The 57,671-nt window shown below is 69.2% G+C and carries 44 protein-coding genes and 2 pseudogenes (1 of these 46 running past the window's edge); 28 read left to right on the plus strand and 18 right to left on the minus strand.

Translation table 11 applies throughout. The features are described from left to right. Nucleotides 1–114 precede the first annotated feature (114 nt). Nucleotides 115–279 (plus strand): annotated as a pseudogene (locus ACFPIH_RS36535) (NF041680 family putative transposase); the annotation flags it as partial. Nucleotides 280–335: 56 nt separating this feature from the next. Here the strand turns inward: ACFPIH_RS36535 and ACFPIH_RS36540 are convergent. Continuing rightward, complete coding sequence (locus ACFPIH_RS36540) at nt 336–746, minus strand: DUF6228 family protein (RefSeq protein WP_381182546.1); 411 nt, start codon at nt 744–746, stop codon at nt 336–338. Nucleotides 747–864: 118 nt separating this feature from the next. On the opposite strand from ACFPIH_RS36540, the gene ACFPIH_RS36545 reads away from it, so the two are divergent. Next, nucleotides 865–1,746 (plus strand): IS5 family transposase, encoded by an 882-nt coding sequence (locus ACFPIH_RS36545; protein ID WP_381182531.1) that lies wholly within the window; start codon nt 865–867, stop codon nt 1,744–1,746. Nucleotides 1,747–1,912: 166 nt separating this feature from the next. On the opposite strand, the gene ACFPIH_RS36550 is transcribed toward ACFPIH_RS36545, so the two are convergent. The 6 genes from ACFPIH_RS36550 to ACFPIH_RS36575 form a co-directional block, all read right to left on the minus strand. Further along, complete coding sequence (locus tag ACFPIH_RS36550; RefSeq protein WP_381182529.1) at nt 1,913–2,887, minus strand: alpha/beta hydrolase; 975 nt, start codon at nt 2,885–2,887, stop codon at nt 1,913–1,915. Then, on the minus strand, nt 2,884–4,086 hold the full coding sequence (locus ACFPIH_RS36555) for a family 1 glycosylhydrolase (protein ID WP_381182527.1): 1,203 nt from the start codon (nt 4,084–4,086) through the stop codon (nt 2,884–2,886). Before ACFPIH_RS36555 ends, ACFPIH_RS36550 begins: the two co-directional genes overlap by 4 nt. 130 nt (nt 4,087–4,216) lie before the next feature. Further along, entirely contained in the window at nt 4,217–5,098 is an 882-nt protein-coding gene (locus ACFPIH_RS36560; RefSeq protein WP_381182525.1) for an alpha/beta hydrolase fold domain-containing protein, read from the minus strand. After that, the gene (locus tag ACFPIH_RS36565) at nt 5,091–5,546 is read right to left on the minus strand and encodes an alpha/beta hydrolase (RefSeq protein WP_381182523.1); all 456 of its coding nucleotides are present in this window, start codon (nt 5,544–5,546) and stop codon (nt 5,091–5,093) included. The genes ACFPIH_RS36560 and ACFPIH_RS36565 overlap by 8 nt, the downstream gene beginning before the upstream one ends. Nucleotides 5,547–5,922: 376 nt before the next feature. Beyond that, the gene (locus ACFPIH_RS36570; protein WP_381182521.1) at nt 5,923–8,163 is read right to left on the minus strand and encodes a glycoside hydrolase family 3 C-terminal domain-containing protein; all 2,241 of its coding nucleotides are present in this window, start codon (nt 8,161–8,163) and stop codon (nt 5,923–5,925) included. A 43-nt stretch (nt 8,164–8,206) separates the two neighbouring features. Continuing rightward, nucleotides 8,207–8,833 (minus strand): MFS transporter, encoded by a 627-nt coding sequence (locus ACFPIH_RS36575; protein WP_381182519.1) that lies wholly within the window; start codon nt 8,831–8,833, stop codon nt 8,207–8,209. A gap of 155 nt (nt 8,834–8,988) precedes the next feature. On the opposite strand from ACFPIH_RS36575, the gene ACFPIH_RS36580 reads away from it, so the two are divergent. From ACFPIH_RS36580 to ACFPIH_RS36595, 3 genes are all read left to right on the plus strand, one after another. Further along, entirely contained in the window at nt 8,989–9,603 is a 615-nt protein-coding gene (locus tag ACFPIH_RS36580; protein ID WP_381182517.1) for a TetR/AcrR family transcriptional regulator, read from the plus strand. A gap of 214 nt (nt 9,604–9,817) precedes the next feature. Continuing rightward, nucleotides 9,818–10,705, plus strand: coding sequence for an AMP-binding protein (locus ACFPIH_RS36590; protein ID WP_381182515.1), 888 nt, complete (start codon nt 9,818–9,820; stop codon nt 10,703–10,705). Next, nucleotides 10,672–13,014 (plus strand): glycoside hydrolase family 3 N-terminal domain-containing protein, encoded by a 2,343-nt coding sequence (locus tag ACFPIH_RS36595; protein WP_381182513.1) that lies wholly within the window; start codon nt 10,672–10,674, stop codon nt 13,012–13,014. The genes ACFPIH_RS36590 and ACFPIH_RS36595 overlap by 34 nt, the downstream gene beginning before the upstream one ends. Nucleotides 13,015–13,210: 196 nt before the next feature. Here the strand turns inward: ACFPIH_RS36595 and ACFPIH_RS36600 are convergent, their stop codons facing one another. Genes ACFPIH_RS36600 through ACFPIH_RS36615 form a run of 4 tightly spaced genes read right to left on the minus strand, consistent with a single transcriptional unit; the run spans nt 13,211 to nt 17,115 of the window. Next, nucleotides 13,211–14,320 (minus strand): adenosine deaminase family protein, encoded by a 1,110-nt coding sequence (locus tag ACFPIH_RS36600; protein ID WP_381182511.1) that lies wholly within the window; start codon nt 14,318–14,320, stop codon nt 13,211–13,213. 58 nt (nt 14,321–14,378) lie between these two features. Next, nucleotides 14,379–15,434 carry an isopenicillin N synthase family dioxygenase gene (locus tag ACFPIH_RS36605; RefSeq protein ID WP_381182509.1) on the minus strand — a complete coding sequence of 352 codons (1,056 nt, stop codon included), beginning with the start codon at nt 15,432–15,434 and terminating at the stop codon, nt 14,379–14,381. A gap of 41 nt (nt 15,435–15,475) precedes the next feature. Further along, entirely contained in the window at nt 15,476–16,297 is an 822-nt protein-coding gene (locus ACFPIH_RS36610) for an ABC transporter ATP-binding protein (RefSeq protein ID WP_381182507.1), read from the minus strand. Further along, nucleotides 16,294–17,115 (minus strand): ABC transporter permease, encoded by an 822-nt coding sequence (locus ACFPIH_RS36615; RefSeq protein ID WP_381182505.1) that lies wholly within the window; start codon nt 17,113–17,115, stop codon nt 16,294–16,296. Before ACFPIH_RS36615 ends, ACFPIH_RS36610 begins: the two co-directional genes overlap by 4 nt. 269 nt (nt 17,116–17,384) lie before the next feature. Here ACFPIH_RS36615 and ACFPIH_RS36620 point away from each other — a divergent pair, with 269 nt between their 5' ends. Both ACFPIH_RS36620 and ACFPIH_RS36625 read left to right on the plus strand, forming a co-directional pair. Further along, complete coding sequence (locus ACFPIH_RS36620; RefSeq protein ID WP_381182503.1) at nt 17,385–19,022, plus strand: CocE/NonD family hydrolase; 1,638 nt, start codon at nt 17,385–17,387, stop codon at nt 19,020–19,022. A 44-nt stretch (nt 19,023–19,066) separates the two neighbouring features. Beyond that, a complete protein-coding gene (locus ACFPIH_RS36625) occupies nt 19,067–20,578 on the plus strand; it encodes a carboxylesterase/lipase family protein (RefSeq protein ID WP_381182502.1) in 1,512 nt (503 codons plus the stop codon). An 87-nt stretch (nt 20,579–20,665) separates the two neighbouring features. Here the strand turns inward: ACFPIH_RS36625 and ACFPIH_RS36630 are convergent, their stop codons facing one another. From ACFPIH_RS36630 to ACFPIH_RS36640, 3 genes are all read right to left on the minus strand, one after another. Further along, on the minus strand, nt 20,666–22,030 hold the full coding sequence (locus ACFPIH_RS36630) for an NtaA/DmoA family FMN-dependent monooxygenase (protein ID WP_381182499.1): 1,365 nt from the start codon (nt 22,028–22,030) through the stop codon (nt 20,666–20,668). 87 nt (nt 22,031–22,117) lie between these two features. Continuing rightward, nucleotides 22,118–24,526: a glycoside hydrolase family 3 N-terminal domain-containing protein gene (locus tag ACFPIH_RS36635; RefSeq protein WP_381182497.1), complete on the minus strand. Its 2,409-nt coding sequence runs from the start codon at nt 24,524–24,526 to the stop codon at nt 22,118–22,120. 236 nt (nt 24,527–24,762) lie between these two features. After that, on the minus strand, nt 24,763–25,728 hold the full coding sequence (locus tag ACFPIH_RS36640) for an Lrp/AsnC family transcriptional regulator (protein ID WP_381182495.1): 966 nt from the start codon (nt 25,726–25,728) through the stop codon (nt 24,763–24,765). Nucleotides 25,729–25,950: 222 nt separating this feature from the next. On the opposite strand from ACFPIH_RS36640, the gene ACFPIH_RS36645 reads away from it, so the two are divergent. From ACFPIH_RS36645 to ACFPIH_RS36670, 6 genes are read left to right on the plus strand one after another with little or no spacing between them, the layout of a single operon-like run. Further along, the gene (locus tag ACFPIH_RS36645) at nt 25,951–27,003 is read left to right on the plus strand and encodes an adenosine deaminase family protein (RefSeq protein ID WP_381182493.1); all 1,053 of its coding nucleotides are present in this window, start codon (nt 25,951–25,953) and stop codon (nt 27,001–27,003) included. Nucleotides 27,004–27,056: 53 nt separating this feature from the next. Continuing rightward, nucleotides 27,057–28,109 (plus strand): ABC transporter substrate-binding protein, encoded by a 1,053-nt coding sequence (locus ACFPIH_RS36650; RefSeq protein WP_381182491.1) that lies wholly within the window; start codon nt 27,057–27,059, stop codon nt 28,107–28,109. A gap of 57 nt (nt 28,110–28,166) precedes the next feature. Then, the gene (locus ACFPIH_RS36655; RefSeq protein ID WP_381182489.1) at nt 28,167–30,623 is read left to right on the plus strand and encodes a glycoside hydrolase family 2 TIM barrel-domain containing protein; all 2,457 of its coding nucleotides are present in this window, start codon (nt 28,167–28,169) and stop codon (nt 30,621–30,623) included. Between the two features lie 56 nt (nt 30,624–30,679). Continuing rightward, entirely contained in the window at nt 30,680–31,624 is a 945-nt protein-coding gene (locus ACFPIH_RS36660; RefSeq protein ID WP_381182487.1) for an alpha/beta hydrolase, read from the plus strand. A gap of 21 nt (nt 31,625–31,645) precedes the next feature. Then, nucleotides 31,646–33,022 (plus strand): NtaA/DmoA family FMN-dependent monooxygenase, encoded by a 1,377-nt coding sequence (locus ACFPIH_RS36665; protein WP_381182485.1) that lies wholly within the window; start codon nt 31,646–31,648, stop codon nt 33,020–33,022. A gap of 11 nt (nt 33,023–33,033) precedes the next feature. Further along, the gene (locus ACFPIH_RS36670; protein ID WP_381182484.1) at nt 33,034–33,534 is read left to right on the plus strand and encodes a flavin reductase family protein; all 501 of its coding nucleotides are present in this window, start codon (nt 33,034–33,036) and stop codon (nt 33,532–33,534) included. Between the two features lie 93 nt (nt 33,535–33,627). Here the strand turns inward: ACFPIH_RS36670 and ACFPIH_RS36675 are convergent, their stop codons facing one another. Further along, nucleotides 33,628–35,322 (minus strand): CocE/NonD family hydrolase, encoded by a 1,695-nt coding sequence (locus ACFPIH_RS36675; RefSeq protein ID WP_381182482.1) that lies wholly within the window; start codon nt 35,320–35,322, stop codon nt 33,628–33,630. Between the two features lie 155 nt (nt 35,323–35,477). Next, the gene (locus ACFPIH_RS36680; RefSeq protein ID WP_381182480.1) at nt 35,478–36,104 is read right to left on the minus strand and encodes a TetR/AcrR family transcriptional regulator; all 627 of its coding nucleotides are present in this window, start codon (nt 36,102–36,104) and stop codon (nt 35,478–35,480) included. A 484-nt stretch (nt 36,105–36,588) separates the two neighbouring features. Here ACFPIH_RS36680 and ACFPIH_RS36685 point away from each other — a divergent pair, with 484 nt between their 5' ends. The 4 genes from ACFPIH_RS36685 (at nt 36,589) to ACFPIH_RS36700 (ending at nt 41,869) form a co-directional block, all read left to right on the plus strand. Beyond that, nucleotides 36,589–38,136 carry an ABC transporter substrate-binding protein gene (locus tag ACFPIH_RS36685; protein WP_381182478.1) on the plus strand — a complete coding sequence of 516 codons (1,548 nt, stop codon included), beginning with the start codon at nt 36,589–36,591 and terminating at the stop codon, nt 38,134–38,136. 90 nt (nt 38,137–38,226) lie between these two features. Further along, nucleotides 38,227–39,168, plus strand: coding sequence for an ABC transporter permease (locus ACFPIH_RS36690; protein WP_381182476.1), 942 nt, complete (start codon nt 38,227–38,229; stop codon nt 39,166–39,168). After that, nucleotides 39,165–41,000: a dipeptide/oligopeptide/nickel ABC transporter permease/ATP-binding protein gene (locus tag ACFPIH_RS36695; RefSeq protein ID WP_381182474.1), complete on the plus strand. Its 1,836-nt coding sequence runs from the start codon at nt 39,165–39,167 to the stop codon at nt 40,998–41,000. The genes ACFPIH_RS36690 and ACFPIH_RS36695 overlap by 4 nt, the downstream gene beginning before the upstream one ends. Beyond that, nucleotides 40,997–41,869, plus strand: coding sequence for an ATP-binding cassette domain-containing protein (locus ACFPIH_RS36700; RefSeq protein WP_381182472.1), 873 nt, complete (start codon nt 40,997–40,999; stop codon nt 41,867–41,869). Before ACFPIH_RS36695 ends, ACFPIH_RS36700 begins: the two co-directional genes overlap by 4 nt. Before the next feature lie 13 nt (nt 41,870–41,882). Here ACFPIH_RS36700 and ACFPIH_RS36705 read toward each other — a convergent pair whose 3' ends face one another. Both ACFPIH_RS36705 and ACFPIH_RS36710 read right to left on the minus strand, forming a co-directional pair. Further along, on the minus strand, nt 41,883–42,866 hold the full coding sequence (locus ACFPIH_RS36705) for a Gfo/Idh/MocA family protein (protein ID WP_381182469.1): 984 nt from the start codon (nt 42,864–42,866) through the stop codon (nt 41,883–41,885). Next, on the minus strand, nt 42,863–43,483 hold the full coding sequence (locus tag ACFPIH_RS36710) for a TetR/AcrR family transcriptional regulator (protein WP_381182467.1): 621 nt from the start codon (nt 43,481–43,483) through the stop codon (nt 42,863–42,865). Before ACFPIH_RS36710 ends, ACFPIH_RS36705 begins: the two co-directional genes overlap by 4 nt. A 139-nt stretch (nt 43,484–43,622) precedes the next feature. Between ACFPIH_RS36710 and ACFPIH_RS36715 the strand changes: the two genes are divergently transcribed. From ACFPIH_RS36715 to ACFPIH_RS36765, 11 genes and pseudogenes are all read left to right on the plus strand, one after another. Further along, nucleotides 43,623–44,846 (plus strand): glycoside hydrolase family 1 protein, encoded by a 1,224-nt coding sequence (locus tag ACFPIH_RS36715; RefSeq protein WP_381182465.1) that lies wholly within the window; start codon nt 43,623–43,625, stop codon nt 44,844–44,846. Beyond that, complete coding sequence (locus ACFPIH_RS36720) at nt 44,843–47,896, plus strand: glycoside hydrolase family 2 TIM barrel-domain containing protein (RefSeq protein WP_381182463.1); 3,054 nt, start codon at nt 44,843–44,845, stop codon at nt 47,894–47,896. Before ACFPIH_RS36715 ends, ACFPIH_RS36720 begins: the two co-directional genes overlap by 4 nt. Nucleotides 47,897–47,964: 68 nt before the next feature. After that, nucleotides 47,965–49,764 carry a beta-glucuronidase gene (gene uidA, locus ACFPIH_RS36725; protein WP_381182461.1) on the plus strand — a complete coding sequence of 600 codons (1,800 nt, stop codon included), beginning with the start codon at nt 47,965–47,967 and terminating at the stop codon, nt 49,762–49,764. 59 nt (nt 49,765–49,823) lie between these two features. Further along, the gene (locus tag ACFPIH_RS36730) at nt 49,824–50,588 is read left to right on the plus strand and encodes an SDR family NAD(P)-dependent oxidoreductase (RefSeq protein WP_381182459.1); all 765 of its coding nucleotides are present in this window, start codon (nt 49,824–49,826) and stop codon (nt 50,586–50,588) included. A 68-nt stretch (nt 50,589–50,656) separates the two neighbouring features. Continuing rightward, a pseudogene (locus tag ACFPIH_RS36735) lies at nt 50,657–51,745 on the plus strand (flavin-containing monooxygenase); the annotation flags it as partial. A 345-nt stretch (nt 51,746–52,090) separates the two neighbouring features. Then, nucleotides 52,091–52,486: a hypothetical protein gene (locus tag ACFPIH_RS36740; protein WP_381182548.1), complete on the plus strand. Its 396-nt coding sequence runs from the start codon at nt 52,091–52,093 to the stop codon at nt 52,484–52,486. Next, nucleotides 52,483–54,249, plus strand: a complete 1,767-nt coding sequence (locus ACFPIH_RS36745) for a glycoside hydrolase family 3 protein (protein ID WP_381182457.1) — start codon at nt 52,483–52,485, stop codon at nt 54,247–54,249. Before ACFPIH_RS36740 ends, ACFPIH_RS36745 begins: the two co-directional genes overlap by 4 nt. Nucleotides 54,250–54,313: 64 nt before the next feature. After that, complete coding sequence (locus tag ACFPIH_RS36750; RefSeq protein WP_381182455.1) at nt 54,314–54,973, plus strand: TetR/AcrR family transcriptional regulator; 660 nt, start codon at nt 54,314–54,316, stop codon at nt 54,971–54,973. Nucleotides 54,974–55,121: 148 nt separating this feature from the next. Next, on the plus strand, nt 55,122–56,798 hold the full coding sequence (locus ACFPIH_RS36755) for an AMP-binding protein (RefSeq protein ID WP_381182453.1): 1,677 nt from the start codon (nt 55,122–55,124) through the stop codon (nt 56,796–56,798). Continuing rightward, entirely contained in the window at nt 56,795–57,553 is a 759-nt protein-coding gene (locus ACFPIH_RS36760) for an enoyl-CoA hydratase/isomerase family protein (RefSeq protein ID WP_381182451.1), read from the plus strand. The genes ACFPIH_RS36755 and ACFPIH_RS36760 overlap by 4 nt, the downstream gene beginning before the upstream one ends. Nucleotides 57,554–57,581: 28 nt before the next feature. Next, nucleotides 57,582–57,671, plus strand: partial view of an SDR family oxidoreductase gene (locus tag ACFPIH_RS36765; RefSeq protein WP_381182449.1) — the 5' end (the start) only. The gene runs 633 nt beyond the window's last position; 90 of the gene's 723 nt are visible here — the first part of the coding sequence; the start codon lies at nt 57,582–57,584; its stop codon lies beyond the right edge, outside the window.

Genomic DNA, 57,671 nt, shown 5'->3' on the forward strand with positions numbered 1-57,671 from the left:
GAGGCCGCCAGGCGGTGGACGCCGAGATCAAGCTCCTCGGCACGGTGCACAACATCAACAAGCTCATCAATCACCCGCCCAAGAAGAACCCTTGACCTTCACCGGGCAGAAGCCGTGCGACAGCCTCTGCACTGTCCAGCCCGTGCACCGAAACCCTCAACACCCGGACCAGGAAGGCCACTTGGTTCGAAGAACCGCCGCCCCACGACCCATTACGACGTCGGGAAAACGACCAGGCGCCCCGAGAGCATCATCGAGCGCGACAGCCTCCGAGGTTAAAAGACAAGCTAAGGCGTCATCTCATGTGGTGGGGCTCGGCATGGGGGCTTGTTGAGCTACTCCGTGACGCTCGCAATGAACGCGTGGATTTCGGCGGTGAGGTCGCGCATGTCCTCCCCTGCCGCGTGCACCGTGGTGGTCTCGAACTGCCATTCCTCAGAGGGTGCCCGGTCGCGGATTCCCCAGGTCAGTTGGACGTGGCCGCCAGGGCGGTGTTCCGCTGAGAGGGTCAGGTCGTAGCAGAGGGAGTGCCAGGTGCGCACTCCTTCCCAGCCCCGGAAGTCTTCGGCAAGTGAGGCGAGGAAGGTGTCGAGGCCGTCGCCGTCCCAGGTCTCCACCGAGGTCTCGACACTCCCCCAGGGCCCGCGGGCCCTGACGAGGAAGTCGAGCGTTGGTTCGTCTTCGTACCGCCGGGTCGGTTCCGAGAGCAGTAGTCGTGCGGGCCCGGGGTTTCCCACCTGGACCATAGGGCGGCCGGAATCGTCGTAGTCGATCACGCGATCAGGTTAGAAGACCGGGCTGGGCAGCCGCCGCTCTCGGACGGGCCGACATCGGCGTAGCCACTTTGAGGCATGATCGCCAACCATGACTGTGGATCTTGAGCGCGATCTCGTTCCTGACGGGCTGTGGGAGATTGCGGCGCCGCTGATACCACCGTTCAAGCCGCGTCGGCAGGGCGGCGGAACGGCTCCGGTGGCGGACCGTAAAGTGTTCTGCGCGATCGTGTATGCGCTGACCACGTCGTGTGCTTGGCGTCGCTTGCCGCCCTGCTTCGGCGTGAGCCCGGCCACTGCGCACCGCCGGTTTGCCGCCTGGACAAGAGCCGGCTTGTGGCGGCGCCTCCACATCGAAGTCCTCGACCGGCTGGGCGCCGCAGGGGCGATCGACTGGTCCGCTGCCCTGGTTGACTCTGCCTCGGTCCGGGCGAAAAGGGGGGGCCAGCTCGTAGGGCCGAATCCGCTCGACCGGGGCAAACCCGGCGCCAAGCTCCACATCTTGACTGACGCCCAGGGCCTGCCGCTGGTCACTGCGGTCTCTGCTGCGAACACCCACGACAGCCTTGCCCTCAAGCCTCTGGTCATGGCTGTCCCCGCTGTACGCTCGCGACGCGGGCCCCGACGCCGCACGGTGCGACCGGACGAGTTCGTCGCAGCCCGCGCCGTCCGTGTAGCCGAGCTCTCACAGGCAAGGACACAGACGCCGCACGGCAGGATCGCCGGGCCGTCGATGCCCTCCCCGACCTACGGGGTGATCGCCGCTCCAGCTCAACGCCGTCGATCTCTTCAACTCCGTGGCAGCCCTCCGGGTCAACCCCGACGACCAGGAAAGATGGCGCGTGCCAGATGGGCACAGGCGCTCTTGTCCGCCTTGTTCTTCGGCCGGAATTCCAGCGTCGACTTCCATTCCAGCCAGTCCAGCTCGTCCGCTGCGCCCACCGCGCGGATGGCCTTCACCAACCCCAGGTAGTGCGCGGCACGTACAGGTGCGCGGCGTGTGTCGAACTCCAAGGCCACGCCGAGCAGCTCCAGTTCCAGCACACCGGCCGTTGTTCGAGGCTGCGGCCTTGGACTCTCGACGAACAACCAGGTACTGGCCCGGTTTGAGCAGGCGAGATCACGGCATCATTCGTCCCTCACGTCGCAGCCGCGTTCTTCCAGGCCGCCTCGAGGAACCGCCCCGCTTGGGCGACGAGGAGACGGTCTTCCGGGGCATTGCCTCCGAACATCCCGTGCGGCGCCGCCTCGAAGACGTGCAACTCGGCCCGGACACCGGCCTCGAGCAGTTTCCGGTGCATACGAGCGGTGTCCGAGAGCAGGTAGTCGCGGGTGCCGCTGAACAGGATCGTGGGTGGCCAGTCGTCGCCGATCCGCCCGAAGAGCGGCGAGAGATACGGATCCGTGACGTCGTGGTCGCCTGCGTACAGCTTCACGTTGTTCTTGAGCCCGCCTCCCTCGCCGAAGGCGTCGTTGGCAACGGAGTCGCCGGAGAGGCTGAGGTCGACGGCGGGCGAGTTCAGTACGGCCGCGCAGGGCATCGGCAGCCCCTCCTCCTGGAGCCTGAGGAGCAGGGCGGCGATGAGGTTTCCGCCGGCGGACACTCCGCTGACCGCGATGGAGGCCGGGTCGTGGCTCTCCAGGAGAGCGCGGTAGGCGTCGACGCAGTCCTCCAGCCCCGCGGGGAAGGGGTGGTCGGGCGGCATACGGTAGTCGACGCTCCACACGGTGACTCCGTAGGCGCCCGCGACGAATCCCGTCGCCGCTCTCGTCGCCGCACCTCCTCCCACCGTGAACGCCCCGCCGTGCACGCTGAGCAGGACGCGCCGGTCATCGGGGGCGAGCCCCTCCGGGGTCCCGACGTGGACGACCGCGTTCGGCAGATCGACGGCGTGGACCTCGACCGGAACGCCCGTGGCGACGGCGCCCGTGGTCGCGAGCCCGATGGCGTCGGCGAGCTCCGGTGCCGAGGTGATCGCGACGACGGCACGCCATGCCTCGATGTCGTCCGGTTCGGGGGCGGGCGGCTGCGGATTCGCCTTCAGCATCTCCAGCCATGCCTGCGCCTCGGTGCTCAGCCCGTACTCGGTGTCACGTTCTGCCCGCTCTGTCATGTCGTCGGTCCCTTTCCGGATCGTGCGAGGTTGCCGAGCCAGGCCAGGCTCGGCTTCGGCTGCCGCTCGAAGGTCTCCCTGTCGACCGCGATCAGCCCGAACGTCGGCTCCCAGTGGCCCCACTCGTAGTTGTCGAGCGCACTCCAGTGCAGGTAGCCACGAACATCGACGCCGTCGTCCATGGCTGCGGAGAGATGCTGCAGAGCCTCCGTCGTGTACGCGATACGGCGGTTGTCGTCGCCGGTGGCGATGCCGTTCTCGGTCACGAGAACCGGCACGCCGTCCGTGACCTTCCACGCATGGCGCACCGCCATCCCCAAGGAGTCCGGGCGGTACGCGGTTCCGACGAGGGTGTTGTCGGGGTGCGGCGCGTGCGGCACGGGGCCGTTCTCGTCGACCTCCTGCGTGGAATAGGCCTGGACTCCGATGAAGTCGTCCTGCCGCGCGGCCTCCAGGTAGAGGTCCTCCCGGACGTAGCGCTCCTCGATGAGCCTCGCCTCGTGCTCCGGCTTCGCGGTGAGCGCCTGGTTGGCGACCGTCCAGCCGACCTTGGCGTCGGTCCGCTCCTTGAGAATCTCGCGCGCCGCGTCGTGGGCGCGCGCGAGTCGGCGTCCGACCTCCGGGTCGGGGGCGGGCAGCACCATCTGTACGTCGCCTTCGACGGTCGGGCTCTGCCAGTCGCCGTCGCCCGACTCGGCGGCCTTCATCATCGTGCCCATCATCGCCAGCATGTTCGGCTCGTTGATGGTGCAGACCCACTCGATCCCTTCGAGGATGGACGTCGCCGTGGTCACGTAACTCGCGAAGCGGTCGATCGCGCGCTCGGTCATCCACGAGCCCGCGTCGGCGAACCACCGCGGGGTGGAGAAGTGCTGCAGTGTCACCACCGGTGTGAGCCCCAGCCCGAGGGCCGTGTCGATCACGCGACGGTAATGCGCGAGTTCCGCCTTCGAGAAGTGGCCGGGGATCGGTTCGACACGTGCCCACTCGATCCCGAAACGGTAGGCGTTCAGGCCGGCGTCGGCCAGCAGTCGCATGTCCTCGCCGTACCGGTGGTAGCTGTCGATCGCGTCCCCGCTGAATGCCATGCCAGGAGTGACCTGCTCGCGTGCCCACCAGTCGCTGTTGATGTTGTTGCCCTCGATCTGATGCGGTGCGGTGGACGCACCCCAGAGGAAGTCGGGCGGAATGCGGTTCATGGTGATCTCTTTCGGGTCGATCCGGTCGATTCATGGGACGGGATGGGCTTCCGGCCGACCGGTCACGCCGGTCGGCCGGTCATGTCGCTCGGCCGGTCATGTCGCTCGGCCGGTCATGTCGGTCGGCCGGTCACGCCGGTCGGTCATGGGCGTCGAGCCATTGGCTCATCGCGCGGATGCCCCGGCGGAAACCGCGGCCGAGGGGGTGGCCGAGGAACCCGTGCAAGGTTTTCGCGATGATCACGTAGTCGACCGTGGAGCCGGCTGCCCGCAGGTCGGACGCGAACCGATCGCCGGAAGCGCGAAGGCTGTCCCGGTCGGCGTCCATCACGAGCGCCGACGGAAGTCCCGCGAGGTCGGCTCCGGTGGGGAAGGCTCCCGGCAACAGGCCCTCGTCGCCGACGTAGTTGAGCGTCATCCGGTCGTAGGACGCCGGTGTGAAGGCGACCCGCCCGGCGAGTCCGGTCAGCCGCGAGCGCACCGACTCGGGGAGCGGGGGCAGCGTGGAGTGGAATCCGCCGTACGCGAGCACCAGCCCCGACGGCCGCACACCGGCTTCCTGCCGGAGTGCGACAGCGGCCGTCACGGCGAGGTTGGCCCCGGCGCTCGCCCCACCGATGAACAGGCGGCCGTCCCCCGATCCAGCCTGGTCGGCGATGGCGGAGACCACGTCGTCCGGGGCGGCCGGGTAGCGGTTCTCGGACGGTGCGAGCACGAGGGGCGAGCGGGCCGTGAGGTCACGCCAGCCGAGTGTCGGTGCCAGGCGGTAGTCGACCGTGCGTACGGGGCGACCGGTCCTCGCGATCGCCTTCGCGACCGCGTGCGACTCCTTCTGGTCGAGGCCACCGGACATCCATCCGCCGCCGTGGATCCACATCAGTGGCACTGCGCCGTCCCGTACGTCCTGCGGACGGTACTCGCGGATCGGAATCGCTCCGCCCGGGCCGTCGATCGTCCTGTCGACCGTGCGTACGGCGCTGGGGCGGGCAGGGGTCGCCGTCGTCTCAGGCATCGTCGGCCTCCTTGCCTCGCCGCAGGTGTTCGTGGAGGAACGCCCGGACCTCGGCACCCACCTCAGCCTCTTCGGGGGTGCCCCCGAAGAAGGCGGAGTGCGTCATGGCTTCGTACACATGAAGGCGGGCGTCCACACCGGCGCGGCGCAACGCGCGGTGGAAGCGCACCGTGTCCGACAGCAGCCTCATGTGCAGGCCGATGATCGGGTCCAGACCGTCGAGGGTGTACCAGGTGTCGCCGTCCCGTGTGAGATCGACCGACGGTGACCAGAGCGCCACCGCGCCCGGCGGTGGCAGCCCCTCGTCGCGGGCACGGAGCACGGTCGCGGCCGCGAGGTTCGCACCCGCGGAGGTGCCGGTGATCGCGATCGACTCCGGATCCGTCCGAGCGTCGTCGCTTCGAGGACGGTCATCACCGCGGCCATCTCGCCGCCGCCCTGGATCCATCCGCCGCCGTGCAGCATGAGCACGACCCGCTCGTCGCTCCGGTCCCACCCGTGAGGCGTGGCCTCATGGACGGGGACATGACCGATGTGCCCGACCGTCAGGTCCGCTCCCCAGTCGGAGGCCATGCCCTGCGCGGAGCCAGGAGGCAGCACCGACAGCTCATGGTCGATCTGAGCCGCCGCACTGGCACGCCAGCCGGCTTCGTCCCGCACGTCCGGGAAGGAGGTGCGCGGCATGTCGGGCGTCTCAGACAGCTTGCGCTGTGCCTCGGGGCTGATCGACCGTGGAACCGGCACCCGTCGCCCGGCAAGGGTGAAGTAGGGGCGCTCGCTGTCGTCGGCCATTCTCGTCATCTCAGGATTCATCTCCGGCTCCCTCAGAAGCCGTTGGCTGCGTTCGCGCGCGCGAGCACGTCGTCCGCCATGCCCGCGGGGAGCGCGGAGCCCGTCGTACTGAGGAAACGCCCGAACGGCAGCGAATCCAGCATCGGCCCGTAGTCCGTGCCCTCGGCGCCCGAGAACTGGTCGAACATCGCCGCGAAGACCTCACGGAAGGCGGGACCGGCGACGGGGTCCCGTAGGACCTCGCCGATCGACGACTGCGCTCCCAGCCGGTAGCGCGCGATCTCACCCGGGAGTTCGGCCGTGGCGGAGAGACGGATGTCCCGGCTCGACGCGCCCGCCGCGATGCGGTACTCGCCGCCCTCGACGAGCCAGCGCCCGAGTTCCTCGTCCCAGTACTCGAACTCACGCCTGGGCACGGTCACCACGACCTCGCCGGACTGGCCCGGTGCGAGGTCGACGGCACCGAAGCCCACCAGCCACTGAGGCGCGCGTACGACCGTGGAGCGGTCGCGTGACGCGTAGAGCTGGACGATCTCACGGCCTGCCCGCTCACCGGTGTTGCGCACGGTGACGCGTACGTCGACGCTGTCGCCGTCCACCGCGAGCGTGAGCGACTCGTGCGCGAAGGTCGTGTAGGACAGGCCGTGCCCGAACGGGAACGTGACGTCGATCGAGCGTGCGTCGTACCAGCGGTAGCCGACGAGGATTCCCTCGCCGTAGCGCACGTGCATCCGCTCACCGGGGAAGTTGGTGAACGAGGGCGCGTCCTCAAGTCGCTCGGGGACGGTCTCCGTGATACGTCCGGAAGGATTGACGATGCCGAACAGGACGTCCGCGAGCGCGCTGCCGCCGGCCTGGCCGAGCAGCGCGCCGTCGAGGATGGCCGACGGGCCGGCGACGACGGGGGCGAGCCGCACCACGCCGCCGTGCGAGAGCACCACGACTGTGCAGGGCTGGACCGCGACCACCGCTTCGAGCAGGTCCAGCTGATCGGCCGGCAGCTCGATGTCGGTGCGGTCGGCGCCTTCGTTCTCCTGGCTGTCGAGCAGGCCGAGGAAGACCACAGCCACGTCCGCGTCCGCCGCCGCCCGCACCGCGTCCGCCCGCAGCGCCACCGGATCGGCCTGTGTGTCCGAGGAGAAGCCCGCGGAGTAGGACACCTCGGCGTCGCCGGCACGGGCGCGGATCTCGTCGAGGGCCACGTCGACACGGATCGCGTTCACGTGCGAGCTGCCCCCTCCCTGGTAACGCGGCCGGGCGGCGAACTCGCCGATGACGGCGAGGTGCCGGGTGGGATCGAGGGGAAGAATCCCCTGGTCGTCTCGGAGCAGCACGATCGCTCGTGAGGCGACCTCGCGGGCGAGGTCGTGATGGTCCTCCGTGTCCCACGAGGTGTCCGGCCGTCGCGCCTGATCGGCCTTGCGGGCAACGCGGGCGACGCGGGCTGCCGCCTCCGTGACGACGGCGGGGTCAAGGCTCCCGTCGCGCACCGCGGCCATCACCTTGGCATCGTCGAAACCGTCGTTGCCGGGCATCTGCAGGTCGAGGCCGGCCTCGACCGCCGCCACCCGGTCGGCCACGGCGCCCCAGTCGGAGACCACGCATCCGTCGAACCCCCACTGCTCGCGCAGAACCTCCGTGAGCAACCAGCGATTCTGGGACGCGTGCACACCGTTGACGCGGTTGTACGAGCACATCACCGTCCAGGGCCGCGCCTCCTCGACCACCTGCTGGAACGCGCGGAGGTAGATCTCACGGAGCGGGCGCGGATCGATGTCGGCGCTCACCCGCATCCGGTCGGTTTCCTGGTTGTTCGCGGCGAAGTGCTTGAGCGACGCGCCCACACCCATGCTCTGCAGACCGGACACCCATGCGGAGCCGAGGATCCCGGAGACGAGTGGATCCTCCGAGAAGTACTCGAAGTTCCGCCCTGCCCGCGGGTCGCGCTTGATGTTGACGCCTGGCCCCAGCAGAAGCTGGATCCCCGCGGCCTGGCATTCGCGGCCGAGAGCCTCGCCCACGCGGAACACCAGGGCGGGGTCCCAGGTCTGGCTGAGGGCCACCGCCGGCGGGAAGCAGGTCGCCGGAAGGCTTCCCGAGAGCGCCAGGTGATCGGTGGCACCCTCCTGCTTCCGCAGACCGTGAGGTCCGTCCGTCATCAGGATGGACGGGACGTGGTCGACCGCTGTTGTGGTCCAGAAGTCCGCCCCGCTGCCGAGACCGGCCTTCTGTTCGAGGGTCAGTTCGTCGAGGGCGGACGGGATGTCGGGCATGTGTCCCCTAAGGCCGATCAGCGGATTGAGAGAGTGGGGGTGTTCAACGTCTACGGACTGGCAATATGGCGATCCCGGCAAGAGCGACCAGTGCGAGCGAGGCCACCCATGGGCCGAGCGCCTGCCCCAGGTTGGTGACCGGACCCGCCACACCCAGGTCACGCCCGGCGGCGTCGAGATCCGGCCATACGAAGAGCACGACGCACAGCACAACCAGTGCAGCGAAGACGAAATAGCTGTCCAGGCCGAGCGCCGAAAGGGCGGCCACGCTCGGTGCGAAGCGGACCACGACGAGGAATCCGGCGCCGACGAGCGAGCCCAGGAGAATCCACCGGGCACGACGACCAAGCCGTGTTCGGGTCCGGTCGGCGAACATGCCGATCAGCGGTTGGGCGACCGACGTCACGGCCAAGCCGATGGACGCGACCAACACCAAGGAGCGTGCCCGACTTGCGCCAAAATCGGCTACGCCGGCATCGCGACCCGTGAAGAACTTCGCAACCTCCAGGTTCTGGACCTGGTCGGGGGGCAGCAGCGCACCAGTTCCTCCCCGGATGCTCGAGAAAGCAGCAAGCGCAAGTCCGTACCGCAGCGCATAGCGACGCAGAGCGCGACCACGGGCGTACTTCGGGGAGGTGCCGGGCGCGGCGGTGAAGGAGGGCGTTGCCATGAGTTACCCCGATCGCTCGTCACTGAACGAAGAAGTTCCGCCCGATGCCCGACAGTCGGCTGATCGAACGACGACGATCTCGCCGCCGGAGGCAAAACAGTAAGTGTTACGGTTTCTTCTCGCAAGGACTGGTGAGCGTCCAGTAATCTCGGCGCATGACCCGTCGCTCGTACCCCAAGGGGCTGGCGAAGCGCGAGGAGATCCTCGCCACCGCCCTCGAAGTGATCGCCGAACGCGGATTCAGTGGGGCAACCCTGCGCGAGCTCGCCGACGCGTCGAACCTCAGCATCACCGGGCTCGTTCACCACTTCGGCACCAAGGAGCAGCTGTTCACCGAGGTACTCGGCCGGCGTGACGAGATCGATGCGGATGCCTACGAGACGGACAGGTTTCCGGAGACGGCAGACGAGATGATCGAGCGCCTCGCAGGTGTGGTCGATCGCAACGCGGCGGTACCGGGGCTGGTGACCCTGCACTCGAACCTCTCGGCAGATGCCACAGCCCCCGAACACCCTGCTCACGAGTACTTCCGAGAGCGCTACGCGCGAAGTCGAGACCTCGGTCGAGACTCCCTGAGCCATCTGCAGGAGCTCGGGGAACTCCCCGCCGGGATGGATCCCGGCGATCTCGCCGAGTTGATGATCGCCGCGGTGGACGGTCTTCAGCTGCTGTGGCAGTACGACAAGAGCACCGACATGGCTCGCAGCCTGAGCGCTCTCGGCACCCTCTTGAAGCTCGCCAACAAGGCGGGGCACAGCCCTGACGACTGATCCTGGATCGCTCTCGAGTACGGCGCCGGCTTCGGCCACGTCCGGGGCAGTGGGGCGCACGGTGTCACTCCTTGGTGGCCCCGGCCGGCATGCCGGACACCAGGGCTCGCTGGGAGAAGAGGAACACCAGGAGCACGGGCAGGACGGTGACGAGGGAGGCCAGGACGAGTTCCGGGCGCATGATCTGGTTTGGTGTGCGAGGCGCGGTATCTGGATGTCGTCCGGAGCTGCCGTTGAGTTCGTCGAGCACGTCGTCGTGGTGGACGACGCCGCAGCCGGTGCGAACGGAAACGCGCTCACCCTGGAGCACGTACGCCAACAGGGCCTGGCCGACGACCGGTTCGACTTCGATACGAGCTGGCGGACCGTACTGCCGGACGACGTACTGACCCTGATCTACACGTCGGGGACGACCGGCACGCCGAAGGGCGTCGAGATCACTCACGCCAACCTGCTCGCCCAGGCTTCGGGAGTGGCGCAGGTGCTGGACTTCCGGTTCGGCGACCGGATCACCTCATACCTGCCGCCGGCACACATCGCCGACCGCTTCACCGGCCTGTACGCACGGGCACTCTTCGGCGTGCAGGTGACCGTGGTCCACGACATCAAGCGGATAGCCCAGGCGCTGCTGGACTGCCGTCCGACGATCTGGGTGGCGGTGCCGAGGATCTGGAACAGGCTCAAGCAGGCGGTCGAGCACGCTGTCGCCGACGAGAGCGACGAGACACGTCGCAGGACCGTCGAGCAGGCGATCGCCACAGGGACTCGGCGCACACGCAGCATCCAGGCGAGGAACGGTTCGACGCGACCGAGCGGCACACCTACGAAGGTCGCGCCCTGGCAGTCCTGCGGCCTGCCGCGACCGGCAAGATCCGCCTCACCGCGAGCGCGCCGGGATGCGACGCGGTGGACGTCGTCGTCACCGCCGAGTAGCCGTGCCACATGCCCTCGCTCGCCGGGAAGCACTTCCCCTCCCGCCTTCCCCTCCCGCTGGAACGAAGGACACGTGACATGGCCACTGGTGCAGCAGGTCCCGACGACATACGGCGTATGGTTTCCCGCTTCACGTTGGAACAGAAGGTCGCTCAGCTCGGCGGTCTGATCGCCCCCGAGCTCTTTGCGCTGCCACGGGACGGCGCGGAAGGCGCCCCTGTGCTCGACACGAATCGCCTGCGGGAGCTGCGTCCGCACGGCGTCGGGCATCTCTCCCTGGCGTGGTTCCTCGGCGACGACGCCGACAGCCTGCGTGAGCAACTGGCAACGGTCCAGGCCGCCGTACGCGAGGTGTCCCCGTTCGGGATCGGAGCGCTGGTCCACAACGAGGGCATCAACGGCTTTCTGCACGCCTGCGGTTCGCAGTTCCCCACGTCCTGGGCACAGGCGGCGACCTGGCAGCCCGAACTGATCCGGCGAGCCTCGGCCGTGACCGCCGCGCACATGCGCGACACCGGCGTCCAGCTGCTGTTCTCGCCGGTCATGGACATCAACCGTGACCCGCGCTGGGGCCGCGTGCACGAAACGTACGGCGAGGATCCGGAGTTGGCCGCGCAGATGTCCGTCGCGTTCGTGCGCGGCGTCCAGGGCACGGATCAGGAGAGCGGGGTCCTCGCGACGGGCAAGCACTTCCTGGGCTACGGCGCCTCGGAGGGCGCGCTGAACCAGGCGGTCACCCCCCTCGGGCGCCGGGCGCTGATCGACGAGTACGCCGAGCCGTTCCGCCGGGCGATCGCCGAGGCGGGCCTGACGTTGGTGATGAACGCGTACAACGAGATCGACGGTATCCCCGCGACAGCGAGCCGCTGGCTGCTCACCGAGTTCCTGCGCGACACTCTCGGGTTCGACGGCCTGGTGGTCAGCGACTACGACTCGATCAACCTGCTGCGCACCGCCCACCGCACCGCGCGTACGGAGGGCGAGGCTGCGGTGCAGGCGCTGTCTGCCGGGCTGGACGTGGAACTGCCGGGTGACACGAACTTCGCGTCCCTGATGGACGAGGTCGGCGCCGGGCGGCTCGACGAGCGGGTCGTCGACGTGGCCGTGGCCCGTGTCCTCACGGTGAAGGCCCGGACCGGCCTGATCCCCGGAGTGGGTCCGCGGCTCACGCCTGCGGCGCGCCCGGACCGTGCGGAGGCCGCCGACGTCCGCCGCGCTGTCGCGGCACGCGGCACGGTGCTGCTCCAGAACGACGGCACGCTGCCCCTGTCGCCCGGCGAGCGCCGTGTCGTCGTGGTCGGGCCCGCCGCGGACGAGCTGCGGATCCATTTCGGCGCCTACACTTCGGTGTCGGCCGCCGAGATGCCGCTGGGCATGATGGCGGTCATGGAGGGCCGGGTTCCCGGGGTCGACTCGGCGACCTTCGTGTTCACCGACATCTTCCAGACTCGTATGCCCGGCATGGATGCCGCCTTCGAGGATGTGGCCAGGAAGCTGCACCCCGAGGCCTCCACCGTGCTCGAGGCCCTGCGGGAGCTGGACACGAAGATCGGGTTCGCACCGCTGGGCCGGTTCGAGGCCGATGCCGAGCACCCTCTCGACGCCTCGGTCGTCGAAACGGCCGTGGCCGACGCCGACCTGGTCGTCGCGGTGGTCGGCGAACGCACCGGATGGGTCGGCAACAACACCGCCGGCGAGGGCCAGACGACGGCCTCGCCAACTCTGCCCGGAGACCAGGAGGACCTCCTCGAACTAGTCGCCGCCACGGGCAAGCCGATGGTGACCGTGGTCGTCTCGGGACGGCCTCTGCTGCTGGAGAAGGCGGCCCGGACGTCCAACTCCGTCCTGCTCGCGCCCCTGCTCGGCGAGGAGGCGGGCGCCACGGTCGCGCACACGCTGTTCGGCCTGATCAACCCCAGTGGCAAGCTGCCCAGCACCTTTCCCCGCCATCTGGGCCAGATTCCGCTCTACCACGGCCACCATCACGGGAGCGGTTACGGCCATCCGGCGGGAACCCGCCACGGATATGGGGACCTCGACACACAGGGCCCCCTTTACGCCTTCGGCCACGGTCTCTCGTACACCACCTTCGCGGTCGGACTCGACGAGCGGGACGGCGCTCCGGCGGTCGAACTGGCCGACGACATGGTGCGTGCCCGGCTCACGGTGTCCAACACCGGTGCCGTGGACGGTGAGACGGTCGTGCAGCTGTACGCGCGCGACGAGTTCGCGTCGGTCGTCCGGCCGGTGCGGCAGCTGATGGCGTTCACTCGAATCAGTCTCACCGCCGGAGAGACCAGGGACATCGTGCTCGAAGCCCCTGTCGAGCGGCTCCACTACACCCTGGCCGACGGTCGCCGCGGCATCGAGCCGGGCGATGTCACCGTGCTTGCCGGACTCGGCAGCGACACACTCAACTGCGCCGCGACGATCGCGGTCGGTTCGACGGACGGCCGATCGAACACACCGACGGCCTGATACGCCGCCGACCGGCCACCGCTTCCTTTGTGAGGGGTGGCCGGTATCCGCGGTACAACTGCCCAGGCCAACCGATGACTCACCGCCGTTGTCACCCTCCACCACTTCACCCACCCGCGCTGGTTCGCCGAAGACAGCGGCTGGACGAGCCACTGGAGGCGAGTGGTGCTCCACCACCGGTCCGGCCCGGTCGTCGTCAGCATCCCGTCGGGCGACCCCGGTGCGGGCTACGGGGATCGGCGACCAGCGCGTCGATCTCGGCGAACCAGTGCGCACGTACCTCCGCGCCGTCGCCGTCGAGGAACCAGGCATGCTCCAGCGAACGCTTCGCGGCGGCGCCCAGCTGTTCGTTCGACCACTGCACTGCGTTGGCCATGAGCGCGTAGTCCTGCGCGAGGTCGGTGTGGAACAGCTCCGGGTCATCGGTGCCGAGCAGCAGCGGTACGCCGCTGTCGTCGAGGATGCGCCAGGCGTCGACGTACCCGGTCCGGGAGACCAGTCCGCCGAGCGCGTACGCGGTGGGCGTGAACGTCATCGGCGTACGGGTGGCCCGGAGGCGGCGGAGTACGTCCGGGTCGTCGACGCCCATCCAGCCGTGGTCGATACGGTCGAGGCCGAGGTCGAGCGCGGCCGCAACGTCCTCGATCACGTCGGCGTGGCCGGTGAGCCGGTAGCCCTCGGCCCGGGCCCGCTCGTACGCCGGCGCCAGGGCCTCGAACGGGACGGTGTGGTGGTCGCCGTCGTTGCCGTAGCCGAGGATCGGCACGCCCTTCTCGCGCAGTGCGGCGGTCTGTTCGACCAGGTCGAGCGCGGCCCGCGGGCCGCCGAAGCGGTGCAGCTCGATGATGATGCCGCCGGTGAGTCCGAGTTCGTCGCCGGCGACCCGGAACGCCTCGCCGACCGCCCGCAACAGGACATCGGGCTCCATCCCGATCTCGTCCCGGTGGAGATCCGGGGTGCACAGCAGCTCCAGGTGGCGGACGCCGCGGTCGTAGGCGCCGGCGATCATGCGCAGGACGCCCTCGGTGACCAGCGCCTCGTCGCCCCAGAGCCGTACCGCCTTGTCCAGGTCGTCGAAGAACTTGCCGAGGCTGCGCAGGTCGTAGGCGGCGTCCGCCTCGACCCGGGACAGGCCGACCCCGGTGGTCTGCCTGTGCAGTCGGGCCAGTTCGGACGGGGCGAGCGAGCCCACGTGGTGCATGTGCAGTTCCGCCTTGGGGAGCCGACGGGCCAGCACGACCCGCTCCTCCTCCCGGGCCATCGGCGGGAACTCGTCGGTGGTGTTCGGGTCGCCTGATGAGGGCATGGTCATACCTCCTGGGTCGAAGCGCGCTCGCCGACAGCGCAGAGTGGCACCGTTCCGGTCAGCCGGCGGCGGCGGTCACCCTGGCGGCCTCGCGCGGGGCGTGCGGATTCTTGCGGCCGGCCCGGGAGCCCCTCAGTTTCGCCAGGATGTGGTCCTTGACCGTGATCGGCTCGTAGAACGGCTCCTCCCCCTCGGCGACGAAGGACGGCAGGGGCGCGACGACGGCGTCCGCGTTCCCGTCGTGGAAGAACGCGGCCGACCTGCGGCGCTTGATGGTTCCGTTGACCACGGGCGGCTTGACCCGGTGCAGCGTGGACATCCACGTGTCGTTCGTCAGCCGGGCCGCCACGTCGCCGAGGTTGACCAGGAGCGCGCCGTCGGCGGGCCGGACGTCGTGCCATGTGTTGTCGCTGCCGAGTACCTGAAGGCCTTCGACCTGATCGGCCCACAGGACGGTCAGCAGACCGAAATCGGTGTGCTCGCTCATGCCGGTGAGCTCGGCGCCCAGCTCGATCTCCCCGGGCGGCAGGGCGTAGTTGTTCATGCGGAGCACGTCGATCGAGTGGTCGGTGAGGCCCTCGACGTAGGACTTCTCGACCCCGAGGGCGTCGGCCACGACCTCGGTGAGAGTGCGGGCGACGCGCCGGGCCTCGGCGTAGTAGGCCTCGACCTGCCCCTTGAACGACGACGGTGCGGTGGGCCACACCGAGGGCGGGTAGTCCGCTTCGGACACCTCGGCGCCCGGGTACTCGGCGGCGGAGGTCCCGACGTTGAACGCCTCGAAGAAGTCGTTCATGCGGGCCACGGGGTCAAGGCCGACGCTGTAGCTCAGGGACTCGCTCCTGGGCGGGCTGTAGCCGCGGTTCTCGCCCGCCGGGCGGACCCACTGCTTCTTCGACTCCAGGGGAAGCGCGAAGAACGCGTCGATCGCGTCACCGAGTCCGTCGAGGACCTCGTCCGCGATGCCGTGGCCGACGACCTGGATGAAACCCACGGTGCGGCAGGCATGGTCGAGTCGGCGCGCGACCTCCGCCCTGTCGGCGGCGGACCCCTCACGTACGTACGGGCCGATGTCGATGGCCGGAACGCGGAACTCGGACGACGCGGATGACATGGTGCCCCCTTGGACTGTCCAGTGGACTTTCGGGTCGGTGATCAGCTGACGCCTGCGGGCCGCGCCGCGCTCTGGGTGAGTTCGGCGAGCAGCGTGCGTTCGTTGTGGGTGAAGGCCTCGGTCTCCATGAAGTCCAGGGTGCGCGGACGCGGCTCGGGCTGTTCGAGCACCATGCGCACCTCGGCCGGCCGGTTGGAGAGGACGTACACGCGATCGGACAGCATGAGCGCTTCGGGGACGTCATGGGTGATGAGGATGGTCGACTGGCCGAGCTCGGCGCAGATCTGGGAGAGCCAGAGTTGGAGTTCCGTGCGGGTCAGGTAGTCGAGTGCGCCGAACGGCTCGTCGAGCAGCAGGATCGGCCGTTCCAGGACCATGGTCCGCAGCAGCGCGACGCGTTGCCGCATACCGCCGGACAGCTCGAAGGGGTAGGCGTCGGCGTATCCGTCGAGCCGGAACGTCCCCAGCAGGTCGGACACCTTCTTGCGGGCGTCGGCCTTCGACATCCCGCCGAGCGTCAGACCGAGTGCGGCGTTGTCCTGGGCGGTGAGCCAGGGCAGGAGCAGGTCCTTCTGCGGCATGTACGCCGAGTACGGGCCTCGGGTCGCGTCGCCGTGGTAGGTGACGGACCCCTCGTCCGGGCGCAGGAGCCCGGCGAGTATCTGGAACAGCGTGGACTTGCCGCAGCCACTGGGGCCGATGACCGACACGAACTCACCGGGCGCGAGGTCCAGGGTGACGTCGTGGATCACGGGGTTGCGGGTCCTGCGCGGGCCGGGGAAGGTCTTGGTCACGTTCCGGAGCGAGAGCAGGGGGCCGGTCGGCCGGCTGGTGGTCGTGCCGGTTGTCATGGTGTTCGTCATTCGGACCTCATCGCCTTGCGACGGCGTTCCCACGGCATCGCGAGAGTTTCGAGCAGGTAGGTGAGCGAGAACAGCAGGAGGCTCACGACGATGCTGACGACCGCCGCGGCCAGCACCAGATCCGTCCGGAGCATGTTCTTCTGCGTCGCCATGTAGATGCCGAGCCCGTTCACCGCGCCGACCGTCTCGGCGAAGATGGCCGCCAGGACGGCGAAGCTGGCGACGACCCGCAGACCGGTGAAGAAGAAGGGCAGCGAGGAGGGCACCTGAAGGCGCAGGAACACCTTGACGCGATTGGCTCCCAGCGACTTCATCAGGGTCGCCGCGTCGGGGTCCGCCGACAGGAATCCCTGAAGGAGGGAAATCGTCATCGGTAGCGTCGTGGTGATCGCGATGAGCCCGATCTTCGGCCCCAGTCCGAACCCGAACCAGATGACGAACAGCGGCGCCAGCACGATGATCGGGATGGACTGGGCGACGATCAGCAGCGGAAGCGTCGCGTTGCGCAGCAGGGGCACGAAGCTCAGCAGCGTCGCCAGGATCGCCGATATGACGACCGAGACCACCAGCCCCACCACCGTCACCTGAAGGGTCGGGATCGTGTTCTGCCAGAGCGCTTCACGGTCCGTCCAGGCGGCCTCGGCGACGCGCGTCGGGGAGGGCAGGACCGTGGGAGCGACGTTCCCGAGCTTCGTGGCGACCTGCCATGCCACCACCGCCAACAGCACGGCGAGGGTCGGCGTGACCGTGCGGAAGAGCGGCGACTCTCCCCACTCCCGACGAGCGCGCTTGGCCTTACGGACAGACGTGGTGCTCAAGGTCGTTGGCGACTGCTGAACAACTGGACCGTTGCGTCCGCTTGCCTGGATCTCTGTCATCGCAGGATGTCCTTACTCAAGGGGGACCAGTCCTCGCGTTTTCGTTCTCCAGCCGCGAGTGATGACATAAAACACCACCACCGGCTACCTTGGCGAGAGCCTCGCGTTTCGCTCCGGTAAGGATTGCAACACGCGACGAGTACGCCACAGAGTACGAATGTACGAGCAAAGGTACCCACATGCGGATGCTGCTCCATACCGATGTCCCCATGACCACGCGAGACGGAGTCGTGCTGCGAGCCGACGTCCACCGTCCCGATGACGACGCGCGACACCCAGCACTGCTGGTCAGGCTGCCGTACGACAAGTCGTCGCCCTACACGTCCGTGTACCTCGATCTGCGGGTCGCCGTGAGCCGCGGCTATGTCGTGGTCATCCAGGACGTACGGGGCCGTGGCACCTCCGAGGGCGAATGGGTGCCATGGAAGCACGAGACCGAGGACGGCTTCGACGCCGTCGGCTGGGTGGCCGGGCAGGACTTCTGTGACGGCCGTGTCGCCATGTACGGCGGCAGTTATTTCGGCAACACCCAGTGGCGGGCAGCCGCCTCGGGTGCCCCCGCACTGCGTGCCATCGCGCCCGGCATGACCTGGTCGAATCCGCTGGACGGCCCTCTGCGCCGCGGCGGCGTGCCGGAGCACGGACTGAACGTGCTCTGGTCGCTGTCGACCGGCATGAGCGAGCTGATGCGCCGCGGCAAGGCCGCCGAGGCGATGGAGGCGGTGCGCCGGATCGACGGACTGGCCCGGGGCGAGTACCTGAGCTATCCGGCGGGCCGCATTCCGTGGCTGGAGGAGCTGGACGTACCCGATATCGGCCTTCGCCGAGCCGACGCCGACACCAGGAGGTTGGCGGAGCTGGATGTCGTCTCCGTCCTCGACGACATCCGCATTCCGGCCCTGCACGTGGGCGGCTGGTACGACGTCTTCCTGCAGGGGACCCTCGACAACTTCACGCGCCAGCGTGAACTGGGCGTCGCCGGCCATCTCATCGTCGGACCCTGGACACACGGCACCGATTTCAGCTCGCAGACCGGAGAGGTGAACTTCGGGCTCGCCGCCGGCGGACAGTCCATGGGCCTCACCTCGTCCCTGACGGCGGAGCACCTCGACTTCTTCGACGCGGTCCTCGATGACCGGCCCCTCGACCGGGCACCGGTCAGGCTGTTCGTCATGGGGCGCAACGAGTGGCGGGACGAGGAGAGCTGGCCGCTTGCCCGAGCGGTGACCACCCGGCTGGAGCTGGGGGCCGCTGAGCGCGCCGTCCTCCGCAGCCCCCACGGAGAATCCCCGGTCGACGAAGACCTGGACAGCGAATCGCCGGCGGTCGTCGCGGCGCTCACGTTCGAGGCGTCCGAGCCGGTGCAGACGGTGGGCGGCTGCATCGCGATGCACGAGAAGTTTCCCTGGGGGGCGTGGGACCAGCGCGACGTCGAGTGTCGGGACGACGTGCTCGTGTTCACCACCGATCCGCTGGACGAACCGCTGGAGATCACCGGCCGGGTCCGGGCCCGCCTCCGGGTACGGCCTGGGGCGGCGGTCTCGGACTGGGTGGTCCGCGTGTGCGACGTCCGGCCCGACGGCAAGTCGATCAACCTGGTCGACGGGGTGAACCGGGTGGAGTCCGCCGACGGCCAGGCAGACTCGTCGGGCGAGCGGACCGTGACAGTCGATCTGTGGTCGACCAGTATCGAGCTCGCGGCCGGACACCGACTGCGCGTGCACGTGGCGCACAGCAACTTCCCGCGCTGGGGCCTGAGCCAGGAGGACGGCTCGTTCGTCAGCGATGTCCTGCTCGGTGCGGGCGACAGCTGGATCGAGCTCCCGGTGATTCCGCCGTCGGTGTGACACTGCTGGCGGTGGAGCTGTACAGCCTGGATGAGGAGGGAGTCGTGTCGGACAGCGTTTCCGTAGCCGCCGAGCAAGGAGAACTGGCCGGGCGGGCGCTGGACGACGGCGGATCGGTGTTCGCGGGAATCCCGTTCGCCGAGGCGCCGGTCGGGCGACTGCGGCTGCGTCCGCCGCGACCGCCGCGGCCGTGGCAGGGCGTGCGGGACGCCACGGCCTTCCGCGCGTCGCCCGCACAGAACCCCGACCCGTGGTCGCCCCCTGACGCCGTCTACGACGAGGACTGCCTGGAGGTGAACGTCTGGACGCCGGACGTGCACGGCCGCAGGCCGGTGATGGTGTGGATCTACGGCGGCGCCTTCGAGTCCGGAAGCGCGGTGCCGCCGGGCACCGACGGGCAATGGCTGATGCGGGGCGGCGACGTCGTCGTGGTTGGCTTCAACTACCGGGTCGGCGCCCTGGGCTTCCTGGATCTGACCGGCATCGGCGGGGAGAGCTGGTCCGGCTCGGTCAATCTGGGGCTTCAGGACCAGGTCGCCGCGCTGCGCTGGGTGCGCCGGAACATCGGGCGGTTCGGCGGCGACCCGGACAACATCTCCGTCTTCGGGGGCTCGGCGGGGGCGAGCTCCGTCGGCTGCCTGCTGGCCATGCCCGCCGCCCGGGGCCTGTTCCGGCGGGCGATACTGATGAGCCCGCCGGTCGCCCGAATCTACGCTCCGGCCACGGCACGCCGACTGGCCGCCGACCTGCTCGACACCGTCGGCGTCCACCGCCCCGAGCAGCTCCTCGACATACCGGTCGAGGACATCCTGGCCGCCCAGGCGAAGATCGTCCCCGCCGACATGGGGGCGCGAGCCCTGCCCGGCGGACGTTCCTGGGGCCCGGTCCTGGACGGCGCCGTTCTACCGCGCACGCCGATGCAGGCCGCCGAAGCCGGCGACACGGCCGCCGTACCGCTGCTCATCGGCGCGAACCGCGACGAGATGCTGGCGGCCGAGGCGTTCATGCAGCCCGGCACCACGCCGCCCAACGCCGGGGCGCTGTACGACGAGATCGCGGGCGCGGTGGGCGAAGCCGCGGCCCGAGGCCTGCTGAACGCCTACCGTGCCGCCGAGCCCGACGCCACACCGACGCGGCAGCGGCTGCGCTTCCTCGGCGACCGCCTCTACCGCGTCCCGGCCGCCCGCATGGCCGAGGCCCACACCCGCGCAGGCGGCACCGCGCACCGCTACCTCTTCGCCGCGGACCTGCCGGTCGTCGGACCGTCACACGGCATGGAGGTGGCCCTTGTGTTCGGCAACCACGACAGCGACGACAACCCGCTGGCTCCGCTGTACCGACAGTGGCCCGACTCCGCAGCACTCGGCCGACAGATGATGACCGCCTGGAGCGCCTTCGCCCACACCGGCGACCCGGGCTGGGCCCCGCACACACCCGGCACCGCCGACGTCCGGGTGTTCGGCGCCCCCGGCCCCGTCGCCGAACCGCCTGCCGCCACCGCCGCGTCCTGGCGGCTCGCCGCGCATCCTGCGACCGTCCCCGAATCGGCTGGGTAAATGGGGAGTTGGTGACGAGAACGGTGCCCGGCCGACTCAAGGCCGGCCGGCCACCGTTGTCGTCACATCACCCGTCGCTTCACTGGTTCACTTCACCTGTTCACTCACCCCGGGCCGGAACGACGCGCCCACATGGTTCTCCGGAAGGGTCACGTTGCCCGCGCCGAACAGGTGCTCGCGGAGGGTGGAGCCGTCGTACGCCGTCTTCGCGAGGCCTCGTTCCCGCAGGACGGGCATGATCCGGTCGACGAAGTCGTCGTAGGTGCCGGGTGTGGTGAAGGGCTCGATGAGGAACCCGTCGACACCCGTGCGGTCCACGAACTCCTCGACCTCGTCGGCGATCTGCTCGGGAGTGCCGACGAACCCCAGCCCGGTCGTCCCGTGGACCCTCAGGTGTTCCAGCATCTCACCGATCGTCTGCGGCTGCCGCTCGGCGCCCTTGCCGCTCGCGTACTTCTCGACCAGCGACTTGGAACTGTCCTCCGTCGTCTGCCGGCTGCCGGGGATGGGCTTGTCCATGTCTGCGTCGGACAGTTCCATGCCCGTGTGGTAGGACCACTCCAACTTGGCCGACTCCAGAGTCGAGTAGCCCGCCATCTCCGCACGCCGTCGTACGGCTTCCTCCGCGGTGTCTCCAGTGATGAACAGCGCTCCGCAGACGAACTTGATCGCATCGGCGTCGCGCCCGAACTCCTCCTGCGCCAGGGTGCGAATGGCCGCGATGTCGGCGACGGCCTTCTCCGGGTGGCTTCCGGGGATGAACACGGCCTCGGCGTACTTGGCCGCGAACCGGCGGCCTGCGCTCGACGTGCCCGCCTGGAAGAGAAGCGGTGTGCGCTGTGGGGACGGCGGCACGGGGAGCGCGCCCTCGCACCTGAAGTAGGGGCCCTCGTGCTTGATCTCGTGCACCTTGGCGGGGTCGGCGTAGATCCGGTTGGCCTTGTCGTAGATGACGGCGTCGTCCTCCCAGGAGCCCTCCCACAGCTTGAGGGTTACTTCCAGGAAGTCGTCCGCGATCGCATAGCGTTCGCCGTGCGGACGTAGGGCGGTGCCGAACAGGCGGGTCGTGGACTCCTGGTTGACGCCCGTCACGATGTTCCATCCGATGCGCCCTCCACTCAGAGAGTCGAGCGTCGAGAGCCTGCGGGCGATATGGGCGGGCGGCTCCGTCATGGTGGACATCGTCGCCACCAGTCCGAGCCGGGAGGTCGCGCTCGCGATGGCGGACAGGGCGACCAGCGGGTCGCCCATGGGGAAGGCGACGGCATCCTCCACCGCGCGCGCCGCCATCGTGCCGTTCTTCAGCGGATAGGCGAACTGGTCGGCCAGGAACAGGAAGTCGATGCCTCCCTCCTCCAGTTTGCGGCCCATTTTCGTCCAGTAGTCCAGGGTCAGGAACTCCCCCGACGTGTTGTCCGGGTGCGCCCAGATGCCGGTCACGAGACCCGCCATGCTCAGACCCTGGATGACTCCGAAAGTGAGTGGCTTTCGCTCAGTACTCATGTCCAATACCTCCAACTGCCGCTCGACTGCGGCTGTTCACGGGGAAGATTCGTCCGCGCTGCCGAGGAATCGGCCGTCCCGGGGGACGCCGGTCACGTCTCCGGTGATGGTGAGCGTGGTGCGCGCGCGGATGTCGGAGGAGCTCGCGGCGATCATGAGGTCGACGTCTCCGGGTTCCACGACGAGCAGCCCCTGCGGGTTGATGAGCGCGAGCGCGTTGACCGGGGCGGTCAGGCGGATGCGTTTGGTGGCTCCGGCGGGGATGTGTACGCGGGTGAACGCCAGGAGTTGGCGGACCGGGCGAACGGTGGAGGCGACCACATCGCGGGCGTAGAGCTGAACCACCTCGTCGGCGCCCCGGTCACCGCTGTTGGTGATGTCCACGCTCACCTCGATGTCACCGCCGGCCGTGACCTCGCGGGCGGCGGGCCGGGCATCGCCGTAGGTGAAGTATGTGTAGGTCAGTCCGTGCCCGAAGGGGAACAGCGGGCGGGCCGGACCGTCGACGTAGGTGACCTCGGCGCCGGCGGCGGTTTCGTATCCGCTGCCCGCGCGACTCCCGTGGAAGACGGGGAGCTGGCCGATCGAGGCGGGGAAGGAGACGGGCAGGCGTCCGGCCGGTGCGGTGCGGCCGAGGAGGGCGTCCGCCAGGGCGGGGCCGGCGGCGGGGCCGAGCAGCGGGGCCCACAGGACGGCGTTCGCGTGGTCGGCCACCCGGTCCAGCAGGAGCGGGCGTCCGCTGATCACGACGACCACGGTCGGGGTGCCCGTCGCGGCGACCGCCTCGACCAGGGCTTCCTGGTCGCCGGGCAGGCGCAGATCCTGCCGGTCGACCTGCTCGCCGGCCGTCACGTCGCCGACCCAGCCGGTGCGCTCTCCGGCGACCACGAGAGCGACGTCCGCCCCGGCGGCGGCTTCGGCGGCGCGGGCGAGGTCGTCGGGGGTGGTGGCCTCCGGGCCACCGAGGGGGACGCGGACCAGCAGGGCCGGATCCTCCAGCAGCTCTTCCAGGGCGTCGCTCACGCTGACCGCGTGCGGCTCCACCCCTCGCGCCAACTCCTCGAAGCGGTGCGGGAAGCCGGGTGTGGGGATGAGTCGCATCCCGTGCACGTTGTCCAGACCGCCGCCCTCGAAGGACACCTCGAACCCGGAAATGCTCGACTCGTGCGCGGCTACTCCGCTGTAGGCCCCGTAGTGCACGCGGACCTGGTCTGCGAGTTCACCGATCACGGCCAGCCGCCCGGGCGTTGGGCGCAGGGGCAGGACTCCGTCGTTCTGCAGCAGCACGACGGCCTGTGCCGCGATGGCTCGGCTCAGGTCCAGCTCCGCCTCGGCCTTCGGAGCGGTGCCGGACGGCACGGCCGTCACCGGAGTGGCCGGAGTCAGCAGGTGATCGAGCAGCCCGAGGTGTTCCTTGAGTTCGAGGACGCGCCGGGCCGAGCGGTCGACGACCGACTCGTCCAAGGTGCCCTCACGCACCAGTTCCGCCAGGTCCGCGAACGCCCGGAACTCGGGGAACTCCACGTCGATGCCCGCGCCGAGGGCGATCCGGCCCGCCTCCTTCAGATGGGGGGCCAGGTGGAACAGCGCTGTCAGGTGGTCCAGCGAGGCGTAGTCACTGACGACGACTCCGGTGAATCCGAGCTCGTCGCGCAGCAGCGTGCCGAGCTTCTCCGAGTCGGCGGCGACAGGGAGGCCGTCGATCTCCGCGTACGAGTTCATGACGGTGGCCAGGCCCGCCTCGCGGATGGCCGCCTCGAAGGGCCGGGCGTACTGCTCCCGGAGGGTGCGCGGTCCGAGGTTCACTCCGCCGCAGTTCAGGCCCCCCTGCGAGGCCGCGTAACCGATGAAGTGCTTGCCACAGGCGGCCACACCCTGGCGCAGGTCCTCGCCCTGGAGGCCGCGGACGAAGGCGACACCGAAGGAGGCCGACAGGTCCGGGTCCTCGCCGTAGGTCTCGTGGACGCGGCCCCATCGCGGGTCGCGGCTGATGTCCAGCACCGGGGAGAGGGCGAAGCGCGCGCCCAGTGCGCGCATCCGTTCCCGGGTCAGTGTCGCCATGCGTTCGGTGAGGGCGGGGTTCCAGGTGGCGGCCTGTCCGATTCCGGTGGGGTAGGTCGGCGCGCCGGGATGAACGAGCCCGTTGAGCGCCTCCAGGTGGATCAGCGCCGGGATGGGGAAGCGCCCGCAGGCCATCGCGGCGTCCTGCACCGACTGGAAGAAGGAGGGCAGCGCGTCCAGGTCGGGACAGAAGCTGCCCAGCATGGCGAGATGCCCGACTCCATGGGGCGCGATCTCCTGGAACCCCTTGACCAGCGATACGCCAGGATCGCCAGGGGGTGAGGCGAACAGGGGCGCCAGCTGCGGAAAGCCGGGGCCGCTGAGCTGGGCGACCTTCTCCTCCAACGTCAGCCGGCTGAGCAGATCTTCGACGGACCGGGGCATGGACAGCTCCTCAACGGTGTTTTCGTTCACAAGTCTGGGTTCACGACATAAAACACCAGCACTGGCCGCCATGGCGAGGGCCGAACGTTTCCAGCTTGTAAGCGATGAGGAGCGGGTGCGTGACAGAGTACGTCTGTACGTGCAATCGTACCGATATGCGAATGACGCCCATGCCCGACGGACATACGAGACGGGCCCGCGCCGCCGACGGCCGCTTACCCCTTCACTGACCGGGGCTAGTCCAAGGCCTCCGACCTGGCCGACTCCCCCTCCGAGGACGGGTCGGGAGTGCTGCGAAGCCGCTGCTGGAGCTGGCGGCGCAGGAGGCGGATCCGGTGCACCCGGACGCTGATGAGATCGGGGTGCGCGGAGATGTCTCCGACGAGTTGACCGAGTTCTGATGTGTCACGGGCTGCGACGTCGACCGCGAGCGCCGAGGGCCCGCACATGCGCGAGACCGAGACGACACCGGGACGCCGGACGAGGCGCTCGACCGTGGCCATGACGGTCTTGGGGTTGACGGTCAGATCGACCACGGCCCGGGCCAGCTCGTGATCGGCCGTCTGGACCGTCGTCCATATCCGGATGGCGCCGGAGTCGATGAGCTCGAGGACGCGCCGCCTCGCCTGCGAGAGCGACAGGCCGGCCGAGCGGGCGAGCGCCGTGTAGGTGGCGCGGCCGTCCACCTGGAGGGAGCGGATGAGCTGGCGGTCCTGGGCGTCGAGTCGTGTTTCGTCCCTGGCGGGCCACAGCCCCGCTTCACCGCCCGCCTCCTCAGGCGTTCCCGCGCCCGTGTAGATCCCCAGAACCGGGTCCGTCGTGACCATGGACACGAAGGGCAGCTGGGCGATCTCGTCGGTCAGTCTGGCCGCGTGGCTCAGCGACGCCACGTCGAACGTGGCGATCACCTCGGGTTCCCCGACGATCTCCGCCAGCCAGTACGAGTGGCCGAGGATGGAGTCCGCGATCTGCGACGCCCAGCCCGACGCCAACCGGACCCGGATGTACAGCGTGATCTCGCTGGGATCCACGGAGGGGTGGAGGACGGCGATGACGCTGACCCGGCCCGATTCCAGCAGGCTGTTCACCCGGGCCCGGGTGGTGGTTTCCGGGAGTCCGACCAGCTTCGAGATCGACCGGACGGTCGCCCGGCCATCGTTTCTCAGCGCGGCGACGATCAGGTCGTCAACGGCGTCGAGCACATCAGCCTCCCCTTGGTGACGTCCCGGGGAGTTTAGACGCGGCAGCTCGGCCCGGGATGAGCCCGAGTCGCCACACCTGTATACGGACCCACAAGAGCCCTCTTCCCCAGGCTCGCGGTTTCTGTCATAGTACAGCGACTTCGACAGGTATAGCCGACTCGAACGGAGGTGAAAGTGGTGATGAACGGGCCGGGCAGGCCGCATTCGTTCGAGGTCGCGGACATGGACGTCAGGGACCTCTGCCGAGCGCTGCCGAAGGTCGACGTGCACTGTCACCTCACCGGGTCGATCGATCGCGACACCGCCGTCGAGCTGGCGAGGCGCAACAGGTCGAGCACCAGCCGGTCGGCGATCGAGGCCGCGTACGACCTGGAGCAGTACGGCGGCGACGCGCGGGAGCAGGCCTTCTTCGATGCGCTGGCGGTGCTCGGTGCGCTCGTGCGGACACCCCGCGATCTCAGTGACGTCGTCCACGGGCTGGTGGCTCACGACGTGCGTGCCAGTAACCTCCGGTACCTCGAACTGTTCGTCAGTCCGACCGCGTTCGCCCATACCGGCATGTCGTTCACCCAGATCCAGGACGGGCTGATCGACGGCGCGAGAGCGGCCGAGGACGACTTCGGCGTGCGGACCAACTTCATCGCGTGCGTCATGCGCGACGAGCCCGTCTCGTACGCCGAAGAGATGCTCGACCAGCTGATCGCGCACCGGCGTGAGGAATTCATCGGTATCGGGCTTGACGGACCGGAATTCCTGGACGAACATCGCCCCATCCACTTCGCCGACGTCTACCGTCGAGCCCGTCGGCACGGCTTCAAGCGCACCGCGCATTACGTGCGGTACGGGGCCGCCGAATACTCGGTCTACACCGAGCTGCTGGACTGCGACCGAATAGACCACGGTTACCCCGTCATCGAGGACGAACCCGTCCTGCGACGTGCCGCCGAGTCGGGTATCCCGTTCACCGTCTGCCCGACCATCACTCGGGTTGTCGCAGGAGACGCCCTCCCCGAATACAGCCGGCCCGAGACTCATCCGATCGGCGCGATGCTGCGGGGCGGCGTCTGGATCGTTCCCGGGACCGACGACAAGTCGATGGTCCACACCGACATCGGAACCGAATACGGCGTCATCGCCGACTGGTACGGAATGAGCGCCGACGACGTCGTCCAGGCGTCGCTCGACGGCATCTCGGCGACCTGGCTCGACGAGAGCGACAAGGCATCGCTCCGGCGCGAGTTCGAGAAAGAGATCAATCGGCTGACGGCCCGTTAATCCATCATGAAACAGGTGCCCCCCAAGCACATCTGAAAAAGGAAGTGCCAGCTATGGCCAGAAACACCCGGGAAGGCGCACCGGTTTCGCGTCGCTCCGTCATCCGCCTCGGATCGGCCCTCACCGTCGGCGCACTCGTGCTGACGGCGTGTTCCGACACCGGCGGCGCGGAGAACACGGCATCCGGCGGCGGCCTCACCACCGTCACGTTCGCGCTCGACTATCTGCCGGGCGCCACGCACAACGGCCTCGCGTACGCCATGCAGAAGGGTCTGTTCGCGAAGGAAGGGATCAAGATCAAGATCCTGCCTGTCGGCACCACCCCTTCCGACGCTCTCATCGGAACAGGGCAGGCGCAGTTCGGCTTCACCTCCAGCTACGCATCGGCCCTGACGAACTTCGCCGCGGGGATGCCCGTGAAGTCGATCTTCTTGGCGATGCCGCACGACCCGTCCGTCATCTCCGTCCTCAAGTCCTCCGGCATCACCTCGCCCGCCGGGCTGGCGGGCAAGACCTACGGCGGGTACGGCACCCCCATGGAACTCGCGCTGATCAACGCGATGATCGCGAAGGCAGGGGGGCACGGCACGGTCAAGCAGGTCGTGCTGAGCGTCGGATCCATCGAGGCGCTGAAGGCCAAGAAGGTGGACGCGGCGAGCACCTGGCCCGACGACGACTACACGGCCGCCCAGGACGGAACCGAATTCACGAAGTTCCAGCCGACCGACTACGGCGTCGCGGAGAACTCCGGTGTTCTCGTCCTGGCCAACAACAGCTATGCCCAGAAGAATCCCAAAATCGCGAGCGGCCTCGCCAAGGCCCTGCGCGAGGGATATCAGGCCGCGATCGACGATCCCAAGGCCGCGAACGCGGCGCTCGTGGCCCAGTTCCCGAGCGTCAACCCGAAGTTGGTCGACTTCACCACACGCGTCCAGGCCAAGGACATGGTCAACTCCGACGGTCCGATCGGCACCCAGTCCGTCCAGAAGATGCAGGCCTACGCCGACTGGATGATCAAGCAGGAGACCCTGACGGGGGCGAACGGAAAGGCCCTCAAGAGCTTCGACGTGACGCCCTTCGTCACCAACACCTACCTTCCCAAGTAAAAGCCCGGAGCCTCATCTGCTGACGCTCGGAGCTCATCTCCGAAAAGGACGAACTCGATGTTCCGCCAGTCTTTCAATCGCGGCTGGACCGCGGGACCCGCCGAGACGAGCTTCGCCAGCGCCGTGGCGGGCGAGAACGACCAGGAAGTCACCCTGCCGCACGACGCCGTGCGTGATCTGGAACGCGGTGCCGCGGTTTCCGAGGGTGCCCACACGGGTTATTTTCCGGGTGGCTACTTCCACTACTCCAAGACCTTCGACGTACCCGAAGCGTTTCGCGACAAGAGCGTCTTCCTCGAATTCGAGGGCGTCTACCGGGACGCGGTCGTGTACATCAACGAGGAGTTCGTCGCCCAGCGGCCGAACGGATACAGCCGGTTCAATGTCCAGTGCGACCCGTATCTGCGTTACGGGCAGCCCAACTCGATCCGGGTGGAGGCCCGTGCGCACCTCGATTCGCGATGGTATTCGGGTGCCGGAATCCACCGCGACACACATCTGATCGTCGGCGACCCCGTCCACATCGCCCTCGACGGCGTCCGCATCACCACCCCACAGGCCGACGACGAACTCGCCGTGGTCGTCGTCGCGGTGACGGTGGTGAACGAGGAGCGCTTCACCAGGACGATGCGGGTGTCCACGAACATCGCCGACGCGGACGGGACCACGGTCGCCGAAGGCACCGCGCCTGTCACGCTGTTGCCGGGCACGAGCGCGTCGGCGCGGCTGCGTCTGCACGTCCCGCGGCCTGCCCTGTGGGACGTCGACTCTCCCAACAGGTACGTGGCGCGCACCGTCTTGAGTGACGCAAACGCCGACGCCGACGGCGAGGCCGTGGACGAGGAGCACACCACGTTCGGCATCCGCACCCTCCAGCTCGATCCGGCACACGGGCTGCGGATCAACGGCCGGACAGTGAAGCTGCGCGGCGCGTGCATCCACCACGACACGGGTCTGCTGGGCGCGGCCGCCATCTCCCGCGCGGAGGAACGCCGTATCGAGATCCTCAAGGCGGCGGGCTTCAACGCGGTACGCAGCGCGCACAATCCGCTCAGTGTCGCGGCGCTCGACGCCTGCGACCGGCTGGGGATGCTCGTCCTGGACGAGGCGTTCGACGCCTGGACCAAGCCCAAGCGGCCGTTCGACTACTCGCTGGCGTTTCCTGAGTGGTGGGAGCGGGATGTGGAGGCGATGGTCACGAAGGACTTCAACCATCCGAGCGTGATCATGTACTCCATCGGCAACGAGATCTTCGAGACGGGCAGTCCGGTCGGTTCGACCTGGGGACGCCGGCTCGCCGAGAAGGTGCGGGAGCTGGACGACACCCGGTTCGTCACCAACGCCGTGAACGGCCTGGTCGCCGTACCGGACGAACTGCCCTCCCTGGTCGTCGGTTCGACCGAGGGACCCACCGACATCAACTCCCTGATCACCGCGCTGGGCGAGAAGATCAACGAGTTCAGTGCGTCGCAGCTGGTCAGCGAGCGGACCGAGGAGTCCCACGCCGTACTCGACGTCTCCGGCATCAACTACGGCGACGCCAGGTACGTACCCGACAGCATCAGCTTTCCCAACCGGCTGATCCTCGGCACGGAGACCTTCCCGGGCCACATCGACGAGCTGTGGCGGCTGGTGAGCGAGAACAGCCACGTGCTGGGCGACTTCACCTGGACCGGCTGGGACTACCTCGGGGAGTCGGGGGTCGGCCGGACCGACTACCTGGACGACGGCCCAAAGGAGGACATGCTCGGCGGCATCCACGACGTGTTCCCGGCACTGACCGCCGGCTGCGGCGACATCGACATCACCGGTCACCGGCGTCCCATGTCGTACTACCGGGAGACCGTGTTCGGGCTGCGCGAGCAGCCGTACATCGCCGTGCACCGGCCGGAGTCCCACGGCCGCGCGATGTTCCAGACCCCGTGGTCGTGGGCGGACGCGGTCTCCAGCTGGAGTTGGGACGTCGAGGCGGGCTCACCGGTCACCGTCGACGTGTACAGCTCCGCCGACGAAGTGGAACTGCTTCTGGACAGTGCTCCGTTGGAGCGGGTGAAGGTCGGCGGGCACAAGGCCTGCATCGCACGGTTCGAGTCGGCCTACCAGCCCGGCGAACTGACGGCGGTCGCCTATCGGGCGGGTGTCGAGACGGGGCGGTGCGTACTGCGCAGTGCCGGTGCCGACCTGCGGCTGGCTGTCGCGGCGGACCGGTCCGAAATCGGCGCGGACGACAAGGACCTCGCTTACGTCTCGGTCGAACTCCACGACAGTGCAGGCAACCTGGCCAGTCACCGGGACCGTCAGGTCCGCGTGGACGTGACAGGGCCTGCTGTTCTGGCGGGGCTGGGCACCGGGCGGACGCACACCGAGGAGCGGTTCGACGCCGACACCTGCACCACCTTCGACGGCCGCGCCATGGCCGCCGTCCGGCCCACCGGTCCCGGCACCATCCATGTCCGCGTCCGCGCCGAGGGCTGCCCGGAGGCCACCGCCACCGTGCACGCCGTCGAGGCCTGACGCCACCACGCCCTCGCTCCAGTGCCGTCAGCAGACCAAGCAGACCAAGGAGTCTCATGCCGCTCGATCCCCATCTCGCCGACAAGGTGGCCCTGGTCGCCGACGTCACCCGGGAGGAAGCCCTCAACGCGGACGAGGCCCTCTGGGACAGGTTCACCAAGGTCTTCAGTGACAACCGTCCCTACGACCAGCCTGTCGTGGACGTGCGCGAGGTGGCCGTCGCCGGGTTCGAGGGGCTGCGCGTACGCGTGTACACGCCCTTGGCCGGCGTCCGCCCCGGGCGGCAGGCGTTCGTGTGGGCCCACGGCGGCGGTTTCGTCGCGGGCACCCTGGACGACCACGAGGCCGACACCGTCAGCCGGGACCTGTGCGCCCGCGCCGACGTGGTCGTCGTATCGGTCGACTATCCTCTCGCCAACGGCTCGACCGTCCGCTACCCCACCCTCCACCTCGCCCTCGCCGAGGCGTTCCGGTGGACGCTGCGCAACGCGGCCGAACTCGGCATCGACGCCGACACCGTGGTCCTCGGCGGCGCCTCCGCCGGCGGGAACCTCACCGTGGCCGCCACCATGGAACTCCGGGACAACGGCGAACGCACACCCACCCGTCTGCTCCTGGTGTACCCGGCCCTCAGCGCGACGTTCACGACCAGTGAGCCGCACGAGAAGCTGATGGCGGGAATTCCCCCGCTCTTCCGCTTCGAGCAGGAAGCCATCGGCAGCATCTTCCGCACCTACGCCGCCGGCGAGACCAACGCCCCCTACCTCTCGTTCGAGAACATGCCGTCCCTGGGCGAACTCCCGCCGATGCTCGTGGTGCTCAGCGAGTACGACGATCTGCGGCCCCCGGTCGAAGCCGTCCTGGACCGGGCCGAACAGGACGGCCTGCACGTCGAACGGTACTTCGCACCCGGCGTCGTCCACGGGCATCTCAGCATGCTGCCGCTCCTGCCCGAAACCCGCTCCACGTTGGACCGCATGGCCGCCTACCTGCGGCAGTGAACGACCCAAAGAGAGAGACACATGAGCCCACTGATCTTCGCGTCGTTCCAGGCGTTGAGCCCCAACGGAGTGATCGGCTCCAGCTGGCGGGACCCCTCGAACACCCAGATCGACTATCTGACGATCGAACACTGGACCGAACTCGCCAAGAAGCTGGAGTCGGGAGGGTTCGACTTCCTCTTCTTCGCCGACACGTTCGGCTACCCCACACTCGACGGCGAGCTCATCCCCTTCGCCGTGGAAGCGGGCTACAACGTCCCCATGGCAGACCCGATCACCATCGTGTCGGCGATCGCCGCGGCCACCTCCAAGCTGGGCGTCGTACTGACGAACAGCACGACGCACGAGAAGCCCGCCGCCCTCGCCCGGCGCTTCGCGACCCTCGACCACTTCACCAAGGGCCGCATCGGATGGAACATCGTCAGCGGCGGCGGCCAGTCCTCGTCCACGGCGCTCTTCGGCGAGCCGATGATCCCGCACGATGAGCGCTACCTACAGGCCGACGACTACCTGCAGATCTGTCTGCGGCTGTGGGAGGGGACGTGGGCCGACGACGCTCTTCGAGTGGACCGGGAATCGGGTGTCTACGCAGACCCGGACGGTGTCCGCCAGGTCTCCTACGAGGGCAACTACCTGCGGACCAAGGGCATCCTCAACGTCCCGCCGTCGCCGCAGCGCACACCGCTGCTCCTCCAGGCGGGCACCTCGTCGGCGGGCCGTGACTTCGCGGCGCACTACGCCGAGTGCGTCTTCGTGGGCGGTGGGGACCCTGCGGTCGTCGCCCGCAACATCACGGCCATCCGGGACCGGGCGGAGGAGATCGGCCGGCCACGGGAGTCGGTGAAGTTCCTCGTCGGCGCCGGCTTCGTGGTGGGCACCAGCCAAGCCGAGGCCCAACGTAAGTACGAGAACCTTCTCGGCTTCGCGACCCTGGAGCACGCGGCGGCGACGTTCGCCTGGTCGACCGGGGTCGACCTGCTCAAGTTCGACCTGGACAAGCCGCTTCCGGAGCTGCGCAGCGACATCGGCCAGACCTCCTTGGACCGTTTCCGGTCGCCGGACGGCAACGGCCCCACCGTGCGGGAGATTCTGGAGGACTACCGGCAGCACGGGATCAACGGCACCACTTTCGTCGGGACCCCGGAGACGGTCGCCGACGAGGTCGAGGCCTTCGTCGCTGCCACGGGTGCCGACGGGTTCCTCGTCCAGCAGCACATCACTCCCGGAACGCACGACGACTTCATCGAGCTGCTCAGGCCGGTACTGCTCAAGCGCGGTCTGATGCGGCCCACCCGTGAGGACGTCACGCTGCGGGAACAGCTTCTCGACGCGGGCCCTCGCGTGGCGGCGACCCACCCCGGGGCGCAGCTCAAGTTCAAGACGACAGCCGACGCTTAGGGGGAACAGTCGTGTCGATTCTTCATGAACCCTCCGATACGAAGCTGCTGCGGCGGACGTTCGGCGCGTACCCCTCGGGGGTGGCTGCCCTGGCCGCGACCGTCGACGACGAACCCATGGTGCTGGTCGCGTCCTCCTTCACGGTCGGCGTGAGCCTGGAGCCGCCGATGTGCCTGTTCGCGGTGCAGAACTCGTCGACGACCTGGCCGGTCCTGGCCCGCGCCGAGCGCCTGGGCGTCTCCGTCCTCGGGATCGACCACAGCGCACGGGTTCACCAACTGGCAGGCAAGGACAAGGCCGCACGGTTCCGCGGCATCGAGGTCACCGAGCTCGACTCCGGCGCCCTGCTCATCAACGGGTCACCCGTACTCCTGGAGTGCCGGGTCGTCCACGACTACGCGGCCGGAGACCACCGGGTCATCGTCCTCGAGGTGCTCGCCACGAACACGAACCCCGAGCAACTGCCGCTGGTCTTCCACAACTCGCAGTTCCACACGCCGGTGGCCGTCTGAGCCGCATCGGCACAACTCGGCGCAGCCCACAAAGGCGTGGGCCGCGTCTCAGCCACCGGACCGGCGACTCCTCCTGTTTGAGAGCTGCTTGAGCTACCTGAGCACGGGCACCTCCACATACGTCTTGCCGCCGAGGTGCACGGTGACGGCACCGGCCAGGTTGGTGGGGACGATACGAGGACTGTCGCCGCCGCCGATGGTGATGCGCAGTTTCTCTCCGGGCATGAACCGCCAGTGAGTCTGGCCGAGCGAGACCGTGTACTGCGTCGGCGTGCCAGGAGTGACGGGCTTGGCCTTCTCCAGGCCGTCCCGTAGTTGCGCCCGCAGGTATCCCGTTTCGATCGGCAGGACGCGGCCGTCCGGAAGGACGGTCTCCAGCTTGCTGACGAAGTACGTGTCCTGCGTGTCGATCGACGCGTTCAGGTGGAGCGTGACAGGGCCGGCGAGCGTGGTGTCCGCGGTGAAGGCCGGGAGGGTGAAGGTGGCGCGGTTGCTGGTGTAGCGGCCGTTGGACAGGGTGTTGATCTGTTCGGCCGAGGCCTGGTTCTGGCTCGGGTCGTAGGGCAGGGTTCCGGTGACGTCGGCCGATGGGCCGTCGGCCGGGTTGACCTGGTACCTGAATCCCGTGGACGCGGGGGCCTTCTTGACGAGCGCGCCGTCGGCCGTCGGGTACAGGCGCGGGCCCGATGGAGCCGCCGGGGGCCACTGACGGTAGCCGTGCCAACTGCCCGATGCCTTGACGGAGGTCGACGCGTAGCTGATCACGCGATCCGGCGGCAGCTGTGCCCCGGGGCGCTTGGCCAGCCAGTGGTCGAACCACTGCAGGACGACGGAGAACGAGATCGCGTTCGGGGAGTCGACGCCTTGCAGGGCCGGATCCAGCCCCGGGATCTGCAGGAACCCGCCGTGGACCCATGGCCCGTTGAGCAGCCAGGTCTGCCGGGGCCGCTGCTTGAGGGCGTCGAAGCCGCCGTTCTTGAAAATGTCGAAGTAGCCGCCGATATGCAGCGCCGGGACCTCGACGTCACGAAGCTTGTTGGTGGTCACCGCCTGCTTCCAGTACGCGTCGTACAGCGGGTGCTGCTGGAAGCTGCGCAGGGTGCCGGTGTGGTCGCCGGGGCTGAGGACCGGGCCGCTGTTGGCCCACCGGGTGCCGTTGGTCGAAGGCACTCCCCCGGGATACACCCACTCCGAGTAGATGTCGGTCGGGGAGACGATGGGGATGATGGCGCGCAGGTGCGGCGGCTTGAGCGCGGCGGCGCGGTAGGACGTGATGGAGCCGTAGCTCTGGCCCATCTGCCCCACGTCGCCTGTCGCGCCCGGCTGCCGTGCCAGCCACTCGATCAGGTCGTAGTTGTCGGTGGCCTCCTTGGGCTGGAACCACGAGGGGAAGGTGCCCGTCGAGTTGCCCGACCCCCGGACGTCGCAGTTCAGGACGTTGTAGCCGCGCTCGGCCAGGTAGGTGTTCGCCGGGTTGGCGCGGTACTTCTGGTACGGCGTGAAGTCGACCAGCAGGCTCGGGTGCTCGGCGCTGTCTGCGTCGCCGTCGTGGCCCGGCCGGTACAGGTAGCAGGCGAGGCGGGTGCCGTCGCGCATGGGCACTCGCACTTCGGAGGCGATGCTGTCGTACTGGGCCGGCCGGTCGTAGCCGAGCCAGTCGTGGACGGCCTTGGGGGCGGGCGAGTCGAGCAGGCCGGGTCTGCTCTCCTGGGCCGTGGCCGAGCCGGTCGCACCGGTGGAGTTCGCCGAGGACGAGGCGAATCCGGTCAGGGCCAGTGTGGTCGCCATGGCAGCGGCAGACAGTCCGCTCCTCCGTCGGCGGGGACGACGTGTCACAGCGTCACTTCCTTGGGACCAGCTGCGGGTACGAATTCCCGTACGTTAGTACCGCAATATGGACCGGTCAATGGTCGTGCTCCCCCTCGGACCGGCCGGCCGCACCGTCAGGCGGGGGTTTCCGTGGAGGCCTCCCGGCCGACCGGCAGAAGAACGAGGTCCAGGAAGTGGTCGAGCGGCGCGATGATGTCGAGGTCCTGGTTCAGCAGCCACTGCACCTGCAAACCGTGGAGCACGGCCAGGAACAGAGCGGCCGCGCTGTCCGGATCCAGGCCTTCCGGCAGTCGTCCCTCCGCCTCGCGTTCCCGCATGGCCTCGGCCGTGTGGGAACGCACTCGTTCGTGACGGTCGACGAAGTACGCGTGGGCGGGATGACCGGGGCGCGAGGCCGCGGCCGTCAGTTCCGCCCACAGACGCATCAACTCGGGCGCCCTTTGATGCTGGAGCAGCGTCTCCGTGAGATAGCGCCTCGGCGAGGACTGGCCGTCGACCTCGGCCAAGCTTCGTTCCCATTCCTCGTCGTCACGCTGCGCGAGGACCGCCGTGAGCACCTCGTCCTTGTTCTGGAAGTGGTGGAGAAGGCCGGCATGGGTGATGCCGGCCCGTTTCGCGATGTCGCGCAGCGAAGCGCCCTCATACCCGCGCTCGGCGAAGCTGTCGCGTGCCGCACGGATGATGTCCGCCCGCCGGGCCGCCGTCTTCGCGTACGGCCCGCGTTGCCTTGCCCGGTCCACGTCGCGTCCCCTCGATATCGGCCGCGCACACCGGTGGCGGTCGGGGTCGGGTCCTCACTGAAGATGCAGAGGCACCCTAGCGCTTCACCACCAAAACCTACCAGCTGGATGATTTTCGTCGAGAGCTCCCCGACGATGAGCGAGAGCGCCAGCAAGCCCCTGAACAGGCCTTTAACGACCACTGACACACAAAGACGCCAAGATCACGCCCCACCGAAAGGTAATGCTCTGGTCAAGAACGTTGCGCGACCCCTTCCCGTCCGCTCCCGCCAACGCCTACTTTCCACGAGCCAAATCCAACCACTTGGTAAGTGTTGCCGACGAGGCGCGTTCGAGACGCGCCGCGGCCGGCTCAGGCAGTCAGGTGCCACGCCCGTACCGGCGCGAAGCCACCGAACACGAGCCGTCCGGCAGGAGCCCCCGGGGACAAGCCGACCTCAGCCAGAACACCGGCCCCGGACCGCACGGGACAAAGGGAATCCATATGACTCGCATTCGATCCAACGACCCGCGACCGAGATTTCGAACGCTGTCCGCGGCGATCACGGCGGCGGCACTGCTGGCGTTGACAGCGTGCGGCGGAGCGTCGGAGGGCTCGTCGTCGCCCACTGCCGCGACGCTCTCCCTCGCCATCCAGAGCGGTCCGAACTCCCTCGATCCGGCCCAGCTCACCGACGGGCAGGGAGCCTACGTCTGGAGTGCCCTGTACGACACGCTGCTCAACACCGACAACAAGGGCGAGCTGAAGCCCAATGCGGCCGAGAGCTGGACGTACTCCGCCGACGGGCTGACCCTCACTCTGAAGCTGCACCAGGGGATGAGGTTCAGCTCGGGCGCGGCCGTGGACGCGACCGCGGTGAAGGCGACCCTGGAACGCACCGTGGCCACGCCCGGGTCGCAGCAGGGCCAGCTCGCCTCCGTCAAGTCGGTGGAGGCCCCCGACGCCACGACCGTCGTGATCCATCTCAAGCAGCGGGACGGCGCACTGCTGACCAGCCTGTCCATGGCAGCGGGTGTGATCGGCGACCCGAAGACGCTGGCCGACAAGAGCACCGCGCTCAACCCCGTCGGTTCGGGTCCCTACGTCCTCGACAAGTCGTCGGTGACCGGCACGACGTACGTGCTCAAGCGGCGGGACGACTACTGGAACGCGAAGGCCTACCCGTTCAAGACCGTGACGGTCAAGGTCATCCAGGACCCCACCGCCGCGTCCAACGCGCTGCAGGCCGGACAGATCAACGCCGGTCCGGCCTCCCCGGAGAACTCCGCCAAGCTCAAGGGGATGGGCTTCAAGATCTCGCCCCTCTATCCCACCGCGGTGGCGACCCTGGTTCTCGCCGACCGGGCGGGCAGCGTGCTCAAGCCGCTCGGGGACACGCGGGTGCGACAGGCCATCAACATGGCGTTCGACCGGCCGAAGATCGCCAAGCAACTGCTCAAGGGCGCCGCGCAGCCATCGCTACAGGTCTTCAACCCCAAGGGCTCGGTCTACGACGCCGCACTCGACAAGACCTACTCCTTCGACCCCGCGGCCGCGAAGAAGCTGCTGGCCGAGGCGGGGTATCCGAAGGGGTTCTCCGTCACGATGCCGGGCTTCGTCTACACCAAGGCGTTCGAGCCGACGGTCACGCAGGCGCTCGAAGACATCGGGATCAAGGTGAAGTGGACTCCGGTGCCCGCGCAGAACAACTTCTCGGCGATCTCCTCGAAGAAGTACCCGATGATCCTCTTCCTCGACGGGTTGAGCACCTCCGCGCGTGAGGCGGCCAACAACTTCTCCCCGGCCGGCTATCTCAACCCGTTCCACTCCACGGACCCCGAGCTCACCAAGCTGCTGGACAAGGCGCAGGGCGAGCTCGACGTGGCGAAGGCGGCGGGCGCCTACCAGAAGGTCAACGAGTTCGCCGTCAAGGACGCGTGGACCGCGCCGATCTCCTTCCTCGGCAACAGCTGGGCGACCAAGGGCGTCGTGTACATCGGCGACGGCTCCAACACCTTCAGCACCATCCGGGCGTTCGGCGTCTCCGGCTAGCCCGCGTGGGTTCCGGGCTCGCGGCGGGGCCACCGCCGCGAGCCCGGCACCCCCTCCCGTCGGTCCTGGTCCGAAGGAGCACCACCACCCATGATCTCCTACGTGTTGCGCCGGCTCGGCACGAGCCTGGTGCTCACCGTCCTCGTATCAATGATCACGTTCTTCCTCCTGAGCACGTCCTTCGACGGCATCGTACGAAGCATCCTCGGAACCGCCGCCACACCCGCGACGGTCGCGGCGAAGAAGGCCGAGATGGGCATGGACCGTCCAGTGATGGTTCAGTACTTCGACTGGCTGTTCCACACCGTCCAGGGCGACTTCGGCGTCTCGTACTTCACCAGTCAGCCCGTCGGAACGGCCGTCGCGGACCACTTCACCGTCACGCTGTCCGTCGTTGTCGTCGCCCTGTTCATCACCGCCGCCGTCAGCGTAGTCCTCGGTGTCCTCGCGGCATCGCGAGGCGGCGCGATCGACCGGTTCGCCCAGATCGCCTCGCTCTTCGGGTACATCGTGCCGAACCTGCTGATCGCGATCGGCCTCGTCGTCGTCTTCGCCGTCAAACTGGACTGGCTCCCGGCCACCGGCTACACACCCTTCGCCGAGAGCCCGGGCCGCTGGCTGGCCTCGATCACCATCCCGGTGATCGCTCTGATGATGGGCGGCATCGCGAACCTGTCCGCCCAGATCCGCGGCGCCATGATCGGCGAGCTGCGCAAGGACTACGTCCGCACCCTGCGCACCCGCGGCATCTCCACCCGGTCGATCGTGCTGCGGCACGCCTTGCGCAACGCCGCCGGACCGGCCTTCACCGTCCTGTCCCTGGAGTTCATCGCGATGCTCGGCGGCGCCCTCATCATCGAGAACGTCTTCGCACTGCCGGGAATCGGCAGCTTCTCCTTCAACGCGGCCCTCCAGGGAGACGTCCCGATCATCATGGGCATGTCCCTCTTCGGGGTCCTGTTCGTCGTGGGAATCAACCTGATCGTCGACATCATCAACGGCTGGCTCAACCCGAAGGCGAGGCAGCAGTGAGCGCCCACGACCTCGCGACCGCCACGGGGCCGAGCGCCCCGCAGCGCAGGTCGCCTCTGCGCAAGCTCCTCAAGGACCCGCAGGCCGTCGTCACGGGCTGCGTGCTGCTCATCATCGTGGTGCTCGGCGTACTGAGCCCCCTCCTCGTCTCGCACGGCCCGAACCAGGCCTCACTGGACGCGATCAACGCCGATCCGGGCAGCTCGGGCTACCCGCTCGGAGGCGACCAGAGCGGCCGCGACATCTTCTCCCGGCTGCTCCACTCCATCAACACCAGCATGATCGCCGGCCTGATCGGCACGAGCGTCTCCCTCGTCATCGGCGTCACGGCCGGGCTCGTCGGCGGATACTTCGGCCGCCGGGTGCGTACCGCCACCGACTGGGTGTTCAACCTCGTCATGACCTTCCCGGGCCTGCTCCTGCTGATCGTGCTGCTCCCCGTGACGGGCGGCGACTACCGGGCCACGATGCTGATCTTCGGCGTGCTGTCGTCCCCGGGTATCTTCCGGCTCGTGCGGGGCCTCGTCGTCGGGGTCAGGAACGAGTTGTTCGTGGACGCCGCCCGCGTCTCGGGCCTCACGGACCTGCGCATCCTCGGCCGGCATGTGCTGTTCGTGATCCGCGGACCGATCATCATCGCGACCGCGTTCCTGATGGGGTCGTCCATCAGCCTGCAGTCAGGCCTCGCGTTCCTCGGAATCGGGTCGAACACCGTACCCAGCTTCGGCCTGATGATCGGCGAAGGCTTCGTCAACATCTACGAGAAGCCCATGCAGTTCATCTGGCCCAGCCTCATGCTCGGCGTCATCAACGCGTCGTTCGTCCTGCTGGGCAACTCGCTGCGCGACGCACTGGACCGGGGCAGGCCCAAACCGGCCAAGATCACCACGCCCGCACGGCCCCGGCCCGTCAAGAGTGCCGACTCCGGCGCGGGCGCCGACTCCCCGGCCGCGCATCTGCTGACGGTGGCGGATCTCGCCATCGCCTACCCCACACCCTCGGGTGAACTGAGGGAGGTCGTGAGCGGCGTCTCGCTGAGCCTGGACGCGGGGGAGACCCTGGGCGTCGTCGGCGAGTCCGGGTCGGGCAAGACCCAGACCGCCTTCGCGCTCCTCGGCGTACTGCCGTCGGAGGCCGTCGTCACGCGCGGCTCGATCAAGCTCGACGGACGCGAACTCCTCGGCCTGAGCGAGGGCGAACTGCGCGAACTGCGCGGCACGTCCGTGGCATACGTACCGCAGGAACCCATGTCGAACCTCGACCCGTCCTTCACGGTGGGCTCGCAGCTCATGGAGGGACTGCGTGCCTCACAGCAGATGTCCCGGCAGGCCGCGCGCGCCCACGTGCTCGCCCTGCTGAACCGCGTGGGCATCCCCGATCCCCAGCGCACCTTCGACTCCTACCCGCACCAGATCTCCGGCGGAATGGCACAGCGCGTGCTCATCGCCGGCGCGGTGGCGAGCAGCCCGAAGCTGCTCATCGCCGACGAGCCGACGACCGCGCTCGACGTGACCGTCCAGGCGGAGATCCTGGACCTGCTGCGGGACCTGCAGAAGCAGCTGAACATGGCCGTGCTCCTGGTCACCCACAACTTCGGTGTGGTGGCGGACAGTTGCACCCGCGTCGCGGTCATGCAGCGGGGCGAGGTCGTCGAGGTCGGGGAGGCGCTGGACATCTTCCGGACGCCACGGCATCCGTACACCCGGATGCTCCTGAGTTCCATCCTCGATGAGAACAACCTGCGCACCGATCCCCCGGACGCCGTGGCCGCGGCCCTCGGTAAGGACGCCGCAGCCGGCACGACCGAGGTTCTGGAGGAGAAGGCATCATGACCACTCCCCTGCTCGATGTGAGCGACCTGCGCGTGGCCTACCCGGGGCGCGGCTTCCGGGCCCGCCCCGTGGAGATCCTGCACGGCGTGTCCTTGACGGCGCATCAGGGCGAGACCCTGGGCATCGTCGGCGAGTCCGGGTCCGGCAAGACGACCATCGGCCGTGCCGTGCTCGGCCTGGTGAAGCCGAGCGGTGGGCGCGTCCTGTTCGCGGGCGAGGACATCACCCATGTCGCGGGCAAGGAACGGCGTACCCTGGCGCGCGACATCCAGGTCGTGTTCCAGGACCCCTACACCTCGCTCAACCCCTCGCTCACCGTCGGTGACATCCTCAGCGAGCCGTTGGTGGTCCAGGGAGCGAAGTCGCGCGACGCGCGGGCGCGGGTACGCGAGCTGCTCGATCAGGTGGGGCTGCCGAAGGACGCGTCCGAGCGACTGCCGAACGAGTTCAGCGGCGGTCAGCGCCAGCGCGTCGCGATCGCCCGTGCGCTCGCCCCCGAGCCGAAGCTGATCGTCTGTGACGAGCCCGTCTCCGCGCTCGACCTGTCGACCCAGGCACGGGTACTCGACCTGTTCATCGACATCCAGCGGCGCACCGGGGTCGCGTACCTCTTCGTCTCGCACGACCTCGGGGTCGTACGGCACGTGAGCCACCGGGTGAGCGTGGTCTACCAGGGAGACATCGTCGAGACCGGTCCCGCCGGCCTCGTCACCTCCACCCCCGAGCACCCCTACACCCAGCGCCTGCTGCTCGCCGCCCCCGTGACGGATCCGGTCGAGCAGGCACGGCGGCGCACCGAACGGCGCCGCCTGGCCGAGGCGGGCGCCGGGACGGACACCGCGCAGGACGCGCGAGCCGGTGCGGCCTGACCACGTGCGGGCGCTAAGGGGCGATCGGTGTGCGCGGTCGCAGGCCACCGGCCCGGTAGACCGCGTCGACGACCCGCATCGTCGCCATCGCCTCCCACGCGTCCGTCAGGTTCGGGGCCCCGTCGGTCACGGCGTCGCGGAACGCCTCCAGCTGGAAGGAGTACGTCGTACGCGGGTCGCCCTGTTCCACGACGACGCCCGAGTCAGTCGTGAGGGTCAACTCGCCGTACAGGTAGGGGTGGTAGGGCATCCGCACGTGCAGGGTCCCCGCCGAACCGCCGACGCGGAGTTCGGCGGTGTGACCGCCGGTCCCCTCCATGCTCGCGACGACCTCGCCCGACACCCCTTGGGGGAAGGTCAGTTGGGCTGTGGTCGAGGCGTCGACACCGTCCACATCACGGATCTGAGCCCCCGTCACCTCCGGCTCGCCGAACAGGTGACGCAACAGCCGTACCGGGTAGCAGCCGAGATCCATCAGGGCGCCGCCGCCGAGGTCCCGCTGCCACCGTATGTCGGCGGTGTCGGCGTGCGGCACGCTGAACTCCGCCCGTGCCGTGCGGAGTTCACCGAGCACACCGGAGTCGACGAGCGCGGCCATCCGCGCCCACATCGGGTGGTACCGGGAGTGGAAGGCCTCCATCACGACGACTCCGCTCGACCCGGCGAGTTCCGCGATCGCCGCGGCCTCCTCGGCGTTCGCCGTGAACGGCTTCTCGCACAGGACATGCTTGCCGGCCTCGATGGCGCGGCGCGTCCAGTGTCCGTGCAGGGCGGCGGGCGTGGGGACGTACACGGCGTCGACGGCGGGGTCCTCGACGATCTCGTCGTACGAGGGGAGCACCCTCGGGATGCCGTGTTCGCCCGCGAACGCGACGGCCCGCTCGGTGTCCCGGGCGGCGACGGCCGTGACCTCGATGCCGTCGAGTGTCGCGGCGGGCTCCAGGAGGGCCGACTGCACGATGCGGGCGGCGCCGAGCACGCCGACGGTGACGCTCATCGGGCCAGTCCCGGGACGGCGGACACCAGGAAGGCATGGATGGCGGACTCCATCTTCACCGAGTCCCGGTCGAAGAGCCACTGGGCCTGGAGGCCGTTGATGAGGGCGAGTGTCATCGCGGCGAGGGTCTTCGGGTCCGCCGCCGAGCTCAGTTCGCCGCGTTCCGCGAGCGCTGTGTACGCGTCGGTGTAGAAGCGGCGGACGCTGCGATAGCGCTCCGCGAAGTACGTGTGCGCGGGGTGACCGGGAGAGGTCGCCTCGCCGGAGAGGACGCAATGCAACTCCATGATTCCCGGCTGCAGTTCGCTGTCCACGATGACGGTCAGCATGCCCCTGAGGGCCTCGACGGGGTGCTTCGCCGGGTCGATCGCGTCGGCCGACTCCAGGAACCGTGCGCTGCGTTCGTCACGCAGTTCCAGTACGGCGATGAGCAGGTCCTCCTTGCGCGCGAAGTGGTGCAGCAGCCCCGTGTGGCTGATGCCGGCGCGCTTCGCGATGTCCTTCATGGTGGCGCCGTAGAAGCCGGTCTCACCGAAGGCGTCCACGCAGGCCTCGAGGATCCGTCGGCGCACCTCCGCCGTCTTCGCGTACGGCCCACGGCCGCTGCTTGCGTTCATGCGCTCTCTCCTGCCGCCGAATACCCGGTAGTGAAAATAGTATCGCGATTCGAATTTCATGCTAGCGTGGAACTCTCGCCGCCGCTCCCCCTCTGCCGAGCCGCGGCCTCTTCTCCCGTCTCCAGTAAGGATCTCGACGGTGACTGAACTGATTCCCGGCTTCCTCTGGGGAGCGTCGACGGCCCCGCACCAGATCGAGGGCAACAACGTCAACAGCGACTGGTGGGCGCACGAGCCGCACATGCCCGGCATGGAGCGCAGCGGCGACGCGATCGACAGCTACCACCGGTACGCCGAGGACATGCGACTGCTGGCCGACGCGGGCCTCAACTCCTACCGGTTCGGCATCGAGTGGGCGCGCATCGAGCCGTACGAGGGACATGTCTCCCGGGCCGAACTCGCCCACTACCGGCGGATGATCGACACCGCCCTCGGCCTCGGCCTCACGCCGGTCGTCACCCTGCACCACTTCACCAATCCCCGCTGGTTCACCGAGGACGGCGGCTGGCTGGAGGACCGGGCCATCGACCGTTTCCGGTCCTACGTCGAGACGGCCACCCGGATCCTCGACGGCGTCGAGTGGGTCTGCACGATCAACGAGCCCAACATGCTCGCCCTGATGGCGATGATGGGCCAGGCACATAAGGAGGTGTCCGAAGACGACGCGGCCAAGTGGATGAGCCCCACCGTCGAGGGCGCCGCGCGCCCGGTGCTGCCCTCCCCCGATCCGACGATCGGGCGGCGGCTGGCAGTGGCGCACCAGGCGGCCCGCGAGATCCTCAAGGAACGCACCGATGCCAAGTCCGGCTGGACGGTGGCCTGTCAGGCCCTGACCCCGACCCCGGGCAACGAGGAGAAGCTGCGCGAGGTGCGGTACGTCCGTGAGGACCTGTATCTCGAAGCGGCCCGCGGCGACGACTTCATCGGTGTGCAGTCCTACTCCAGCCAGCCCGTCGACGCGGGCGGCATCGTCCCCCACCCCCAGGGCCCCGACACGACCCTCACCGGAAACGCGTACCGACCCGACTCGATCGGTATCGCCGTCCGGCATGCCTGGGAGACGACGGGCGGCGCCCCGATTCTCATCACCGAGAACGGCATCGCCACCGCCGACGACGCCCAGCGGATCGCCTACACCTCCGAAGCCCTGCGGCACCTGTTCGCGGCTGTCGACGACGGCATCGACGTACGCGGCTACCTCCACTGGAGCGCCCTCGACAACTACGAATGGGGCCACTGGGAGCCCACCTTCGGACTGATCGCCGTCGACCGCGAGACGTTCGAGCGGCACCCCAAGCCGAGCCTCGCCTGGCTGGGAGAAGTCGCCCTCAGCGGCGGCAAGGCACTGGAGGGATCGGCATGACGACGACCGAGAACACGACGGGCCCCTGGGACGCCTCCGGACTGCACTCCGTGGGCCGGCTGCCGATGCGCGCACTGCGCCGGACGCCCGATCTGGAGCTCGACGGCACCTGGGACTTCCAGCTGCTGCCGTCCCCCACGGCGCCGCTCGGCCTGAACTGGAAGAAGACCCAGGTCCCGAGCCTGTGGACGATGCACGAGGACCTCGCGGACGGGGACGTGCCGCACTACACGAACGTGCCGATGCCGTTCGAGGAGGTGCCCCCGCAGGTTCCCGCGCACAATCCGACGGGCGTCTACCGCCGGGTGATCCAGTTGTCGCCCGTTCCCGGGCGCCGCACCGTCCTGCATGTGGGCGCCGCCTCGGGCCTGCTGCGCGTGGTCGTCAACGACCGCCCGGTGGGCAGCAGTTCGGACTCGCACCTGGCGGCCGAGTTCGACATCACCGACGCCGTCGTCCCGGGGACCAACCGGATCGACCTCCGGGTCGCCAAGTGGTCCGCCGCCAGTTATCTGGAGGACCAGGACCACTGGTGGCAGTCGGGACTGACCCGCCCGGTCTTCCTCTACACCGTGCCGGACATCGCCCTGGCCGACGTGTCCGCCGTCGCCGACTACGACCCGGAGACCGGGCGCGGCGACCTTCAGGTGACCGTGTCCACGTCGGGTCTGGACCACCTCTACGACACCGGTGGCTGGTCGGTGCGGATCGACGTGCTCGACCGGTCGATCAGGCTGCCCGTCTCCGCCCGCCTCGGTACCCGCACCCTCCCGCTGCCGTCCCTGGACCGGTCGGTGCGCCCCGAACCGCTGCTGCCCGACGACTTCATGGACCTGCTCAGCATCAACGCGGCGGGCGCGCCCGTCCCGCCGGAGTTCCGTGCGATCCCCGCGACGATGACCAGGCTCCCGGAGCCGGCGGCGCCCGCCGGCCAGGCGGCTCTCTCCCTCTCCGACCTCGATGTCACGCCCTGGTCTGCGGAGGTGCCCCACCTCGAAGACCTCGTGGTCCAGCTCGTGTCACCGGACGGGAAGGTCGCCGACGAGGCCCGTGTCCGCATCGGCTTCCGCCGGGTGCGCGTCGAGGGCCGCGACCTCCTGGTCAACGGCAAGCGGGTCCTGATCCAGGGCGTCGCGCGGCACGACGTCGACCCGAAGACCGGGCGTGTCATGTCCCGCGAACGGCACCTGGCGGAGCTGTCCCTGCTCAAGCGGTTCAACGTGAACGCGATCCGCACCTCGCACTACCCGAACGACCCGCAGGTCCTCGACCTGTGCGACGAGATCGGGTTCTACGTCGTCGACGAGGCGGACGTCGAGGGCCACGCCTTCGCCTCCACGATCGCCGACGACCCCACCTACCTGACCCCGATCATCGAGCGCATCTCCCGGATGGTGCTGCGCGACCGCAACCACCCGTCGGTGATCTCCTGGTCGCTGGGCAACGAGACCGGCGACGGTTCGGCGCACGACGCGGCCACCGCCTGGATCCGGCGCTTCGACCCCACCCGGCCCGTGCACTACGAGGGCTCGATCTCCACCGACTGGCACGCCGGGCACGCCGTGACCGACATCCTCTGCCCGATGTACCCGTCCCTGGCCAGCCTCACCGGCTACTCCGCCGACCCGCGCGCCGACCGTCCGCTGATCACTTGCGAGTACGCGTTCTCCATGGGCAACGGCACCGGCGGGCTCTCCGACTACTGGGAGCTCTTCGAGTCGCTGCCCGGACTCCAGGGCGGCTTCATCTGGCAGTTCATGGACCACTCCCTGGACCGGGACGGCGACGGGAAGCTGCGCTACGGCGGCGACTTCGGCGACGAGACCCACAACGGGCCGATGCTCGTCAACGGCGTGGTGTTCCCCGACCTCACCCCGAAGCCGGCGCTGTTCGAGGCGCGCGGCCTGTTCAGCCCGATCCGTACCGTCTCGGACGCCGAGGAGGCCCGGGCCGGAACGCTCCGGATCCGCAACCGCCAGTCGTTCGCGGACCTCGGCGCGTACACGCTGGAACTGCGCCTCGAGACCCCGGCCGGTCCGGCCGGCGCCGTGGCCGTGCCCACCCCGGAGGTGACCGCGGGCGCCGAGGGCACGATCGAGATCCCCGCCGCACTGCGGGAGTTGCTCGCCGCCGAACCGGCCGCGCCGGCGCTGACACTGACCGTGCGGACCCGCGAGGACGCCCTGTGGGCGCCGGCGGGCACCGAGGTCGCGGCCGAGCAGGTCACCTTCCCGCAGGCACCCGCACCGCTTCCCGCCGCCCCGGCACAGCCGGCCGCGCTGCCCGTCGACGCCGAGGGCAACCTGAGCCACCCGCTGCTGCGCCGCTCCCCGCAGCTCAGCCTGTGGCGGGCGCTGACCTGCCACGACAAGTCGTTCTCGCTCGACAACCGGTTCGTCCGCTCCGGCTTCTTCAAGCTGACGCCTGCCGACGTCGAGGTCAAGGAGACCGGCGACGGGGCCGTGGTCACCACCCGCTACGTGGCCGCCTTCGGCGACGAGATCGTGCATCGGCGGACGATCACCGCGCTCGCCGACGGCGACTGGGTCCTCGCCGAGCAGGTGACGCTGCCCGAGGGCACGCGTGACGGGCTGCGCGTCGGCATGGAGTTCGAACTCGTCGACGGGTTCCAGGACGCGGGCTGGACCGGTCTCGGCCCGTGGGAGAACTACCCCGACCGGCGGGCCTCGGCCCTGCTCGGCTCCTGGGAGAGCCCCATCGACGATCTGGCCGTGCCCTACCTCCTCCCGCAGGAGAACGGCACCCGCGGCGAGGTCACCGCACTCACCCTGACCGGCCCCGCCGGCACGGTCCGCACCGCCCACCCGACCGCGCTCCACATGAACGTTGGCCGGTACGAGGTGAGCGAGATCGAGGCGGCCGAGCACTGGTGGGAGCTCCCGCCGAGCGACAGGACAGTGGTGCACCTCGACATCGCACACCGCGGCCTCGGCACGGCGGTCCTCGGCCCCGACACCCACCCGCGCCACCGGCTCACCGGCAGCGAGTACGCGTGGGAGTGGCGCCTGACGCTCGAGAACGCCGACTGACGGCACCCGACGTCTGTGCGCCGGCGAACACTCGCCCGGCCCAACAACACCGTGTAGGAGAACCCTCGATGCTCAAGCCCCGCTCCACCGCCACCCGCGAGCTGGTGAATCTCGACGGGATCTGGCGGTTCGCCGTCGCCCGGGATTCCGCCCCCGAGCCATGGGCCGGCCCGCTCGACACCCGGCTGGAGGCACCTGTACCGGCCAGCTACAACGACCTGTTCACCGACAGCGCGATCCGCGACCACGTCGGCTGGGTGTGGTACCAGCGTTCGGTGCGGGTGCCGCGCGGCTGGGCGGGCGAGCGGGTCGTGCTGCGGGTCGACGCCGCCACGCACGAGGGGAAGGTGTACGTCGATGACGTGCTGGTCGCCCAGCACGTGGGCGGTTACACGCCGTTCGAGGCGGACATCACCGAACACGTCCGCCCCGGCGGGGAGTTCCGGCTCACCATCGGCGTCAACAACGAGCTGACGAGTGTCACGATGCCGCCGGGCACGATCACCGTCTCTGCGGACGGCCGGCGCAAGCAGACGTACCTGCACGACTTCTACAACTACGCGGGGCTCGCCCGCTCGGTGTGGCTGTACAGCAAGCCCGCGGTCCACGTCGACGACGTCACCGTCGTGACGGGCCTCGACGGCGCGACCGGGACGGTCGACTACTCGGTCGAGACGAACGCGCCTGCCACGGTCCGGGTGCGCGCGCTCGACGCCCGCGGCACCGAAGTCGCCGCCGCGGAGGGGCCGAACGGTACCCTGCGGATCGACGACGTGACACTGTGGCGGCCGGGTTCCGCGTACCTCTACGAGCTCGTCGTCGATGTCCTGGACGGTGACGGCGAGGTCGTGGACACCTTCGCCGAGCCGTTCGGGGTGCGCACGGTCGAGGTGCGCGGCACCCAGTTCCTCATCAACGGGGAGCCGTTCTACTTCACCGGCTTCGGCAGGCACGAGGACACTCCCGTGCGCGGCAAGGGTCACGACGACGCCTATCTCGTGCACGACTTCCAGCTCATGGAGTGGATCGGTGCCAACTCCTTCCGTACCTCGCACTATCCGTACGCCGAGGAGGTCATGGAGTTCGCCGACCGGCACGGCATCGTCGTCATCGACGAGACCGCGGCCGTCGGCCTCAACCTGGCCGTGGAGGCAGGGCTTTTGGGTACCCCGCCCCGGGCCACGTTCTCCGACGACACGTTCAACGACGAAACGCGCGCGGCGCACGCCCAGGCGATCCGGGAGCTGATCGCCCGCGACAAGAACCATCCCAGCGTCGTGATGTGGTGCATCGCCAACGAGCCGTCCTCCAACGAGGAGGGCGCCCGCGAGTACTTCGAGCCGCTGGTCGAGCTGACCCGCAAGCTCGACCCCACACGTCCGGTGACCTACGCGGCGGTGATGTTCGCGACGCACGAGAACGACCTCATCGCCGACCTCTTCGACGTCCTGTGCATCAACCGCTACTACGGCTGGTACATCGCCACCGGCGACCTGGCCACCGCGGAGATGTACCTGGAGGGCGATCTGCGCGGCTGGGCCGAGAAGTTCGGCAAGCCGATCATGGTGAGCGAGTACGGGGCGGACACGCTGCCGGGGCTGCACTCGATATGGGACGCGCCCTGGACCGAGGAGTACCAGCTCGCCTACCTGGAGGCGAACCACCGCGCCTTCGACCGCATCGATGCCTTCATCGGCGAACACGTGTGGAACTTCGCCGACTTCCAGACCACGAACGGCATCCACCGGGTCGGCGGCAACAAGAAGGGAATCTTCACCCGCGAACGGCACCCCAAGGCGGCGGCCCACGCGTTGCGGCAGCGGTGGCTGCCGCTCGGCGGGCGCAAGCCGTCGGGCACCGTCGAGTAGCGCCCGGGCGCGAGACGGCACGGCCCACTGACAGCCACCCACTCCGGGAGGAACCCTTCATGAACGCCTCCGACTTCACCGGCCGCAGTGTCATCGTCACCGGAGCGGGCTCCGGCATCGGCAGGGCCACCGCGCTGGCCTTCGCCGGCCGGGGCGCCGGGATCGTGGTGGCCGACCTCGACGCCAAGGCCGCCGACGAAGCCAGAGCCGAGATCGAGAACAGCGGCGGTACTGCCGTCGCAGTCGTCGGCGACCTCAGCGAGCAGCCGGTCGTCGACAAGGTCGTCACCACCGCGATCGACACCTTCGGCTCCATCGACGTGCTGGTCAACAACGCCGGGATCATGGACAGCATGTCCGCGGTGGCCGACGTGACCGACGCGGAGTGGGAACGCCTGATACGGGTCAACCTGACCGCCCCGTTCCTGCTCACCCGGGCCGTCCTCCCCCACATGCTGGGCGCCGGGCGCGGCGCGATCGTCTTCACCGCCTCCGAGGCCGCACTGCGCGGCAGCAGTGCGGGAGCCGCGTACACCACCGCCAAGCACGGCATCGCGGGCCTGACCAAGTCCCTCGCCGTCACCTACCGTCACCACGGCATCCGCACCAACGCGATCGCCCCCGGCGCGACCCTCACCGGCATCCGGCTCGACATCGACCCGGACGCGCCCGGCCCGCAGGCACTCATGCCCTACATGGGCAACGCCGGCCAACCGGCCGCCGCCGAGACCCAGGCCGCCGCCATCCTGTTCCTCGCCTCCGACGCGGCCTCGAACATCAACGGCGCCGTCCTGCCCGTGGACGGCGGCTGGTCCGCCGTCTGACCGGCTCGAGGACCTGCGTGAACGCGTACGCCCATCACCCCGCACTCCACGGACAGCAGGGAGGCCCCATGCGCACCTCTCACAAGCCGCCCGCCCCCACAACCCCGGTCCCGGACGGGCTCGGATTCGACCCGGACGCCCTGCGCGCCAAGTACCGGGCGGAGCGCGACCGCCGGATCCGCCCCGACGGCAACAGGCAGTACCGGCGCCTCGGCGGCGAGCCGAGCAGGTACGCCCAAGGCCCTTACGCGGAGCCCGGGTTCACCCGTGAACCCCTGCACGACGGGGTCGAGGTGGCCGTCGTCGGCGACGACTTCGGCGGCACGTGGTACTGGAACCGCTATCCGGGGGTCCAGTGCGACATCGAGTCGTACGTCTATCTGCCGCTGCTCGAAGAGGTCGGCCACATCCCGGAGTGGCGGTACGCGCCGGGCGAGGAGATCCGGCAGCACGCGCGGGCCATCGGCCGGCACTTCGACCTCTACCGCGACGCCTGCTTCCGCCATGTGGTGGTGTCGAGCGGCACGCTCAGTCTGCCCAAGCTGCCCGGCATCCCCGGTACCGAGACCTTCCAGGGGCACATGTTCCACACGAGCCGCTGGGACTACGCCTACACGGGCGGTGACGCGAACGGCGATCTCCACGGGCTCGCCGACAAGCGCGTGGCCGTCATCGGCACCGGCGCGACCGCCATCCGGATCGTGCCCCATCTCGGGTGCGACGCACGGCAGTTGTACGTGTTCCAGCGCACGCCGTCCTCGGTCGACGTGCGCGGCAACCGCCGTACGGACCCCGCGTGGGCCGAGTCCCTCACCCCCGGCTGGCAGCGGCATCGCCGGGACAGCTTCCTCACGCTCGTCAGCGGCGGCCAGGCGGAGGAGGACCTGATCCAGGACGGCTGGACCGCCTCCGCCCGGCTGCTGCAGAACCTCGTTCCGACCGACAGCTACAACCACCTCCCGGCCGATGAGCACGAACGCCTGGGCGAACTGGCCGACTTCCAGAAGATGAACGAGCTGCGCGCCCGCGTGGACGCCCTCGTCGACGACCCGGCCACGGCCGAGGCGCTGAAGCCCTGGTACCGCTACATGTGCAGGCGGCCCCCGTTCAGCGACACCTACTTACAGACCTTCAACCGGCCGAACGTCACGCGCGTCACCTTCCCCGAGCGTCGCCGCGGTCCTCGCCGAGGCCCACAAGCGCCAGGCCCCGTACGTCGGGCCGAGCGCGGAGGCCGAGGCCGCCTGGGTCGCCACGATCCACGGGAAGGCGACCGGCCTGCACACGTTCCAGGCCGAGTGCACCCCCGGCTACTACAACAACGAGGGCAGGCCCAGGCAATGGACGAGGTCGTCGGATGACGCACCCCAGCCGATTCGACGGCACCGGCCGACAGCGGCCGACGAGCGACCGCCGGCATCCCGCCGGACGGCGGTACGCCCGAACTGTTCGCGCGGGACGTGCACGACCCGGTGGCGGTGCGCTTCGACCGGGGAGGGACCTTGGCCGTCCTCTCGCGCGGCATCGCCGGCATCGTCACCCGATCGGTCGTCACCTCCGGTGTCGCGGGCCTGGACAACGCGGCCTTCGACGCGGAGAACCGCATGTTCGAACTGTTCACCGTCGAGGTCGATCACCGGTGGCTGCGGGCGATCTCGCTCACCACCGGGGAGAGCCGGATCGAGGCGGAGAACCTCGCCGTCGGCCTGCCCCCGGGAATCGTCCCGCCCCGCCCCGCGACAGCGCCGGGTCCCCCCGGTCCCCCGCGCCAGTTCGCCGGACTGGCCGTGGGCCCGGACGGCTCCCTGCTCGTCTCGGCCAACAGAGAGGGAACCGTGCTGCGGCTCACCTTCCCCCGACGGGACAACCGATCGCCTGCTGAGGAGGCATGGAAATGACGCGCAACCGCTTCCGCGGGGGTGCCACAGCACCGTACGAAGACCCGTCCCTCCCCATGGAGGAGCGCGTCGAGGACCTCCTCGGCCGCCTGACCCTGGAGGAGAAGGCCGGACTGATGTTCCACAGCCAGGCCGTCATGGGGCCCGGCGGCGAGTTCATCGACGACCCCGAGCGGATGCAGTGGGGCCAGTTGGTGCGTGACATGGTCGAGAACCGGCACATGAACCACTTCAACCTGGTCGGCGGCGCCGAACCCGAGGAGATCGCGGCCTGGCACAACCAGGTCCAGAAGATCGCCCTGTCCACGCGCCTCGGCATCCCTGTGACCCTCTCCAGCGACCCGCGCCACCACTTCACCGAGAACTGGGCCATGTCGACGCAGGCACGGGGCTTCGCCCAGTTCCCGGAGACGACCGGCCTGGCCGCGATCGGCGACGAGGAGACGGTGCGGGCCTTCGCGAACCTGGTGCGGCGCGAGTACCTCGCGGTCGGCATCCGGGTGGCCCTCCACCCGCAGCTCGACCTGGCCACCGAACCGCGCTGGGCCCGGACCAGCGGCACCTTCGGCGAGAGCGCGGACCTCACCGGCCGGCTGGGGGCCGCCTACATCAAGGGCCTGCAGGGCGACGCCCTCGGCCCGCACTCGGTCGCGGCGATGACCAAGCACTTCCCCGGGGGCGGACCGCAGAAGGACGGCGAGGACCCGCACTTCCCCCACGGACGCGAACAGGTCTACCCCGGCGGCATGTTCGACCACCACCTCGCGCCCTTCCTCAAGGCCCTGGAGGCCGGCACCTCGCAGATGATGCCCTACTACGGCATGCCGGTGGACACGGACATGGAAGCCGTCGGCTTCGGCTTCAACAAGGGCGTGATCACGGGACTGCTGCGCGAGAGACTCGGCTTCGACGGCATCGTGTGCACCGACTGGAGCCTGGTCAACGACACCGTCTACGGCGAGGCGCGGGCCTGGGGAGTCGAACAACTCACCTCGTCGGAACGGACGTTGAAGGTCATCGAGGCCGGCTGCGACCAGTTCGGTGGCGAGTCCTCCCCCGACCTGGTCGTCGAGCTGGTGCGCACGGGCCAGGTGACCGAGGAACGGATCGACACCTCCGTACGGCGTCTGCTGCGCGAGAAGTTCGTCCTCGGCCTGTTCGAGAACCCGTTCGTGGACGTCGACGCCGCCGCGTCGGTGGTGGGCACCGCGGAGGCGGTCCGGGCCGGACGGATCGCGCAGAGCCGGTCGGTCACGCTGCTCAAGAACACCGGCACCCTGCTTCCGCTCGCCGAGGGCACCCGTGTGTACGTCGAGGGCGTCGACCCCGGGACCGCCGCCGGGTACAGCACCGTCGTGGCCACCCCCGAGGAGGCGGACGTCGCGATCCTGCGGCTCAGCACCCCGTACGACAAACGCACCGGCCCACTGGAGACCTATTTCCACGCGGGCAGGCTCGCCTTCGACGCGGACGAACTCGCCCCCGTCCTCGACGTGTGCGCCAAGGTGCCCACCGTCGTCGACATCTATCTGGAACGCCCCGCCGTGATCCCGGAGATCGCCGAGGTCTCGGCCGCCCTGGTCGGCACTTACGGCGCGGGGGACGGACCGCTGCTCGACGTGCTCTTCGGGCGGCGGGCCCCCGAGGGCCGGCTGCCGTTCCAGCTGCCCCGCTCGATGGCCGACGTCGAACGTCAGCGCCCCGACATGCCGAGTGACGGAACGGGCCCCGTGTTCGAGTTCGGTCACGGACTCACCTACTGACCCCGTGGAAGGAGCGCCCCACCCGTGTCGATCCTGCCTTCGAGGGCCCACAGTACGATGAGGCATGACGTCGTACCCGAACAGTTCGTCCCCGGTGGGGAGTGCCGTTGCCGCACGGACCGGTCGGCGTGCGGCCGGTGCCGGGCGCAAGCGCCTCGACGACGACCGGCGGGACGAGCTGCTCGGACGGCTGCGGGCGATCGTCCTGGCGGAAGGGTTCGCCGGGCTGACCGTCGACACGCTCGCCGCCCGGCTGCAGTGCTCGAAGTCCACGCTGTACGCGATCTCCTCCAACCGCCACCACCTCGTGGCGACCGCTCTCAAGAGCTTCTTCCACGAGGCGGCGGAGCGGGTGGAGAAAGAGGTCGCCGAGGTCACGGACCCGGCACAGCAGATCGCCACGTATCTCGCGGCCGTGGGCCACCAGATGCGGCGTATGTCGGTCGCCTGCTACGAGGACATGCTCGACGACGACCTGACCCGGGAGATCTACACCGTCAACTCGCTGGCCGCGACGAGCAGGGTGCGCGGGATGATCCACGCGGGTGTGGAGTCGGGAGACTTCCGCACGGTGCACGCCGAGTTCGTCAGCCAGGCCGTGGGACTGCTGATCGACGGCATCCACAGCCGTGAGCTGCTCGTCTCGACCGGGCTGTCCTCGGGGGATGCCTTCGTCGAGCTGAGCGACCTCGTCCTCGGGGCGGTCTCCAAGACCGCTCGCTGACCGGCGGGCGGCGCCTCCACGACGCCGCACACACACTCATCAGGGTCGTCGCTGTTCACACCCTTGATGAATACTTCAGCGAGTACTAACGTACGCGAAATCGTACCCACATCGAAGGTCGCTTCGCCGTTCCGTTATGAGGCAAACGATGGCCCTCTCCGATCCCCGCCCAGCTCCCGGATCACCCGCCGACCCACTCGACCGGGTCCATGAGCTGGTCACCCTCTACAGCGACCCGCACGCGAGCGTCGCCCGCCTGCTCTGCGACGGGCATCCGTCCGACGCCGTCGCCTACACCGTCGTCGAGCCGGACCTGTCGGCCACCGTGCTCACGTACGGGCGGCTGAGGACGGAGTCCGAGCGGTTCGCCGCCGCCCTGGCCGGCCTCGGTGTCGGACCGGGCGACCGGGTCGCGACGCTGATGGGCAAGAGCGTCGACTATCTCGTCGCGCTGCTCGCGACCTGGCGGCTCGGCGCGGTGACGGTGCCGCTGTTCACCGCCTTCGCACCCCCGGCAATCGCGCTGCGGCTGCTGGCGAGCGATGCCAAGGTCGTCATCTGCGACGACACGCAGCGGTCCAAGCTCGACCCGGGTGAGGACATCCCGGCGGACGCGAAGTGGCAGGTCGTCGTCAGCGGAAGCGCGGGCAGGGACGGTGATCTCGGCTTCGCCGAGCTGCTGGCCGCGCACGAGCCCGGGTACCCCGCCGCCGCCCTGGGCTCAGACGCGCCGCTCGTGCACATCTTCACGTCCGGCACGACGGGCCGCCCCAAGGGCGTCGTCGTTCCCACCGCGGCGATCGCCGGCTGCCGCCTCTACGCCGAGTACGGCTGCGGCGTGAGAGAGGACGACGTCTTCTGGAACGCGGCCGACCCCGGCTGGGCCTACGGGCTCTATTTCGGCGTCATCGCCTCGCTGAGTCTGGGGGTGCCCGGCGTCCTGCTGCACGCCGGGTTCTCGGCGGAGCTCACCTGGCGGGTGATGGACGAGTTCAAGGTCACCAACTTCACCGCCGCGCCCACCGTCTACCGGTCGCTGCGCGCCTCCGGCGTCCCGGTGCCGGACGGGCTGGTGCTGCGCTGCGCGTCCAGTGCGGGCGAACCCCTGACACCCGAGGTCAACGCGTGGGCCGAGGAAGCGTTCGGTATCCAGGTGCACGACCACTACGGGCAGACCGAGGCGGGCATGCTGGTCAACAACCACCAGCTCCCGGCGCTGCGCCGACCGGTGCGCCCCGGCTCGATGGGGCACCCGATGCCCGGGTGGAGCCTGCGCGTCCTGCACGAGGACCGCGACGACATCGCGCCCGTCGGCACCGTCGGCCGGATCGCCGCCGACCTCACCGCCAGCCCCCTGGCCTGGTTCCACGGGTACGAGGGTGATCCGGCGAAGAGCGCGGAGAAGTTCAGCGCCGACGGCCGCTGGTACTACACCGGTGACGTCGGGCGGGTGGACGAGGAGGGCTACTTCCACTTCTCGTCCCGGGACGACGACGTGATCATCATGGCCGGCTACCGCATCGGCCCGTTCGAGGTCGAGTCGGTCCTGGTCACCCACCCCGCGGTGGCCGAGTGCGCGGTCGTCGCCGCACCCGACGAGGTCCGCGGCGAGGTCCTGGAGGCCTTCGTCGTCCTCCAGGACGGAGCGGAGGCCTCCGACCGACTGGCCACCGAACTCCAGCAGTTGGTGAAGAAGCGCTTCGCCGCCCACGCCTACCCCCGCACGGTGCACTTCGTCGACCTGCTGCCGAAGACGCCCAGCGGAAAGATCCAGCGATACGTCCTGCGCCGGCAGCGCCAGACCGACCCGAAGGCCCACTCGTGACCTCTGCGGTACTCACCGAACAGACCGGCACCGTCCGCCGGCTCCGGCTCAACCGGCCCGAGAGCCGGAACTCGATCAACCCGGACCTGATCCGCGCCCTCGACGGCGCCGTCGCCGACGCGATGCACGACCCGGACACCGAGGCCGTCGTGATCTCCGGCAACGGGCCGAGCTTCTGCGCCGGAGCCGATCTGCGCCACCTGCTGGAGCTGGCCCGTACGGGCGGGGACCCGCTGGCGTTCCTCGGCCTGGTCTCGGAGTGCTTCACCCGGCTGGAGACGGCACCGAAGCCCGTCATCGCCGCCGTGCACGGCCATGTGGTCGCCGGCGGACTGGAGTTGGCGCTCGCGTGCGACGCGGTCGTGGCCCGGGAGGGCACGGTCATCGGCGACGGACACATCCGCAACGGCCTGCTGCCCGGCGCCGGTTCGAGCGTACGGCTGCCCCGCAAGGTCGGTGAGCCCCTGGCCCGGCGGCTGATGCTCACCGGTGAACTGCTGCCGGCCGAACAGTTCGTGCCCAGCGGTTTCGTCCAGGCCGTCACCGGGGCCGAGGAGTTCGAGGCGACGGTCACGTCCGTCGCCCGGTCCTTCACCCAACTGCCGCCCGGACACGCTCGGCTGAAGCAGCTGCTCGCCGATCCGAACGTGCCCGAGGCCCTGCTGCGGGAACTCGACGTGTTCGCCGAGCACTGGCGCGAGCAGGACATCGCAGCCAAGCTCACCCGTTTCTTCGACCAGCGAGCCGTGAGGTAGCACCGTGCAGCGCTATACAGACCGAGTCGTGTCGATCACCGGCGCCGGACAGGGACTGGGCCGTGCCATGGCCCTGCGGTTCGCCGCGGAGGGCGCCCGGTTGGCGTTGTGCGACGTC

Origin of the sequence: Streptomyces vulcanius, from assembly GCF_042653945.1 — a bacterium.
Classification (GTDB): domain Bacteria; phylum Actinomycetota; class Actinomycetes; order Streptomycetales; family Streptomycetaceae; genus Streptomyces; species Streptomyces mangrovi.

Excerpts from the sequence above, each read along its gene's own strand:
- ACFPIH_RS36630 (WP_381182499.1), bottom strand. The coding sequence starts at position 22,030 with ATGGCGGGTCTCGTGACCGGCATCTGGGCGCACCCGGACAACACGTCG.
- ACFPIH_RS36710 (WP_381182467.1), bottom strand. The coding sequence starts at position 43,483 with ATGAACGCAAGCAGCGGCCGTGGGCCGTACGCGAAGACGGCGGAGGTG.
- ACFPIH_RS36575 (WP_381182519.1), bottom strand. The coding sequence starts at position 8,833 with ATGGCAACGCCCTCCTTCACCGCCGCGCCCGGCACCTCCCCGAAGTAC.
- ACFPIH_RS36550 (WP_381182529.1), bottom strand. The coding sequence starts at position 2,887 with ATGACAGAGCGGGCAGAACGTGACACCGAGTACGGGCTGAGCACCGAG.
- ACFPIH_RS36730 (WP_381182459.1), top strand. The coding sequence starts at position 49,824 with ATGAACGCCTCCGACTTCACCGGCCGCAGTGTCATCGTCACCGGAGCG.
- ACFPIH_RS36700 (WP_381182472.1), top strand. The coding sequence starts at position 40,997 with ATGACCACTCCCCTGCTCGATGTGAGCGACCTGCGCGTGGCCTACCCG.
- ACFPIH_RS36745 (WP_381182457.1), top strand. The coding sequence starts at position 52,483 with ATGACGCGCAACCGCTTCCGCGGGGGTGCCACAGCACCGTACGAAGAC.
- ACFPIH_RS36605 (WP_381182509.1), bottom strand. The coding sequence starts at position 15,434 with ATGTCATCCGCGTCGTCCGAGTTCCGCGTTCCGGCCATCGACATCGGC.
- ACFPIH_RS36555 (WP_381182527.1), bottom strand. The coding sequence starts at position 4,086 with ATGAACCGCATTCCGCCCGACTTCCTCTGGGGTGCGTCCACCGCACCG.
- ACFPIH_RS36590 (WP_381182515.1), top strand. The coding sequence starts at position 9,818 with ATGTCGTCCGGAGCTGCCGTTGAGTTCGTCGAGCACGTCGTCGTGGTG.
- ACFPIH_RS36690 (WP_381182476.1), top strand. The coding sequence starts at position 38,227 with ATGATCTCCTACGTGTTGCGCCGGCTCGGCACGAGCCTGGTGCTCACC.
- ACFPIH_RS36635 (WP_381182497.1), bottom strand. The coding sequence starts at position 24,526 with ATGCCCCGGTCCGTCGAAGATCTGCTCAGCCGGCTGACGTTGGAGGAG.
- uidA (WP_381182461.1), top strand. The coding sequence starts at position 47,965 with ATGCTCAAGCCCCGCTCCACCGCCACCCGCGAGCTGGTGAATCTCGAC.
- ACFPIH_RS36645 (WP_381182493.1), top strand. The coding sequence starts at position 25,951 with ATGGACGTCAGGGACCTCTGCCGAGCGCTGCCGAAGGTCGACGTGCAC.
- ACFPIH_RS36610 (WP_381182507.1), bottom strand. The coding sequence starts at position 16,297 with ATGACGAACACCATGACAACCGGCACGACCACCAGCCGGCCGACCGGC.
- ACFPIH_RS36660 (WP_381182487.1), top strand. The coding sequence starts at position 30,680 with ATGCCGCTCGATCCCCATCTCGCCGACAAGGTGGCCCTGGTCGCCGAC.
- ACFPIH_RS36675 (WP_381182482.1), bottom strand. The coding sequence starts at position 35,322 with ATGGCGACCACACTGGCCCTGACCGGATTCGCCTCGTCCTCGGCGAAC.
- ACFPIH_RS36620 (WP_381182503.1), top strand. The coding sequence starts at position 17,385 with ATGACCACGCGAGACGGAGTCGTGCTGCGAGCCGACGTCCACCGTCCC.
- ACFPIH_RS36540 (WP_381182546.1), bottom strand. The coding sequence starts at position 746 with ATGGTCCAGGTGGGAAACCCCGGGCCCGCACGACTACTGCTCTCGGAA.
- ACFPIH_RS36720 (WP_381182463.1), top strand. The coding sequence starts at position 44,843 with ATGACGACGACCGAGAACACGACGGGCCCCTGGGACGCCTCCGGACTG.
- ACFPIH_RS36755 (WP_381182453.1), top strand. The coding sequence starts at position 55,122 with ATGGCCCTCTCCGATCCCCGCCCAGCTCCCGGATCACCCGCCGACCCA.
- ACFPIH_RS36650 (WP_381182491.1), top strand. The coding sequence starts at position 27,057 with ATGGCCAGAAACACCCGGGAAGGCGCACCGGTTTCGCGTCGCTCCGTC.
- ACFPIH_RS36600 (WP_381182511.1), bottom strand. The coding sequence starts at position 14,320 with ATGCCCTCATCAGGCGACCCGAACACCACCGACGAGTTCCCGCCGATG.
- ACFPIH_RS36580 (WP_381182517.1), top strand. The coding sequence starts at position 8,989 with ATGACCCGTCGCTCGTACCCCAAGGGGCTGGCGAAGCGCGAGGAGATC.
- ACFPIH_RS36750 (WP_381182455.1), top strand. The coding sequence starts at position 54,314 with ATGACGTCGTACCCGAACAGTTCGTCCCCGGTGGGGAGTGCCGTTGCC.
- ACFPIH_RS36545 (WP_381182531.1), top strand. The coding sequence starts at position 865 with ATGACTGTGGATCTTGAGCGCGATCTCGTTCCTGACGGGCTGTGGGAG.
- ACFPIH_RS36565 (WP_381182523.1), bottom strand. The coding sequence starts at position 5,546 with ATGGATCCAGGGCGGCGGCGAGATGGCCGCGGTGATGACCGTCCTCGA.
- ACFPIH_RS36560 (WP_381182525.1), bottom strand. The coding sequence starts at position 5,098 with ATGCCTGAGACGACGGCGACCCCTGCCCGCCCCAGCGCCGTACGCACG.
- ACFPIH_RS36705 (WP_381182469.1), bottom strand. The coding sequence starts at position 42,866 with ATGAGCGTCACCGTCGGCGTGCTCGGCGCCGCCCGCATCGTGCAGTCG.
- ACFPIH_RS36685 (WP_381182478.1), top strand. The coding sequence starts at position 36,589 with ATGACTCGCATTCGATCCAACGACCCGCGACCGAGATTTCGAACGCTG.
- ACFPIH_RS36655 (WP_381182489.1), top strand. The coding sequence starts at position 28,167 with ATGTTCCGCCAGTCTTTCAATCGCGGCTGGACCGCGGGACCCGCCGAG.
- ACFPIH_RS36665 (WP_381182485.1), top strand. The coding sequence starts at position 31,646 with ATGAGCCCACTGATCTTCGCGTCGTTCCAGGCGTTGAGCCCCAACGGA.
- ACFPIH_RS36570 (WP_381182521.1), bottom strand. The coding sequence starts at position 8,163 with ATGCCCGACATCCCGTCCGCCCTCGACGAACTGACCCTCGAACAGAAG.